This is a genomic window from Paenibacillus sp. FSL H8-0048 (genome assembly GCF_038002825.1).
Lineage (GTDB): Bacteria > Bacillota > Bacilli > Paenibacillales > Paenibacillaceae > Paenibacillus_AQ.
This window is the reverse complement of record NZ_JBBODF010000001.1, coordinates 1,153,095-1,210,765: the sequence shown is the minus strand read 5'-3', so window position 1 is coordinate 1,210,765 and position 57,671 is coordinate 1,153,095. Positions and strand designations below refer to the sequence as shown.

The following is a 57,671-nucleotide window of genomic DNA, read 5'->3' as shown; positions in this document are numbered from 1 at the left end:
TGCTGCGTTCTGGCTCAACCAGCCGCTCGAGAATCCCGTGCTTCATATACTGCGGGTGGCGGGTCAGAACGGGGGTGATGCTCTCCAGGAATTCCTGGACAGCCTGGTGAAATTCCGGCTCATGCGGGTCGCGCTTCTGGACCTCTGCATAGATCCGCTGCACGTATTGCACAGCCTCATTTGATACTTCTGACGTTAGTGTAGGAACGATGGACACTTTGGCAAGCACTCCCTGTCTGATTGTAATTCGGGCTATCCCGTATTAATTAGAATTTAAAAGAATTCTATAAAACCTGACATCAATTTGCCAATCAATTATTTTTGGCATAGTCATTAAGAAATTCTATGAACCTTACATACTGTGCCAGCTATATGCGGCAGGATGTTAATAAACCTCTGGTCAATTCAGGATTGCAGTTCCCCTTGAATAGGGTATATATAGATAGCGGCAGTAGCACAAAGTATCGAAAGAGAGGCGGCAGAAAATGCACTTATTATCTGTAACAGAATTAGTAGATGTGGAGAACCATGCGTGGGAAGAGATCAGGGAGCTGCTGAGCCAAGGGCCGCGTACCTACAGGCTGGAGGGTGCAGAACCGGAGGCAGCAGCGCTGACGCTCGTCCGTCTGCAGGTAAGTACGAGATCTTATCTTGGAGCGATAGCCTACGAGACAGGAGGAATCGTGTTCGAGCATGGATGGCTTACCTTACTTGGCGCTGGAGCACAAGGCATCTTCGGCAGCCTGGCTTCCTGGAACGGTCTGAGTGCTGCAGAGGGCACGGCGCCGCTGCCGGGTATGCTGATTGTGGCCTACGATGCGGCCGGAGGCTTCTTCGGTCTGGATGCCGGGCGGTTCGGGCAGAGCGGGCATATCTATTATTATGCCCCCGATGCTCAAGAATGGGAGACGACAGAATTAACCTATTCTGGCTTCATCAGCTGGCTGGCGGAAGGGGACCTGGATCTGTTCTATGAAACGTTCCGCTGGGAAGGTTGGGAAGAGGCGACCGAGAAGCTTGCACCGGATCAGGTCTTCGGGTATTACCCGCCGCTCTGGACGAAGGAGGGGGGCGGCTCGGCCAGCAGCAAAGCGCCGGTCTCTATTCTAGAGGCATGGCGGGCAGCGAGAAGCGCAGGTGCTCAATGAAGCGGCGTAAGGCTGAACGAGGGCAGCTTAGAGTCTTAAGGGTAGCGGAAGAACCGCTGGAGGTGGTTCCCTTTGTCAGTGCGGCGCCCGGCAGCCAGGGAATAATATATGGCGGGCTTCCGATTTACCTGGGAGAGATGCTGGGACTGCCGGAAGAGGTGGAGGTGCTGATCGCAGCATCTGACCTTCAGGGAATCGCATTGTGTGACAATGGCGGTTACAGCGATTTATTGGTGGGTGAGAAGCTTGCCGCTACACTGGAAGATCTGCTTCACCGCCATATGCCGGATGTCCGCCCGGAACAGGTGCTGGTCTGTTTATGCGGTGATCTATACGGAGACACTGAAGTAAGAGGCTCCAGCGGCGATCCGCTGCCGGTATGGCGGGCCTTCCGCCGCCGATTCGGAACGGTATTCGGCGTGAACGGCAACCATGATCTTCTGACTCCGGAGGGGGAAGCAGAGCTTGCCTCCACACCGGGAATGCATCTGTTCTCCGAGCCCGCAGCCGTGCATCATCACGGGCTGCTTGTAGCAGGACTTGGAGGCGTCACGGGAAGAGCGGGCCGGCCGAACCGGACACCGGAGAAGGAGTATCTGGAGAGACTAGAAGGTCTGCTGCGCCAGAGCCCCGGTCTGCTGCTGCTGCACCAGAGCCCGGACCTTCCCGGAGCAGGGCTACCGGGACACGCAGGCATCCGTGAGCGGCTGGAAGCCGGGCCGGAGGTGCTGGTCTGCAGCGGGCATGTTCACTGGAGCCAGCCGCTGGCGGAGCTTGCGAACGGTGTCCAGCTTCTAAATACAGACGGAAGGGTGCTGGTATTCACCCCGGCTGGTTGAAACCAAACGCGAGCTTGTCCGTAAACTTTACAAACAGCATCGGAATAGATATAATTTAGGTATAACTTTCAGGGTTTGAAACAACAGAAAGGGGCCTAACGCCATTAGGCTCCTTTTGTATTTCCGGCCCATGTTAACAGGAGGGCGAAAGTCATTCACAAGGAAAAGATTATGGTATGTGTTCATTACGGCCCGCACGGCGAGCGTTTGATCCGGCGTGGAGTCCAGTTATCCGAGTTGATCGGAGCACCGCTATATGTGCTCAATGTGGATAGTTCAGACAGTGATGAATATAATCAAAGCAAAGAAATGTATATGGCAGTCTGGAAACGTCTGGCTGAAGAAGCCGGCGCTGAATTCATGGTGCGGGGGCGCCGCGGCCGCAAGACTACGGATGTGATCGTTGAAGCGGCTGAGGAGCATGAAGTCACTCAGATTATTATCGGGCAATCCGCCCAGACCCTATGGCAGGAGCTCACCAAGCGTAACTTCGTCAATGAGCTGATCAGCAAGATGAAGATGATGGATCTGCATGTCGTTGCAGTTCAGCGTATGCGAGCCGGTCTTGAAGAGACCCATGAAGAAGGGGTAACCGCTTATTTGGTGAAGAACGAGGGAATGTATCAGCTTAGCGATGAGCCGGAAGGTACAGACTTCATTAAAGGAAAATACTTCCACGAATTGCACACCGAGTTTGAGAATGGCTTGTTCAAAATTGAGCAAGATGGTAAAGCAAGATATTTGCATATCTGTGAAGGGAACTTGGCCGATCCGCTATAACCGGTCTTGTTTTCAGGAAGTAAGTACCAGTGTTCACAACCTATATCACTGAAGGGAAAAGGAGGCTTGCCTTTGCTGCATATAACCGTTCTTGTTCCGTTTCTTATGGCCCTGATGATAGCGCTTCTACGCGGGAGGGTACGCCAGCTCCATAGAGGATGGCTTGTACTGGCTGCACCGCTGATGTTATTTATCTACTTCTTTACCCGTATTCCGGTCATCAAGGGAGGGGATCTCGGATATGAGACCCTACCATGGATTCCTTCCCTTGGGATTGATCTGGTCTTCCATTTGGATGGATTAAGCCTGCTGTTTGCCTTGTTAATTACGGGAATGGGCACCCTGGTCTTTATCTATTCCATCTTCTATCTGGACAAACGTAAGGAAGAGCTGACTCCCTTTTATGTATACTTGCTGCTCTTCATGGGAGCTATGCTGGGAGTCGTCCTATCGGATAACCTGATGGTCTTATACGGATTCTGGGAGCTAACGAGTGTCTCATCCTTCCTTCTGATTGCCTACTGGCACCGGAGACAGAAATCACGCTACGGCGCGCAAAAGTCGATGCTGATCACTGTCTTCGGCGGTCTGGCGATGTTCGCAGGCTTCCTGATGCTGTATGTGATGACGGGTACCTTCAGCATCCGTGAGATCTGGAGCCAGGTGGGCGATATCAGCGGACAAACGCTGTTCATCCCCGCAATGCTGCTTATTCTGCTGGGTGCCTTCACCAAATCGGCCCAGTTTCCGTTCCACATCTGGCTGCCTGATGCGATGGAAGCGCCGACCCCGGTCAGTGCGTATCTGCATTCAGCAACCATGGTCAAAGCCGGTTTATATCTGGTAGCGCGGTTCAGCCCGGTGTTTGCGGGGCAACATGAGTGGTTTTGGATAGTGTCGGGCGTCGGCCTGATCACCTTGATCTATGGATCGATCCAGGCGATGAAGCAGACGGACCTGAAGGCTCTGTTAGCTTATTCTACAATCAGCCAGCTCGGTCTGATTATGGGATTACTCGGCATGGGATCGGCAGCTTCCTTCTATACAGGGGAGCAGGCTGTATTCTATACCGCCGCAACAACGGCAGCACTCTTTCATTTAATTAATCATGCCATATTCAAAGGTTCGCTCTTCATGGTAGTCGGAATCGTCGACCATGAGACGAATACCCGTGATCTGCGCAAGCTGGGGGGGCTGGTGTCTCTGATGCCGGTAACCTTCACGTTAGCGCTGATCGGCAGCTTCTCAATGGCGGGTCTTCCGCCGTTTGCCGGATTCCTGAGCAAGGAAATGTTCTTCACGGCTGTGCTGAATATCAGACAGCTGGATATCTTCAGCCCCGGGGCCTTCTTTACCATATTCCCGGTGCTGGCGTGGATTGCAAGCATATTTACCTTTGCATACAGCATGATTATGGTCTTCCACACCTTCTTCGGCAAATATCAGCCGGAGAAGCTGGACAAAAAACCGCATGAAGCGCCCTTCGGCCTTCTGCTTCCGCCAGTCATTCTGGCACTGCTGGCCATGATCACCGGCTTCTTCCCGAACATACTGTCGGGGACACTGATCGTGCCGGGGATGAATGCCATTCATCCAGAGATTGCAGCCAGCTCGCCTTTTTATGTGAATATCTATTTCTGGCACGGGTTCACCGCCGAGGTCTGGATGACGCTTGGCGTGATCCTTCTGGGGATTATTGTCTACCGCGTATATGGCCGGTTCAGTCTTGTTGAGAAGGAATGGCGCAGCGGCCTCACGCTTACACAGGTATATGACGGGAGCATCCGTCTCGTGGAGGGACTGTCCCGTGCAGTTACAGGGCTATACATGACCGGTTCGATGCGTCATTATCTGATGTATATTTTCACCCTGATAATTGCCGTAGTCGGCGGAACCATGCTGTATTCGGAGGGCATTACGTTCGGCCAGGGGAGCTACGCTCCGGTCACCTTCTTTGAAGTTGTTGCCGTGCTGGTTCTGCTGACAGGCGCCCTAGCCATTCCGTTCGCAAAGTCGAGAATCTCAGCGATTCTGCTGACGGGAATGGTCGGTTACATGGTGACGCTATTGTTCATCCTGTTCCGCGCACCTGATCTGGCCCTCACTCAGATGATCGTGGAGGTGGTCTCGGTCACGCTGTTCCTGCTCTGCTTCCGGCATCTGCCGAAGCTGAAGCGGGAGAAGGTGAAGCTGCGGGTCAAGGTCCCGAGGCTGATCATCGCCTTAGGCTTCGGGATCACGATGACGCTGGTGGCGCTCGCTGCGCTCGGCAGCAGTCCGTTCGAGTCGATCTCAAGCTACTATGTGGAGAATAGTTACAAGCTTGGCGGCGGCAAGAACATTGTCAACGTCCTGCTGGTGGACTTCCGCGGCTTCGATACCATGTTCGAAATTACGGTGCTGGGGCTGGCGTCGCTGGCCATCTACTCGATGATCAAGCTGCAGCTGGAGCAGGATCATACGCCTGTTCTGACCCGAAACAAACAGGAGTCCAGCACGCGCCGTTATACACGCAGCAATGATGTACTGCTGCAATCGGTGGCAAAAGTAGCCTTCGTCATCATAATCACGTTCTCCCTGTATCTGTTCTTCGCGGGTCATAATCAGCCGGGCGGCGGCTTTATCGGAGCCTTGATGGCTGCGGCGGCGCTGGTGCTGATCGCGATTGCCTTCGGTACGGAGTTTGTGGAGAAGGTGCTGCCGGTCGATTACCGCAAGTTAATCGCAGTCGGGATTATGATTGCTTTTCTCACCGGAATCGGTTCCTTTGTCTACGATGTTCCGTTCCTGACCCAGGCCTTCGGCTACTTTGAACTGCCGGTTATGGGCAAGACGGAGCTGACGACGGCGATGCTGTTCGATCTGGGAGTCTACCTCTCAGTAATCGGTGTCACGATGAATATTATCTTTACGATCGGGAGGGATAACTAATGGAGATCCTTATTGCCCTGGCGATCGGTGTCTTGTTTACCGTAGGTGTCTATCTGGTCCTGTCCAAAAGTCTGCTCCGTATCCTGCTCGGGACGACGCTGCTGACTCATGGCGTTCATCTGCTGCTGCTGACGATGGCTGGCCTGAAGACGGGCGCTTCACCTCTGCTTGGCGAGAAGGCGGATAGTTATGTCGATCCGCTGCCGCAGGCGCTTATCCTGACTTCCATTGTCATCAGCTTTGGGGTATCCGCGTTCTTCATCGTTCTGGCCTACCGGGCTTACCGCTCGGCGGGGACGGATGATGTGGAAGGAAGCAAGGGGGAGAGACCATGAATAACCTGCTGGTACTGCCTTTGCTGATTCCGGCCTTTACGGCGGTCATTCTGATTTTTCTGAAGGAACGAGTTAAGCTGCAGCGTATCCTCAGTGCCATCAGTGTGCTGGTGAACATCGCAGTAGCGCTTATCATAGTGTACCAGGTCCATACAGACGGGATTCAGACGCTCTATATGGGAGGGTGGATACCGCCTTACGGCATCGTCTTCGTAGCCGATATGTTCGCAGCGCTGCTCGTCTTGACGGCTGCGGTGGTGGGGGCAGCTTGCCTGTTCTTCTCCTTCGCAAGCATCGGTGAGGAGCGGGAGCGTTTCTACTATTACACGTTCTTCCATTTCCTGCTTACCGGCGTGTTCGGCTCGTTCCTGACGGGTGACCTGTTCAACCTGTTTGTCTGCTTCGAGGTGCTGCTGGTTGCTTCCTACGCTATGATTGTTTTGGGTGGAACCCGTATACAGCTGCGTGAGACGCTCAAGTATATCCTTGTCAACGTAATTTCCTCCACCTTGTTCGTAGCAGCGATTGCTTATCTGTACGCTGCGACAGGCACGCTTAATATGGCTCATCTGGCCATCCGTGTGGGAGAGGCCGGGCAGGGCGGAGTCATGAATGTGATTGCCGTGCTGCTGCTGCTGGTGTTCTCGCTCAAAGCAGGTCTGCTGTTATTCTTCTGGCTGCCGGATTCGTACAGTGCTCCTCCGCAGGCGGTAAGGGCCTTGTTCGGCGCACTGCTTACCAAGGTAGGGCTGTATGCGATCACCAGAACGTTCTCGCTGATTTTTGTACATGATATGGCCTTGACCCATTCGCTGATCGGCTGGATGGCAGGGGCCACTATGATCCTTGGAGCCATAGGGGCACTCGCCTATAATGATCTAAGCCGCATCTTCAATTATAATATTGTCATCAGTGTTGGTTTCATCGCCTTCGGCATCTCCTTAGCTACCCAGGATTCGCTGAGCGGGGTTGTGTTCTATCTGATGCACGATATGGTGGCCAAGGCGCTGCTGTTCTTCCTGGGCGGGCTGATTGTCGCGGCTTCGGGGACGGAGCAGCTGAGGCTGATGGGCGGTCTGATCCGCCGTTATCCGTGGACGGGCTGGATGTTCTTCGTCCTGACGCTGGCGCTGGTCGGCGTTCCTCCGCTTAGCGGTTTTGCCGGGAAGGTCATGATGGTCCGCAGCGGCTTCGGAGAGCAGCACACTGTGCTTGCGCTCATCGCCCTCGCTTCCAGCTTCGTTGTCTTGTATTCGCTGATCAAAGTGTTCCAGCAGGTATTCTGGGGGGGCGAGAAGAGCGATGAAGAAATCCGCCCTCTGCGCTACAAAGCGATGATGGTCCCTGCTGCTGTGCTGTTTGTTCTAGTCATCTTAATGGGTATCGGCGCTGAGCTGGTGAACGGCTATGTGGGGCAGGCCGGCGCAGTCCTCGCTGATCCGGCAGCGTACATTAATGCTGTCATGAAGGAGTAGATGAAGATGGCCTTTCAAATATTATTGAATCTCATGATCGCCTTCCTGTGGATGTTCCTGAATAATGACTGGACGGCCTCCGGCTTCATCGTCGGCTATGTGCTGGGGGTGGCCGTGCTGGTGGTCATGCGGCGCTTCTTCGACGGACGGCTGTATCTGGGCAAAATATGGGCGATTCTGAAGCTGGGAGCCTTGCTGCTGCGCGAGCTTGTGGTATCCAGCTATGTAGTGGTGAAGGCGGTGCTTAGACCGAGTCTCAATATACGCCCTGCTATCCTGATGTACCATACCGAGCTGAAGTCGGACTGGGAAGTAGCCGTGCTGATCACGATGCTCTGCCTTACGCCGGGTTCCGTCGTGCTGGAGGTGTCCAAAGACAACCGGACCTTGTACATTCATGCCATGGACATTCAGGATGTGGAGCAGTTCGATGCGAATATCCGTAATACCTTTGAACGCGCAATTCTGGAGGTGAGCCGTTCATGATTCAATCGATTCTTATGCTGGCGTTGTCGATTATGGTCATCTCCATTGGAATCTGTGCCTGGAGGGTGGTTAAGGGGCCATCACTGCCTGACCGGGTTGCCGCACTCGATACCATCGGTATCAATCTGCTGGCGATGGTGGCCGTCCTCTCGGTTCTGTTCAAGACGCAAGCCTTTATAGAATATATTCTTCTGATCGGAATCCTCTCTTTTATCGGGACGATGGCTTTGGCCAGATATATCGAAAGGGGAGTGGTGTTTGAACATGGACATGATCAAGACGATCATTGAGTATGTGTTTGTCCTGCTGATTCTGACCGGGGCCTTGCTTAGCGCAGTCAGCTCTGTAGGGCTGATCCGTTTGCCCGATGTCTACTTAAGATCACATGCCGCTGCCAAAAGTGCTACGCTTGGTGTGCTCTGTGTACTCAGCGGCGCATTCCTGTATTTCGCCTTCTTCCTTGACTTCATCAGTGCCAAGCTGCTGCTCGGAATCGTGTTCGTCTTCATGACTTCGCCGCTCTCCGCTCATCTGACAGGCCGCGCGGCCTACCGTTCCGGTGTTCCGCTCTGGAGCCGCCGCGTTCAGGATGATCTCAAGGAGGCGCTGGAAAAGGAACAAGCAACGGAACAGGCAACGGAACGTGTGAAGACTGACGCATCACCATAAAAGAACAGGGATGTCCACAGCACTAGTGCTGCTGCGGACATCCCTGTTGTAATATTTGGCCGGGTTCATGTGCTCTGCGGAGCAGTCCGTCTGCGGTATAGATACAGTAGCAGATAAGAGGCAGCGAACGCTGCGGTTACCAGCCACAGTGGAATTCTCGGGTCGAGCTTGTACGCCCAGCCTCCGATAATGCCCGCAGGTGCGGTGAATAACAGAATCAGGACGGACAGCATAGAGAAGACCTTGGCCCGCTTATCATCGTCAATGGCGTTCTGCACGGCTGCTTCCAGATAAGGAGAGCTGATCATGAGGCCTACGGCTGCCAGAATGGTGCTCAGCCCGATCCAGATGAAGCTCGCTGACGGATAGAGAACCAGCATGGCATTCGACAGAGCAGATAAGCCGAAGCCTGCCATCATTGCGCGGTTAGCACTCTGATCCGGGATTCTGGGCATCAGCAGCCACAGAGTCAGCAGCATGATGACTGAGGTCACTGCGGGGAACAGTGAGAGGATGCCGCTGTCCAGATGGATGTAATCTGCCAGATACAGGTACAGGTAGGTGCTTTTCAGCGTAGCCTGGAAGTTGAACAGAATGTATACGCCGAAGATCAGCAGCAGATTGCGCTCAGCCCCCAGGTCACGGAAGGCGCCGCCGTATTCAATCATACTCTCCCTGAGGCCGAGCTTCCGGGTCTCCTGTCTTTTGCGGATGCCGGCCTCGGTCTCCCGGGTAGTCAGGTGACGGCCCACGAACTGGAAGGTCATGAAGAGGAAGGCCAGCACGTACATGATCCTCATGCCCGTGACCATGCCATACTGGTGGACAAGCAGACCGCCCAGCGGTGCGAACAGGCCTCCGATCACCCCGATAATTTGCAGCAGTGTGAATACATAGGTCCGGTCAGCGGGGCGGGTATCTTCAACAATCAGGCAATAAAAGGCGATATGCGGCACACGCTGGAAGCCGTTAATCACCGCAGCCGCCACGAAAAACCACAGGTTCTGTGAGAAGGCCCATAATAAGGTGGCGAGGCTCCAACTGAGCAGGTCAAAGTATAGTATAGCCCGCTTGCGTCCCAGCCGGTCCGTTAAATATCCGCTGAGCAAAGAGGAGAATACCTGTACTATGAGTCCGATGGTTGTTATCCAGCCGATGTTCAGCTCGGTGAGTCCAAGCTCATACATGTACAGGGTGGCATAGGTAGAGAACATGCTAAAGGGAATCAGGAAAAAAGGCTCAAAGGTCAAGCAGCCCCGGCTGTTTCCCTCCAGCCGCGGAAAAAAGGGTTTTGCCATAATGAAATCCTCCAGGTTGTCGATAGTCTGCACTATATTTATTTAACACAAATTGGAGCTGATTGCATGTTTATTATTCTCGGACTGGTATTTATTGCGATATATGCCCTGGTAGTCTTCTATATTGGCTGGAGCGGCTGGAGCTGGATCAAGCCGGTTGTCTCCGGACGGTTCCGGCTGTTCTACATCATCGTACTGATCTTTCTGGCCAGCTCGCTGATTCTCTCCAGAGTGGTGGCGGGGTCAGCGGTCTTAAGCGTCATAGGCAGCTACTGGCTGGCCGTATTCAGTCTGCTGCTCATGCTTCTTCCTCTCGTACACCTGATGGTCTGGCTCACGAAGCTGTCCAAGCTGCCGCGCCGCGCGGTTCAGAAGTGGTCCGGTATCCTGACGCTGGTTATTCTGATCGCCCTGATTGGATATGGAAGCTATAACGCGTACAGCCCGGTTGTGCGTTCCTATGAGGTGCAGATTGACAAGCCGGGTCCGGCCGGCGGGAAGCTTCACATTGTGATGGCTTCGGATATGCACTTCGGTTATTTATCCGGCAAACGCCATGCGGAGCGGATGGTGCAGGAGATTAACGCCTTGCGCCCCGATCTGATCCTGCTTCCGGGCGACATCGTGGATGATGACGTCAGGCCCTATAAGGACAAAGGCCTCGGCGCTGTGCTGGCGAAGCTTGAAGCTCCGCTTGGTGTGTATGCTTCCCTGGGGAACCACGACCGGTTCAAGGGCGGGACAGAGGAGATCATCGGCCTGCTGAAGGAGAGCGGGATGCAGGTGCTCTATGATGAAGACGTCGAGGTGGGCGGCTGGCTCACCCTGATTGGACGTAAGGATTACAGTGATAAGGAGCGGGCCAAGCTGGCCGATCTGACCAAGGATATCGATCATGCCAAGCCGGTGTTCATGCTGGAGCATCAGCCGGTGGAGTTCGGAATTGCAGAGGAGCAGGGCATCGACCTGATGGTCTCCGGCCATACACACCGCGGGCAGATCGCGCCGGCCAATCTAATCACTTCCAGGGTGTTCGAGAATGACTGGGGGTATTTGAAGAAGGGGAAACTGAATACCGTTGTCTCTTCAGGCTATGGCTTCTGGGGCCCGCCGATCCGCATCGGTTCACGCTCGGAGGTAGTGTCCATTCAGGTGCAGTTTTCGAATGCAGGTAAGTAAGTGACAGGGCTAACCCGTGAGGGGTTGGCTCTTTTTTTTGAAGGATAAGGATTTACAAATCCCCAAAGATCAGTTATATTGTACTGGTACAATAAGTACATTGTTCACGCAAGGAGGAAGCGTGTGGAGATTATCATCAGCAGTAACAGGAACAAGCCCATTTATGAGCAGATCACCTCGCAGATCAAAGGCAAAATCATGAGCGGAGAGCTCCAGGCAGGAGACCCCATTCCTTCGATGCGCGCCTTGGCTAAGTCCATTCAGGTCAGTGTCATCACCGTACAGAAGGCGTATGAGGACCTGCAACGTGACGGATTCATCGAAACGACGGTCGGGCGCGGAAGCTTCGTCTCGGCCGTGAACCAGGATGTCTTTCAGGAAGAGCAATTGAAGAAGGTGGATGAGCATCTAATGAAGGCGGCCGAAATCGCCCGTGCAAGCGGAATCAAACTGGATACGATGGTGGATATGCTGACTATCTTTTACAAGGAGGAGAATAATGAATCTTAGTTTGGAAATCACCGGACTGACCAAGTCCTATGCCGATTCCGGCTTTATGCTGGACAATGTATCATTCGCTATTCCCAGCGGATCGATTATGGGGTTCGTGGGGGAGAACGGGGCCGGGAAGACGACAACGATCAAGTCCATTCTGAACACAGTTCAGATTGACAGCGGAACGATCCGGCTGCTGGGCCGCGAGATGACGGATACAGACATGGCATTACGCGAAGACATCGGAGTGGTGCTGGATTCGGCCAATTTCCCGGCGGTGCTGACCCCGGCTAAGCTGGCTAAGGTCATGCGCGGCGTCTATAAGCAGTGGGACCAGGAAGTCTACGCCAAGCTTACAGGGAAGTTCGGCCTGCCTATGAACCAGAAGATCAGCGGGTTCTCACGGGGGATGACGATGAAGCTGGCGATTGCTGCCGCCTTGTCACACCATCCCAAGCTGTTGATTCTGGATGAGGCCACTTCAGGGCTGGACCCGGTGACCAGAGAGGAGATTCTGGAGGTGTTCCTGGAATTCGTAGAGGATGAGCGTCACGCTATACTGATGTCCTCCCATATCACAAGCGATCTGGAGAAAATCGCCGATTATATCACCTTCATCCATCAAGGGCAGATCATTCTGACAGCGATGAAGGATGAGTTGATCTACGACTACGGCGTGGCCCGCTGTACCAGCGGCCAGTTCCAGAGTATTGATGAAGGAGACAGGCTGGCTTACCGGGTGAGGGAGCATCAGACCGATGTGCTGGTGAGAGACAGAAGAATCTTTGAGCAGCAATATAGCGGGATCACCGTCGATCAGGTATCTATTGAAGAAATTCTACTGCTGCTGGTAAAGGGGGCGAAATAGGATGCGCGGACTGCTGCTTAATAACTACTACTCGCTGCAAAATACGATCAAGACTTCCCTGGGCATTGCGCTGATGCTGGCGCTGGTCCCATTGGCCGTAATTGATAACTCTATACTGAATGCCATCATTGGTGCGCAGATTCTGGTCTTTGTGGTGAGCATCGGAGCCTCCCTGCAGGCAGATGAGGCATCGAAGTGGAACCGCTTTGAGCTCACATTGCCGATCAGAAGGAGAACGGTGATCTATGCCAAGTACTTAAGCTTTCTGCTGCTGATTCTGATGGGGACGGCTACGAGCCTGCTTACTATAGGGGTGATCTATGCCAAAGGCGTGGACACCTCGGGCTGGAGCCTGTCCACCGGGTTCACGTTCGGTTTATCGCTGGCCATCACAACGCTGGCGGTCTATTATCCGATTGTGCTTAAATTCGGTGTGGACAAAAGCGAGCTGATGGTGATGGTAGCCGCTGGAATCGCTGTAGTCCTCCGGATTCTGGTTTGGCTGCTCCTGCGCCGGTATATGGACGGTGTCAACTTCAATGGACCAGAGACCGGGTATGCATCCCTGCTGTTGGCGGTTCTCTTGTTCGCCGTATCTTATGTGACGGCCGTGCGGATTCACCGGAATAAGGAGTTCTGATGCTGCTGCAAGCCGGGCTATGACCCGGCTTTATCATTTCTTGCGGCTTCGCATAATCTCTTTATAGACTTCAATGGCCAGCGCCCGGGACCGCTTCAGGTCAACGATGGCATCATCGGCAGGCAAATGAATGTCTTTGTCAGACCAGTCTGCGCGTTCTGGCAGCCAGGTACGGATATAGCTGCCCCCCGGATCATGAGTCTGGGATTGGGTGACCGGATTCATCACCCGGAAATAGGGAGAGGCATCGAAGCCGAGCGAAGAGCTCCACAGCCAGCCGCCACGGTTCTGGGCATTGTCGTAATCGCTTAGCTTGAGCCGGAAATAACGTTCGCCGTAGATGAACGGACAGCCCAGATTCTTCGTCAGGAACATCGCCGTAATCATCCGAAGGCGGTTCGGCATCCAGCCGGTTGCATTCAACTGGCGCATGGCCGCATCGATGACCGGAACGCCGGTTCTGCCCTGGGACCACGCCTCGAAGTGCTGTGTTCCCAGAGCAGACAGATCATAGACCTTCTCATAATTGAAGAAATCCCCGTCCAGCCTCGCCTGATACAGATAGAAATCCCTCCAGGCCAATTGCCGCAGCCATTCCTCCCCCAGCCCATTTTCTTCAATCAGCCTGCTATAGACAGCGCGTGCTGAGATAGCCCCAACATTCAGATGGCTGCTCATCCGGCTTGTCCGGTCCTCCGCGTACTGGTCGCGGGTATCCGGGTAATGCCGGAGTTCTTTCATAATGAAATCCTCCAGTGTGAGGCCTGGATTCATCACCTTGGCGTCGAGGTCCATTGGAGTGAGCTGCTGTGTTATTTCCTCAGGAATCCTGAAGGCATCTCTCACCTCTGGATGAAGATCCGCCGTCTGCAAGCTCTCCACTCCCTCAGTGTACGGGGGCCGAAACCGCTGAGCGAGGTAGGTGCGCCAGCGGCGGTAGAAGGGGGTGAACACCTTGAACGGCTCACTCCGGCCGCACCAATCCATGAAATCTTCCAGATCATCACAGAGCATACGGTCATGCGGTGCCTGGAAGCGAAGTCCCAGCGCATGGGCAGTCTCTCGCAGCAACTGGTCCCGCTTAAGGGCATAGGGGGTATAGTCTGCATGTATGCTGACCTCCTGAATGGGATGCAGCTGTGCCAGCCGTCTGAGGATCTCCTCCGGCTCCCCGTACAGGAGATGGAGTTGCTTGCCTTGCTCCGCATATTCCTGCCGGAGGCGGGCAACATGCTGGAGGAAATTGCGGCCGCTATGCTCCAGATAACGCTTATTCCTTAGCAGAAACGGCTCCAGTATTAATACATGCAGTGAGCATACTCCGGCAGCAGCTATAGCGTCAAAGGCCGGCAGATCAGCAGTCCGCAGATCTTTGCGGTGAATGAAGAGGATCATAGGTGATAGAGTTCCTTTCAGCGATAAATATCATGTCTCTATACTATATACCCCGTTTAAACAATTACAAGAATATACGGCTGAAGTGTCAGGTTTTTGTTAGAATAGAAGAGCTACTAGAATTTGCTGGATTAGGGAGAGATCTTATTTTGCGGAGACGAGGAATGATAGTTCTATTCGCGGTATTACTGCTGTTGTGCGGAGGGGTTACAGCGAAGGCGGCAGAGCAAGGCAGTGGAACGGCACGTGGCGGGGGAGCTACCCCATCCGGTATCCCGCTGAACGGGCTGGAAGCTTTTGTAGACGAGTATGTTGAAGAGTACATAGGAACGCAGACCGTAGGCGCGTCGGTTGTGATGGTTAAGGATGGACAGATTGTGTTGTCCAAGGGGTACGGCTACGCCGATGTGGAGCAGCAGATCCCTGTCTCCCCGGATACGGTCATGGAATGGGGCTCGATCAGCAAGCTTGCAGTTTGGACTTCAGTCATGCAGCTGGCCGAGCAGGGGAAGCTGGATTTGAGCGAAGATATCCGTAAGCTTCTGCCGGAGAATTTCTTAACCAAGCTGAAGTATGACGAGCCGATCACGATGCTGCAGCTGATGAACCACAGTGCCGGATTCGAAGAGTATATGTTCGACATGGCATATCAGTCTCCTAAGGAAGTGCGGTCACTGGAAGAAGGGCTAAAGCTGGCCCAGCCGGCTCAGATCTACAGACCGGGTGAGGTGGTCGCTTATTCCAACTACGGCAACTCGCTGGCCGCCTACATTGTGGAGAGAATCAGCGGGCAACCGTATCATGAATACGTCCAGGAGCATATTTTTGAGCCGCTGGGTATGAAGCATTCTATCGCGTATTCTGTGGTGGAAGATCGTCCGGAGCTGCTGGAGCACAAGGCAAAAGGGTATTTCTTCGCCGGTAAAGGCTCCTTCAAACAGGGCTCATGGAATTATATGTCCATGTACCCTAACGGCGGCAATAACGGGACTGCGGAGGATCTGGCCAAGTTTGCCATGGCCTTCATTCCAGCAGCCGGAGAGCAATCCCCGTTGTTCCAGAAGTCGGGTACGCTGGATACGATGCTGACCCGGAGTCATTCCGCTGCGGAAGCTATGCCGGGCATCGCCCATGGATTCTGGGAGTATCCCGGGGCACACCGGACACTGGGACATGGCGGGAACACGATTGCTTTTGCCACCAATCTGATGCTTGTGCCGGAAGACCGGTTTGCGGTTATCGTCATGACGAATCAGGCGGGCGAATCTCATATTGTTCATGGTCTGACCAAAGCGGCAGTGGGACAGAGAGCGCAGACGGAGACAGCGGTTCTGCCGGACGTGTCAGAGGTGGAAGGCAGATTCGTGGCAGCGCGCCGTCCCGGACACGGCTTCATGAAGCTGTTCCCTTATCTCACGATGATGAAGCTTGAGCCTCAGGGCGAAGGTCAGCTTCAGGTGTCTCTTGTCGGGATGAGCGGGAGCTATCAGCAGGTTCAGCCCTACCTCTATGAGAAGACGGGCGGGGATTCAGGGCTGGATGCGTGGCCGATGCTGTATGCTAAAGTGAACGAGGGAAAGGTAGAGACTGTCTCGGTGTACACCACCGATTATCTGCCGCTGTCTCCGGGCCGGTCCATGCCGATGCTGCTCATCAGTGCAGCACTTGCTGCACTGGCGATTGCTTATTTTGTAATTGCTCCGTTTGTGTTGCTGGTACAGGCATTTCTGGGCAAAAGGAGAGCTCTCCGTAACCGTCCTGCCCCCCGTTCCGCTAACCGGAAGCTTACGGCCGGATTGACTTTAACCGGTACCGGTCTGGTCGTGAACAATCTGGTGCTGGCTTTGCGGATGCTAAGCAACAGTGAACGTGCGTATGCGGACGTATATCCTCAGATTATAGTGAATATTGCATTGACCGGCCTGGCGGCATTGCTTATCGCTGCGCTATTGCTAACCTTGATGAAGCGCCGGTCTCCGTCTGTCCCACCGGCACGTAACCATTGGCCGGCCATCGTGCCCATGGTGATGATGTCGATTCTGCTGGCCCAGCTTGTATTCTGGGAGTTCTACAGTTAAGTAGCAGGGAAAGGGCGGAGAAGCGGTTACTCGGACAAACTACAAACGGCTACGCCATCCTCTTAAGGACGGCGTAGCCGTTTCTGCTATATAAGGGCCCTATTAGTATTTCGGCTGCTTAATGAAGGGGGACAATAGCTTTTGTGCAATGGGACGAAGCCAAAAAGCTACGACGGTCGTTCCCGTCCATGAGCTGCGCTTATTCTGGAGATATTGATCATTAATGATATAAGTCCGGGTCGAAGCAGGGCTCCTCAGTCCCAGCCGTTCCCATTCAGCAGGATCATTGGACCCGCCGAGCCTGGCCAGCATAGCCTCTGCCGCATGGTCAAGCTTGTCCGGGATTTGATCGAACGCTGAGGTAATCTGCGTATGAAATTCATCGATCGGGCTGCGGCTGGCGATGCTCTCCAGGTGAATACCTTCGCGGAGATAGGAGACGAAGGCCAGATGGTCAGCCCAGCATTCATCGATATAGAACAGCCGAACCCGCTGCTCCGCAGGGCTCATCTGCTGCTCGCCCAGCAGGATGCGGAGCCGCTCAGCGTAGAGAATCCGCCGCTGGTCTTCGATCATATCTGAATAACGGTTCAGCTCGTTATGGATATCGAAGTTCTGGCTCATTACGATTTGCTGAATACTTGCGATCTTGCGGCTGAGCCCCCGTTCTTCAATAGCTTCCTCCTGTCTGAGCGTATGGGCTGGTGCAGGGGAACTGAAGCGGCGCATCAGGTCGTCTTCCAGACTGACATAGAATACAGAAGCTCCCGGGTCCCCCTGGCGGCCTGACCTTCCGCGAAGCTGGTTGTCAATCCGCACGCTTTCGTTCACATGGGTACCAAGGACATATAAGCCGCCCAGCCTGGCGACAGCCTCGGCCTGTGCCGGATCACCGCCGCCGAGCCTGATATCAACCCCGCGTCCCGCCATATTCGTAGAGACTGTTACGGCGCTGAGCTCGCCCGCTTTGGCAATGATTGCGGCTTCCTCAGTGTCGTTCTTTGCATTGAGGACCTGAGCGGGAACACCGGCAGCCGCAAGCGCTTCAGCCAGCATATCCGACTCCTCCACGCTTGCGGTTCCGATTAGCATAGGCCGTCCCTCCCGGTGGACAGAAGTGATCTCTTGTACGAGCGCCAGGTACTTGGCTTCCTTGTGCGTGTAGATCCGGTGAGGGTGGTCTACCCGGATGTTCGGCTGATTCGGCGGAATCTCCACCACCTGCAGAGCATAGATATCCTTGAATTCCATCGCTGAGGCGCAGGCTGTAGCTGTCATTCCGCAGATTTCCGGATATAGGCTAATGAAGTGCTGAATGGTGATGGTGCCGAGAATTTTCCCGCCCGCGGTCCATTTCAGTCCTTCTTTGGCAGTCAGTGCGGCTTGCAGCCCGTTCGGCAAATACCGGTTCTCGGCTACGCGTCCCGTATACTCTTCGATCAGCTCGATAGCGCCGTCACGAACGATGTAATCAATGTCCCTGGTTAGTAAAACCTCCACATGCAGCGCACAATTCAGTGAGGTTAACAGCTGACTGTTCCGGCTATCATAGAGATTACCGCAACCCAGCAGCTCCTCCACTTGGGCAGCACCTGCATCGTTCAGATACACGTTACGCTGAAATTCATCATAATCGTAATGCTCTCCAGCCAGCAGCTGCCGGGCCAGATCCGCGTATCGCACGCCGTCGCTATGGCTGACCTCGGATTCGCCGCTGATTACAAGCGGTACCCGCGCTTCATCAAGCAGCAGGGAATCGGCTTCGTCCACGATGACGTAGTGGAAAGGGCGGTGTACCGTAGCGGCTTCTGTGAGTGCAATAGTATCCCGCAAGTAGTCGAACCCTGCTTCTTTTGCCGTAACATAGGTGATATCGCTCCTGTAGGCCGCCCGTTTCTCGCTCAGGCTCATACCTGCTTGAACCGATTCCACCGATAGTCCCAGGAAACGGTAGATGGGACCCATCCACTGTGCATCCCGCCGGGCCAAATAATCATTGAAGGTCAGCACATGCACGCCTTTGCCGGTCAGCGCATTCAGATAGGCCGGCATTACGGCTGAGAGGGTTTTGCCTTCACCGGTGTGCTGCTCGATCAGCATTCGCTCGTGCAGGGCAATCCCGGCCATGATCTGGACATCATATGGCAGTAATCCGAGTGTTCTTGAGGCCGCCTCACAGACTAATGAATAAGCATCGACAAGCAGCTCGTCCAGAGCTATGCCGGATTGGACGGCGTGCCGGAGCCGGAGGGACTCCTCCTGAAGCTTGGTGTCATCCCATGTCTGCAAATTGCGTTTGCGGATTTGCTCCGTTTGGTCCCGGTAGACAGTAAGCATATTCCGGTTATCGTAATCTCTGAAACGTTGCATCAATTTAACAGCTATATTCATGTCATGTTTTCTCCCCGTTCTCCCGGCTCTTATATGAATGTCATCAGGCTACTTTACCTGTACATTATAATTCATTCCTGTTTCGATTTACCAATGTATGGATTATAAGCACCTGAGACAAGTATCGGCCGGACAGAAAAGGGGACGGTGATCATTCTTTAGGCACTCAGCCCTCCGTCCACCGGCAGGATGACCCCTGTTACGAAGGAAGCTTGATCACTAAGCAACCAGGCTGCAGCCTGTGCAATTTCTATGGGCTCAGCCGGACGCCGGAGGGGCGTCTGGGCACTGATTTGCTCAATAATCTCAGGATTAATGGAGACCCATTGCTGTATCATATCTGTCATCGTTGTGCCGGGGGCAATGGCATTAACCCGAATGCCCGCCGGTCCGTATTCGATGGCAGCCGTTTGCGTAAGACTGTTAACCCCGCGTTTGGAGGCACCGTAAGCACCCAAGCCCGGATTACCTTTTAAGCTGCCGACACTGCTGGTATTGACAATTGCGCCTGATCCGGAGGTGTTTAACATTGCTGTAATCTGGGCTTTCATGCACAGCCAAACCCCTTTATAGTTTACAGACTGGATCAGGTCGAAATCCTCTTCTTTCTCATCGACCAAAGAGGATACGGTGACCCCGATACCAGCGTTGTTGAAAGCGGCATTAAGCCGGCCATACCGCTTTACTGTAGCGATGACCGCTTCCTCAGCGCCGCCTGCTTCTGCCAGATCGGCTGTGAAATATTCCGCCTCTCCTCCGGCTGTCGCAATCTCATTTCTGAGTGCACGCAGCTCAGCTTCTGTCCGTGAGACGAGCATCACCGAGGCGCCCTGCACGGCAAACCACTTTGCTGCCGCAGCCCCGATCCCCCTTCCGGCACCCGTAATCATTATCACCTTGTCCTTCAATAATAGTTCAGAATGTTTTGTCATGTTATTTCTCCTTTTCGCCAGGTATATTGATATCCTTGATCACATTGAGTATACTTTGGCTATTGTTTTGGGAGGAGAGCCTTCTTTATGGTAGGCTTACGAGTGACAGGATAAGGGGGCTACCTAGTTGGATGATAATGAACGCCGTTTAGCCTTGGGGAATTTTTTGCGAAAAGCAAGATCTTCAATCTCGCCGCAAGATATCGGATTGTCTTCCGGGGGCCGCCGCCGGACACAAGGCTTACGCCGCGAAGAAGTTGCTCAACTCGCCAGTATAGGTCTTTCATGGTACACGCGGCTTGAGCAGGGGCGTGATATAAGCCCTTCAGTCGGTGTACTGGAGAGTCTTGCTTTGGCACTTAAGCTAACGCCCAATGAGCGCCGGCATCTTTTTCTGCTGTCAGGAGAGTCACTACCGCCTCAACTGGCCGCTGCTGAGGAGAAGATCAGCCCGTATGTTCAGAAGATGCTGGACGAATTCAATCCGAATCCTGCTTATGTCATCGGGAGGAGGTATGATTTTCTGGCCTGGAATACAGCGGCGGAAGCTGTATTTACGATTAGCCGGCCGTCACCGCCGCATGATTACAATTTGATGTGGCGCCAGTTCACTGACCCTGTCTGGAGAGAAGGTTCAGAGGATTGGGAAATGGTCTCCCGGAGAATTGTAGCTGAGTTCCAGACATCGAGAGCCCGTTATTTGGAGGATGCTTCATTTAGCCAATTAATTGCTGATCTTAAGAAGGTAAGCTCCGATTTCGCAAGGATGTGGCAGGGGCACGAGGCGCCGAGTAGTCTTGACGGCTACAAGAAACTGCTTCACCCTGCACTTGGAGTGATGGAGTTTGAACAAATTAACCTCCAGTTCCCCAATGACCCGGACCAGCGGATTATGCTATATTTGCCGGATACGGCAACGAAAGCCCGCTTGGAGCAGAATTTGATGGCGAGCACAAGCAATCAAGTGGAAACGGCTTTGCCGTCCTTTTAAAGGAAGGTACTGTTGCAGCAATTTTTAAAAAAAGCGACCCTTCTGAAGGCATACAGCCCCCGGAGGATCGCTTGTTTTGGCTTGCTGTTTTTTTCGGCTAGACTTAGCCTTTGACCCCGCCGACAACCATCCCTTTGACGAAATACTTCTGCAGGAACGGATAGACGATGATAATCGGCACACTGGCCACAATGGTCATCGTAGCACGGATAGAGGTCGGTGTAACGGTCGATTTGTTGCCCTGCGCGTTCGCAAAGGCATCGGCTGCTGAGGAACTGGACATCGCGGTGTTGGATGTTGACAGCATCTTCATCAGCTCATATTGCAGTGTGCTCAGGCTTGGCGTGGAGGAATTGTACAGGAAGACGTCAAACCAGGAATTCCACTGATAGACCGCCACGAACAGGGAGACGGTAGCCAGCGCCGGCACGGTCAGCGGAAGCACAATGCGCGAGAAGGTGATGAAGTCGCCTGCGCCGTCGATTTTGGCCGATTCCATCAGTCCCTCAGGCAGTGCCTCAATGAAGGAGCGGATGACGATCATATTAAATACGCCGATGATGCCCGGAATGATATAGACCCAGAAGCTGTTCAGCATGTTCAGCTCTTTGATCAGCAGGTAGCCTGGAATCAGACCGCCGCTGAAGTACATGGTGAAAATAAACGTGACGGACACAAACTTCTTCAGCTTATATTCCGGACGGCTTACCGTATAGGCCAGCATCGCTGTACAGAATACGGAGACCACAGTGCCGATTACCGTCCGTGCTGCAGAAACAAACGTTGAAAAGAAGATGTTGGATTCACTGAATACATACTCGAAGTTGCGCAGCGTCCATTCACGAGGCCAGATATAAATATCCCCGCGGACAGAGTCATTCGCTTCATTGAATGATAGAGCAAACATATTCAGGAACGGATAGAGGGTAACAATGACCAAGAGAATCATGAAGATCGTATTGCATATATCGAAGATTCGGTCACCAAGAGAAGAATTCCGGTATGAATTGGTTTTGGATTTAGCCATTACTTGTGTCCTCCTTTCTAGTACAATCTGCTTTCGCCCATACGCTTGGCGATATTATTGGCTGCAATCAAGAAGATGAAGCTGACCAGCGTTTTGAACATACCTGCTGCGGTGGCTAACCCGAAGTTATTCATCTGCATCCCGTACTTCAGGACGAAGATATCCAGATTCTCCGAATAGTCGAGGTTCATCCCGTTACCTAACAGGTACTGTGCCTCGAAGCCGGACTCCAGAATATGGCCGAGGTTCATGATCAGAATCAGTACGATAACCGGCTTGATACCCGGCAGGGTAATATAGAACATTCTTTGCAGACGGGATGCCCCGTCAATCTCAGCCGCTTCATATTGAGAAGGGTCGATGGAGGTGATGGCTGCCAGATAGATGATAGTATTCCAGCCGACATTCTTCCAGACCTCCGTTACCCCGAGTATTCCCCAGAAGTACTTACCTTCGCCCAGCCACAGAATTGGATGATCAATAAGCTGCGCTTTGACCAGCAGCACATTGATAATCCCTTCCGGTGCCAGTGCCATTTGTACAATATTGGCCGCTACGACCCAGGAAATGAAGTAAGGCAGGTAACTGATCGTCTGCACGGTGCGTTTGAAGAACACATTGCGCAGCTCATTCAGCAGCAGGGCCAGTACGATGGCTGTTACAAATCCGAGAACCAGGTTAATGGAGCTCATAACCAGGGTATTACGAAGGACGCGATAGAACTGCTGTTCCTGGAACAGGAATTTGAAATTGTCCCAGCCGACCCACTTCTGGTCGAACAGATCCTTGGCTGGCTTGAATTTCTGAAAAGCAATCGTCCATCCCCATAGCGGGAGGTATTTGAATATAATCACCCATAACAGAAAGGGCAATGACATCAGCATCAGCATTTTCTGTTTAGATAGCTCTTTAAAAAAGGTTTTGAAGCGCGAAGTACCGGTATTATTCGATTTTGCCAACTGCACAGCGGTTTTTCCCACCTGTACCGTCCCCTTTCCAAGCTCCATATTCTCTATTTGCTAACAAGTGTAGAAGGGAAAAGTGAAGGCAGGCTTCACTTTTCCCGGTTCATCATGCGGCATCTGGGAAGCTGACGCTTACCATTTGCCGTCGATGCGGTCCTTGATCTTGTTAGTCATGAATTCTTCGTAGCCCTTAGCATCGAGCTTGTTGTATTCGGCCAGGTATTCACTCCAGACCTTTTCAAATTGGCCAGGGGCAGCAAGCACCATACGAGGATAGTACTTCTGCTGCAAATCGCCGGCTCTCTGGCTGAAGAGCTGCTCAGGGGAGCCCGGTTCTTTCTCAATACTCCAGGCAGGGTACCATGGACGCTCTACCGGCTCGGCATAGAAGTCGGAGAAGGTCTTCAGGTTGTATTTCTCCAGCAGTGTTTTGTCGCCATCTGTGTAGTTGATCGCTGCAACTTCCGGCTGGTTGAACGGAACGTGGGCGTTGCCGTCATCATACACGGAATTATCGCCATAACGCGGCCATTCATAATCGAAATATGCGAAGCCGAATTTACGTTTGAAATCATTGTCGTTGCGGTTTGTCAGCTGTTCTTCGCTCATCACCATACGGCCTTCAGCGTTCTTCGTGTAAGTTTCGCCTTCAATGCCCCACTCGACAAGCTTCTGGTTCTCATCGGTCAGCAGGTTGTCAAAATACTTGATGATGCGGACCGGATCTTTTGCGCTGACCGAGATACCCAGCCCGCGGTTGTTCACGAAGGAAGGAGGATCAACATAAGCATCTTTGATGCCTTCGTCAAATACGATCGGAAGGGCAACGTAACGCAGATCGTCATTACCGGCGGATCTCAGATTGTTCGTGGCGTCGTTGATCTGCCAGGAATAGTTGACATATCCGAGTACACGGCCGGAGGTCAGCTTAGCCAGATACTGGTCTTTGTTCGCTGTGAACGTCTCAGGGTCAACCAGACCCTTGCCGTTCATTTCGTTCAATTTAGCCAGCCAGCGCTTCTCATCTTCGGTTCCCTGATACAGCTTGGCTTCATGAGACTCCATGTCCACCAGGACGCCGCCTTCATTCGGATAACCGGCCAGATGCATCGGTTGGTTGGTGATGGTGAAGAATTCACCGGCTGTACCGGCGAAGGTAGCGAAGCCGATGGTGTCTTTACCATCCACCTTAGGGTATTTAGCTTGGTATTTCTCAATCAGGTCAAAGTACTGGTCAAGCGTTTTCACTTCCGGGTAACCGAATTCCTTAAGGACGCGTCTCTGCATCCAGAAGGTACTGCTTGGATCTGGCGGCGATAAGTATCCGTTTACATTTGCAGTGAAGGGAAGGATATAGATGTTGCCGTCTTCATTGGTGATCTTGTTCATATAATCGCCGTAGACACGCTTGATATTAGGGCCATACTTCTCAATCAGATCATTGAGCGGAATGTATGCACCGGCATCGAGCAGCTTGGCCAGCTCGCCGACTGGAGAGATGACATCCGGATAATCACCTCCGGCAATCATAACACCGGACTTGGTGCTTCCATCGCCAACTACATATTCCATTTTCCAGTCTACACCTGTCTGTTCCTGAAGCTTCTTACCGATGGTGGTATCACTGGCCATGGTATCCTTGTTGGCCCCGAAGCCGAAGTAAGTGAACGTTACCGGCTCAGTGCTTACCTCGCCGTCGTTGCCGCTGGAACTGTTCTTGTTCCCGTTGTTGCCGCCCGAGCAGCCGGCAATGAGGAGGGCTGAAGCCATAACAGCAGCCAGTCCGGTTTGCAACCATTTCTTTGTACGCATTTCATATCCCCTTTCTTTACTTTGTGCTATTGAACAACCTCATTATAAAAGAAAGCGTTTAACTTTGTTACAGGGCAAACCTTAGATCAGTCTTTGAATAATTAAGGTATACCCTATATTTATTTATTTGTTCTCCAGAGGCAGCCGCAGCAAAATGCGGGTTCCCGCTCCGGGCTCGCTCGTAATGGAGAAGGTGAACGATTCCCCGTAGGTGATCCTCAGCCGGGTGATTACATTCTTCATCCCGATTGAATCCCCCATGGCGGACTCATCGTCCAGATAATGCATAAGCTCACTGATTTTGGCCTGGTCCATGCCTACGCCGTTATCTGCAATGACGAAGACAATCTGCCCGTTCTCCTGGGCGATCTGAATGTTGATATACCCGATGCCGGCTATATTCTCAATCCCGTGAATACTGGCGTTCTCTACATAGGGAAGGAAGGCCATCTTCGGAATTTCAATATTCAGCAGTGACTGGTCCACCTCGATGTGATATTCAAGCTTGTTGTCGAAGCGGTATTTCTGAATCTCCAGGAAGCTCTCAATTAATTCAAGCTCCTCGCGGATCGTAACGAAGCTGCTCTTCCACATGATTGATTTGCGGAAAATCTTCGCCATGTTCTGAATTGTCCGGGCCGTCTGTGTCTCGCCCTTCATCATACTGCGCATTCGGATCGTCTCCAGTGCATTGAACAGGAAGTGAGGGTTGATCTGGCTGTGCAGCGCATGCAGCTGGGCCTGCCGTTGCCGCAGCTCAAGCTCCTTCTTCTGTATTTCTGCAACATATACATCATTGATCAGGTTCTCAATGCGCTTACTCATCCGGTTGAACTCGACGGTAAGCTCGCCAATCTCATCGCGCTCCAGGTGGTAGGGGATCAGTCCGAAGTTTTTGTCTTTTACAGACTTCATATGCTTCAGGATGTTCTTGATACGCGTGTGGATCGAACGGGACATGATCATAATTACGATGGTAGGAACCAGGAAGTTAATACCGGCGAACCAGAGGATAAATTGCCCGGATTGTCTGACGTCAGACAAAATAAGGGTCTCATCCAGGACGCCGTAAATCGACCAGCCGCTGAGATAACGGTTATTCTGGTAAGTCTTGTCGATCACAATGGCCTGCTTAGGCTTGGGAATCTCAGTTGGGGTCAGGGTATGCGCCGCGGTAATCAGCCCGCTGGGCTGACCGCTGGAGAGACGGCCGAAGCGGGCCTGGCCCGACGGGTCAAGTATATAGAAATCACCGCTGAAGCTGGATAAATCCAGAATCTGCCGGATATAGTTCATGTTCAGGTCGATTTTGAGCACATGCTCGTAGGTTTCCAGCCTGCGGTCGGTAAGGCGCTGGATCACGCTGATGCTATCGGGCGTTACATAGAGATGAGGGTGGGTGTTGCTGAACTTACTGATCTGCTTATACCAGTCCTGCTGGCGCATACTGTCCTCCAGCTTAATGATATGGGCTGAGGCCAGGACGGTTGGATTGTCGGTCATAATCACCGAGGAGCTCAGCACCTTGTTCTCCTTGTCGGTCCGGTTGAACAGATTCGATATGGCGTTCAGCGACTCCACATAGTAGTCCGATGAAGCATAGGTAGTATTCAGATGTTGAATCAGCTGCCGGTCAATAGAGTAGAGGTAGGATATGCCTGCCGCATCCTCAATGACAGTCCTCAGCTCAGCCTGCAGCAGATTCATCGCCTGCTCGGCATCCGCTGTCTTCTGATTCTTGATATTGGCGGTAGTAACCTGATAGAACATTACATTGGTCAAGACGATCGGGATGAACACGCATACAATGTAGATGACAATCAGCTTGCTTCTAAGCTTCATATGATTCAGACGGAAGTTGAACACGGCAGGGAGCCTCCTTATTTACTGCCCAATCATCATATTGCGATAATCGGTTGGCGTCATATTCTCAAGCTTTTCAAACTGGGTGGCAAAATAATCCGCATTCTGGAAGCCGACCAGCTCCGCGATTTCGTACATCCTTTTCTTGGTCTGCCGAAGCAGGCGCTTAGCCTCCTCAATCCGCAGGGTCAGCAGGTATTCATTGAAATACACTCCGTAGGTTTTGCGGAATAACTGTCCAAGATAGACCGGGTTCATATCGAAATCGGCGGCAATGCCCTTGAGGTAGATATTTTCACGGTAATGCCCGTCGATGTATTTTTTGATTTTTTCAATATTGCCTTCGCTCTTGCCGCCGCGCTTCTCTGCGATATATTCTGCGGCTTCGGCGATAAACTGCTGGAATATCTGCTTCAGCTGATTCAGATTGCGGTATTTCAGCGGCCAGTTAAGCAGCTCATGCATCCATTGCAGTGTATTCTCGTCACCTTCGAGCTGCCGGATAATATTGATGATGGCAATCATGCTGCGCCGGATCGTGTTCGTCACCGCCCCGGGGGCGAAGTTGCGCTCTTGGAACATGGTGAAGATAGCGTCGACAGTAGAGCTGTAACCCTTATTGTCATTGGCTTCAACCTCGTAAATCAGCTTGCTGTGCAACCCTTCATCGATGTCGAAATAGTATAAGGGCAGCTCCAGCAGCTTGTCCGCCATATAAATGCCTTCGAAGCCGGCGGCAAAACGGTACTGGAGGCATTGCTCGGCACTGGCCCCGGAGTCTGCAATCTGCTTGAGATGGCTTACCTTCCGGCCAACAAACAAAGCGATGCTTGCTCCAAGCTCCCGCTCCAGTGCATCCAGCATCGCACGGTAGCCTCCCCATGGGGATGGATTAGGATCATCGACCCAATGGCCGGGCACGATCACCCCGTATTGATTGTTCGTACGTACATGAAGGAGCAGAGTCTGAGCCTCTTGGCGGAAATAACGCAGCAGCGAGTCCTTCAGTGCAGGCAGGTAATCGACTTCTCCGGCGGGGAGCTGATCCTGCATTTCTACGATGAGATACGTATAGGAAGAGGTGAGAGGAAGCTCCAGCGCGTAGGCGATCCGCCCCATGACCTGATCATCGGGTTCGGTCTGCAGCAGGCTTTCGATGACCGTCTCGACCAGAGGCTTTTCACGGGTGATGGAGAGGAGCTGCTTCTTGTTCAGCATATGGGCGATTTTGCTGAGCGCAACCGTAAGCTCCTGTTCGTCAACGGGCTTGAGGATATAATCGGACACATTGTACCGGAAGGCTTGCTGGGCATACGAGAAGTCGGCATATCCGCTCAAAATAATAAAAATAGGCTCCTGCACAAGCTCCGTCTTTACTTTCTTGATCAGTCCCAGCCCGTCCAGCACAGGCATACGGATATCGGCAATTACCAGCTCCGGGTTCAATTGTTCAATCAGGGTAAGCGCTTGCTCCCCGTTCTCGGCTTCACCGCAAATTTCGAATTGCGGCGAGCATTCGCTTAAGATCCGGATCAAGCCCTTCCGCACAAAAACTTCATCATCTACAATCAGCACCTTATACAATGGACTTCCTCCTTGGGGTTATTCTGGATTGCTTGGTCCTGTTCCATCCTCGGTCAAGTCGCAGTGTGATCATTATAAGCTAATTCCCTGACAGAATTCGAGTGGAAACGACTTTTTATTCTAGCACCTGCTGGAAAATCTCTTCAACACGAAGAGCCTGCATCGTTAGACACAGGCTCTTCGGTATTGTATTTTTCGCTATACTCTTTGTTTATTTGTCATTCTGCTGGAGATGCGGGGGCAGCGGCTGCTGATGCTGTACCAGCTCTGCAGCCCTGGTCTGAACTTTCGCCAGTTCAGCTGAATATTCATCCGTCCACAGGTCTCCTCTGGCCAAGCGGTCCTTCAATTCCTGCGTCAGGGCGCCTACAACCAGATTAATAAGCTTCGAACTGGTTCCATTGGCGCCAGCGAGATCTGCCAGCGACTTTCCGTCTGCCAGGCTTGCAGTAAGTTCACTTGTGCTTAAGCCAAGAAGCTCTGCAAGCTCTGAACGGTCCAGGTCCTTCAGCCCCGGACCGAGTGGTGGCAGCTCAGCCGCCCCTGTTCCTGGAGCCGGCGGCTGCGGCCGGGTCTGGCTTACCCAGGCCGCTGCACGGCTTGAGATTTCGCTCAGACGGGCCTTATAGACGCTCTCGGTAATGCGGCTGTCTGCATACTCCTGCCTGAGCTGGGCCTGTAGTCCGCTTGCCGCAAGCTGGACCAGCTTCTGCGGGTCTACCTGCTGCGCTTCGGCTATACTGGAGAGGGAGCTCCCGGCTTCAAGGGCAGTCCGCAGTTCCGCTTCCGACAGGCCCAACGTGCTGAGCAGCTCAGTAGGGTCTATGCCGCCAAGCCCGGGACCGGGTCCGCCAGGAAGACCGGGCGGCGGGGTGTGCGGCTCCGCACCTGCCAGAGGGGGCTGTCCTGCTTCAGGAACTGGAAGCAGCGAAGCCGGACTGCTGCTGTAGGTTGCAGATTGGACACTCGTAACGCTAGTGGCCGCAGTGGAAGAGGCAGCGAAGGCGCTTAGCCCGCCAGTGCCTAGGGCGAGTGCTGCCGCCATGGTGCCGGCAATCAGCTTGCCTGCTTTTGGAGTGAACGGATTACGTGTTGCTTTCATAGGTAAATCATCCTTTCCCGTTTTCAGGTATTGTATGGCTTGCCATTTACTCTAGCCTTCCAGGGTGAAAAGACGGAGAAAGGGCAAACGCATTGTTTTCACCTGATTTTCACCGGAATGTGGTATCTTGATATATTGAGGAAGGAGAGGACCACATGAAGATCCTGCTCGCGGAAGACGATATCCGGCTGGGTGAACTTATTGTACATATGATTAAGAAGAAAACGGGATATACCGTTGAATGGGTCACTTCCGGGGATGAGGCCTATGATCTCGCCAGTGTCTCCGGCTATGATGTGCTGGTGCTGGACTGGATGCTGCCGGAGCGGGATGGCCGGGAGGTGTGCCGTCAGCTGCGGCAGGATGGCTACCCCGGGGCAATCCTGATGCTGACGGCAAGAGATTCGCTGGAGGACAGGATTCGCGGTCTTGATGCGGGCGCGGATGATTATCTGGTGAAGCCGTTCGAAATAGACGAATTGCTGGCGCGGCTCCGGGCCTTGGGGCGGCGGACCTTCCTCCCGCTGGAGAATGATACGTGCAAGATCGGTGAGCTGGTGCTGGACCGCAGCAGCCACCGGATTGCAGCAGCGGAGCAAGAGGTACAGCTTACGCCCAGAGAATATCAGCTCCTGGATCTGCTCCTGAAGAATCAGGGTACGGTGCTTACCCGCGAGGTGATCCTGGACCGGATCTGGGGGATGGAATCCGAGGTTACGCTGAAGACCATCGATGCTACGGTCAAGCTTCTCCGTAAGAAGCTGGCTCTTCTGGACGGGGTACAGCAGCATATACAGAGCATCCGGGGAGTGGGGTATAGCTTTGAAAAATAATATTCCTCGTTCCGGAGGGGGCCGCTCCGGTAATGACTTGTTCGCGCGCACCCGGAAGCGGCTTACCTGGCGGTACAGTGCGCTGATGAGTGTTTTTCTGCTATTGTCCTTCCTGATCATCTATCTGCTTCTGCATCTCCTGATCTGGAATAACCAGAAGGAACGCCTTAACCTGCTGCTGGATGCCGAAGTCAAGCAACTGCAAGGGCCAATGTACGAAGAACTGCTGCAGGGGCAGTATCAGGGACCGGGTAACCAGGCTTTTACGCTCAGTGCGGATCAGTCGTTCTATGTGATCCTGAATTCGGAAGGCAATCTGCTGGGCAGCGGCGAGATTCAGCCGGGACTGAAGGAGCAGGTGCTGAAGCTTGCAGACTCCGGTACGGCGGGGACAACAGGGAAGGGACTAGAGATTGTGGAGCTGGAGCAAGGGCCAGGCCCGCTGCATAAGGGCAATGACCCCAAGGACAGCCCACAGACTGCTTATCTGTTCGGCAGCCGGACCTTCGAGCATAAGGGGCAGCCTGCTGGTATCCTGTATGCAGGCAAAGACGTTACCTTCCAGCAGCAGTTATTCCGCTGGCTGCTTGGCGTATTGGCCGCCATTGCCGCGGCATTCATCCTGCTGGCAGCCGTCTTCAGCCGGGTAATGTCGCGGCAGGCGATGGTTCCGGTCCGCCGGGCGTATGACCGGCAGAAGCACTTCGCGGCGGATGCCTCGCATGAGCTCCGCACGCCGCTGAGCGTGCTGCTGTCCTCCATCGAGACGCTGAAGCTGGAGGACAGCATCAATGAACAGCCGTTCACCCGTCATGTGGTGGACGGGATGTATTCCGAGGTCCAGCGGATGACCGCGCTGACCCGGGACCTGCTCCTGCTGGCCCGCAGTGATGCCGGGCTGCTGGAGCAGGACCTCCGGCGCTTCGACCTCGCGCCGGCTCTGGCCCGTATGCTCTCCGGCCTGAGCGTGCTGGCCGAAGCGAAGCAGATCCTGCTAGAGCTTGAAGCTCCGGCGGAGCTTCCGGTGAAACAGGATCAGGAGAAGCTGGTGCAGCTTATGATCATTCTGCTGGAGAATGCCATTAAGTTCACACCCGCAGGCGGCAGCGTGATTCTGCGGGCTGCGTCTATTCAGAAGAATGGCAGCCCTTGGCTGAAGCTGGAGGTGGAGGATACAGGCGTGGGTATTCCTGCGGAAGATCTGAACCGGATCTTCGAGCGGTTCTACCGCCCTGACCAGTCCCGTTCGCGGGAAGCCGGGGGCCACGGACTGGGCCTTGCCATTGCCAAGGAGCTGGTAGACACGCTTGGCGGCAACATTAGGGCTGAGAACTGCCCCGGCGGAGGCAGCATATTCCGTGTGGAGCTGCGGGGCTGAAGCGGCAGTATGGACACGAACAGGATGCATGTGAAAATACAATGTGCCAGAGCGAGGTATGCGGGCCGACTGTAATCGGAAAACCGATTACGATGGCCCGGGCGAGAGGCGTGAACGGAAATGTAATCGGAAAACCGATTACGATGGCCCGGGCGAGAGGCGTGGACGGAAATGTAATCGGAAAACCGATTACAATGGCCCGGGCGAGAGGCGTGGACGGAAATGTAATCGGAAAACCGATTACAATGGCCCGGGCGAGAGGCGTGAACGGAAATGTAATCGGAAAACCGATTACGATGGCCCGGGCGAGAGGTGTGAACGGAAATGTAATCGGAAAACCGATTACAATGGACCGTGCCGGAGGTGCGGGCCGACTGAGCAAGGTGTGCGTGATGCTATTCTACTCCTATCCTGCGTATATGGGAGCATCTATCCGCATGTTTACGAACCCTGCCTGCTGAGTTGGTCTCTTCTAAGCTCAGTGCGGCTCACCCTGTGTAAGCCCTGCTGCACCGCATTGGGTGAGCCGGGTCTTTCCCGTATAATAGTAGACGTTACGCCGGAAGTCACATTTGAGCTTACCCGGCGTATGAACTCTAAGCATAGGGAAGGGAATGAAGAAACGTTGACTTATACGAAACTGTTGGAACGAAAAGGCGAAATTCTCAAGCGAACCGTGGAAACCTGGATCATGAAAGAGAATCGTGACGGGCTGGACCGTCAAGAAGCCCATATCTACAGGAATATGGTCAAGGAGCTTCATCAGAATGAGCAGGAACTGAATGTGGCGCGTGTGGAGGAGATGGACAACGGTCCAGAATCGGACACAGAGGGAGCAGCCCCCGCTAAGCGTGAGCTTATATCGCAAGGGGTATAAAACTAACTAACATAATGAAAAAAAGCCGTCCGGGATTCGCGTTAGCGAAGCGGGCGGCTTTTCGCTGAGTACAAACTTCAGGTCAGTCCAGCTTGATCCGGTAACAGCGGGCGGCAGCCACTTCAGTGCCTTTGGTTGTAGCGAAGCTGTAGTGGTCGCTGAAGGCGAAGCGAATTCCGCCGCGCGTCATCCAATTCCCGCTCACAGCAGCGATTTTGCCGTGGGAGATGGCATGTTCAATCGTAAGTAAAGTGAGCTCCGGAACAGAAGCTTCTCCCTGGAGAACGGCAGACAACGGATAACGTTCGCTGCCAACAAGCTCCACAGAAGTATCGCCAGATAGCAGATGGGTTAATGTTTTGGTATCTCCAGTAATAAGAGCGACGGCTAAATCTTCAGCCAGCTTGTTCTTCGGTGAATTGCCGCACATGCCGCTTAATTGGATTTCCATTGCTTGTATGCCTCCTCTTACAGTGTCTGAATGGTTGGTCTACAGTCTCACTACCCGCCGGTACACGAGGCAATCCAGCAGATCCTCCCATTCCAGCTCGCTCTCATAAGGATCGCGGAAAGCGGTCGCGGTTGGGAGATATCCCAGAGCAACGCCCTGGCCGCCGTGCAGATTGCTGCCGCCGTCGCCGCCTTTACCAGTGATGCCGCCCTCAGTGAGCACCAGCTCCTTCTTATAGGGATCGCCAGGGAAGCACAGGCCGAACGCATTCGGCAGCTCCAGCGGATACGGGTCCTCAGCATTAGCCTCACTTGAACCGGACACATGTCTCAGGCGCATGGACGTATCAATCTCGTCGCCCCACGGGAACAGCGTCCGGACGCCTGCGCCGTACAGATACTCCCATTCATCCTCAGTCGGCAGGGTGAAGCCCTCCGGCAGCTCCGTTTCGCGCCATTCCCCGAACGATTCGCTATCGTCGAACAGGAACACGACGACCTGATCACCGTCCCGTTCCAGCCGGAAAGACTGCGAGTACTCATAGCTGGTGTGCGGTCCCTGACGGAACTCCTCGATCGCTTCGAATACATCCTCGTCTTCCTCCGCGTCGAGCCGGTCCAGCGGACATTCATACCAGCCTGCCGATACAGGCTGGCGCTGGACAAGCAACGGCCCGATCACAGCCTCGCGGACAGGAGACATCTTCGCATACATATGTACTTCTGAACGGCCCAGGGTCACCGAGTCGCCCGGCACGAACACATATTCACTGCCCTCATACAAGAAGACCCCTGTTTCCAGAGACTGGCCGTAACGTTCGAACCTTTCTAAGCGCAGCCACTTGAAACCAGCGGGCAGCTGCTTAAGTACTTCCTGCATCGTGTGCATTTTCTCCTCAACCGTTAATTGCCCCCATCGGGGACGGTTCCATGCTTCCATGTCATACTCTCCTCCCGAGAATCGGCATTGTCAGCCTGTGTACTGTCATTGTAATGGACAGCCCGGGTACTGGCAAACCAGCCGGGAAAAGCTGCTGCACACTGAGGAGCAACTTTCCCGGCTGGTTTATCATTCGCTCTAGACTCATGCAGAATCTATTTCATTCCCAGCAAGCTGTCTACCACAAATTGGAGCTGGGCATCCAGGGAGATCGGGTCGCTGAACACGAAGCCGCGGCTATTCTCTCGGTAGACATGATTATTCTTAACAGCGGGGAGGCTGTCCCAGATGTTGCCCTCGAAGATCCATGCGGCATTCTCTTCACTTGTCCATCCGCTGATAAAAATATAATCCCCGGCATATTGCGGCAATAGCTCAAGGGATAGCTTGGCCCAGCCCTGGCCACTGTCAATAGCTTCCTTCTGAATAATCGGCGGTGCATTCAGTCCGAACTCGCCATAGATAATGTCGCCGCCCCGCCCAAAGCTGCCGTAAGCATAGAACTCCTTGGCACTTCCTGCATCAAAAATCGATACCGTGCGCTCACCTACAGCCTGCTTCACAAGTGGTTTGTATTTGGCGATTTGGGCATCCCACGCTTCAATCCAGGCTTTGGCTTGCTTTTCCCGGCCGGTCATTGTCCCGAATTCCATTAATTGCTCCCGGAAAGGAACTCCGTATTCTACAGCGACGGTCGGCGCAATCCGGGACAGCTTCTCGATTGCAGCCGGATCATTCCACACCACAATTAAATCAGGCTGCAGCTCAACAATCTGCTCGTAAGGGATGTCATTGCCTAGATTGACAACATTGTCCAGTTTACCTTCTGTGTAGCTGTTAAAAGACTCATCCCCGGTTGCAATCGGCTTTAATCCCAGTGCCAGCAGATGGCCGGTGAAGGCTCCTGCGACCATTACGATTTTTTGCGGATTCTTGGGGATTTGTATTTCACCGTTCACTGCTTTGAAGGTGATAGTCTCGGCACTGACATTTGTCTTCCCGGTCTCGGCATTGCCGGTATTGCTGCCGGTGCTTAAAGTTGTGCCAGCTCCAGTATTATTGCTTGCTCCGCCATTCGTATTCGCTGGTCTTGCGCAGGCGCTTAGCAGGAGTGCCAGGCACAGTAATACAGTCACTCCTACAGGTAATTTGCTCTTGTACATCGGTAAATCTCCTTTTCCACTGTATTGATAATGATTATCATCTCTCTTACCAATATAGTAACGAAGCCTGCGCGGAGCAATGGACGATTGAAGCCTTATAATAGGACGATAGGAACTGTTCACCTGGCGCAGCGAAGCATTTCTGAACTCACCGGGGGTAACGCCGGCCGTTTTTTTGAACAACCTGATGAAATAGGATACATCGGTGTACCCGATGCTGCGTGCAATTTCCTGCATAGACAAGTCGGTCTGTTGCAGCAAGTCTCCCGCCTGATTGATTCGGATGCGGATCAAGTAATCAATGATGCTTGTCCCGGTCACGCGCCGGAAATGCTTGGACAGGTAAGGTACACTGTAGTTGAAAACACGTGCCAGCGAATCCCGCGTGACCGGTTCGGCATAATGCTGCTCTATGTAATGGATGATCTGGGAGATCAGATCCGGCCTTACGGGGCTGACCTGCTGCTCATCCATCTGTTGAAGCAGCTCGTAGACAAACTGGTAGAACAAAGTTTTGGCATGCAGCTGTTCCAGCCGTTCCTGCACAAGCCATTCGTCCAGCATCCGTTCAGCCAACTGATAGAGAATTGCCGGATGGAGCGGAATGAATCCGTACTGCAAGGAGAAGGGGAGCGCTGGCTCCGTCCGCCCCGGTGAATATCGCCTCCCGGACAGCGGCAGGCTGGCTTTATAGAGAATAAGATAGTACTCAAAAGAATGGTCAGTAAGACGGATATCGAGATAAGCGCCCTTGCCCCCATGAAGCAGATAGTAAGGCTTGGCAGCATGCTCTGCACCGTCTAAGGTGACAGATGCATGACCTTGTGTAACGTAAAAATAGGCGCTGGAGGGAAGCAGATACGGTCTGACGTTATCACCGGTCTGCAGTTGTATATGTCTGATATCCATAATTTGAAATATTGCATGATTCCAGATCAGGATGTGCTCCTGTATATTTATAGTCTCGTCCAATGAAGATTCCCTTCTTTCCACAGTCTGCTGATTTTAGCCTTACAGGTATTACAGCTACGCCTGTTAGAAGGCAATCCATTTATTAACCTGTCCATATTGTCAGCGTGATCCTATAATAGATCAGACTGGAACATTAATACATAGCAAAAGAGGGATAATAGTATGTTACCAAAACGATTCAAGTTTCTCACCACGGCATTTACGCTGGCATTGGCTGCACAGGTGTTGTTGCCCGGGCGTACATCCGCTGCCGGGAAGGTCATTGAACAGTTGCCTGCGCCGGAATGGAGCTATACGCTGCCGGATGGACTTAGTTTCTGGGGCACTATAGACACCCAGCAGAGCATGAAGCGGATGTTCATTCCTCTAGTCAAGACCGTAACCGTATCCCCTTCCAAGAAGAAGTCTTCGGGCATGTTGTACGCATCCGTTGACCGCATTAACGGTTCGGCCAACTGGGTATCTGATTATTCGGACATGGCTAACGACCAGCCGTTTACTGCTCATGGTTTTCATTCTGCCAGTAACGGTTACTCCTACTTCTACAAAATGAAAGGCGGCATCCCCTACGATCTCACCGCTGTCGATCCGAACGGCAAACGGAAGTGGACCAAAACAATAACCGATTCTTACACGCCGGTATTTCTGGATAACGGAAATGTTAGTATCCGGTCCGGACTAAGTGCCAACAGAAAAACTATTGCTTTTACTGAATATAATCAGGAAGGGAAGCAGGTAAGCGGGCTGAAGCTGACCGGCAAATGGACCACAGGGATACTTGAGTTACTCCCGAACGGGTACGTTATGCATCAGTTGATAGATAAACAAGACCATATTTATAGTATCAGCGTATACCGCAGTCTGACTGCACTGACAACACCGCTGGCTACCTACACTGTTCCCAAAACGGTGAAAGACTCCTATTTCCAGGTGCATCCGCTTCGCGGCGGGTCGTTCCTGATTCAGATGAGCAGTAAGGATGCCCGGCTGTTACTCGGCTATGACGCAAGCGGCGCCAAGAAGTGGGTGCGTCCTCTGAACAAGGCGGACCGGATTGATACGACAGGCAATAACTATCTGATCAAGAGCGACAACATCTACAAATTGTACAGCAAAGACAATCAGTTGCTTGGTAAGCAGCAGATCGGTGAAGCCGGGGACCGCGAATGGTACAGCAGGATAACGCCATCGGGTGAGATTACAGTCGAGAAGCAGTACCAATGGCAGGAGCGTCCGGCTGTGATTGATCCTGAGACCTTTGAGGGAGATATAGCTAAGGAAGATTTCTATGTGCTGGACCCGGCAAACCTGCAGATTAAATATCATCTCTCCACAAGCTGGCACGACTACGAAACCGGGCATAATTACATTTATGCGGGAGGCGGGGAGCTGTATATTACAAAGAGCTATGCGCCTAAGACCATAAGCAAATATATGTTAAAATAGCACCGAACCTATCATATGCCTCCGAATGATAAAAACAACGCAAAGCGGGACATCCACTTGGCGTTGTTTTGGCATATTCCGCTATTCCAGCTTGAACTGCCGCAGCTCCTCCTCCAGCTTCTTAGAGATTTCGCTCAGCTCTCTGGACAGTTCAGCTACCTGCTCAATACTGCCGAGCTGCTCCTGTGTGTTGGCACTGACCTCTTCAGTGGAGGCAGAATTCTCCTCAGTCGTCGAAGAGATGACCTCGATTGCCTGCAGAATCTCATCCTTATGCTTGTGGACAATCGAAGTGTTATTGCTGATCTGCAGCATCCTGATCTTCAGCTCCTCCAGGTCACTGTTCAGGCTGAAGAAGAGCTGCTTCGCATCCTCTACGGATTTGGCGTTCTCTTCTGCAATCGTAAGGTTCAGCGTAGTGTGTTCTACGGATAGACTTGTTTTTTCCTCAATGGCGCTGACCTTCTTGTATATTTCCTCGGTAGCCCGGGCTGTCTGCTCGGCAAGCTTACGCACCTCACCGGCCACCACGGCAAAGCCCCGGCCGTGTTCACCTGCGCGGGCAGCTTCAATGGAAGCATTAAGGGCGAGCAAATTGGTCTGGGTGGCAATTTGATTCACTGTGCCTACGATTCCTGAAATCTCATGACGGCTCAGATCAATATCCTCAATGAGCGACGACATTGCCTGTGTGGATGCGTGATTGTCTTCGGCGGCTTTGGAGAGCTGCTCGACCAAATCCAGACCCGAACTGCTGAGCTGGGCTGAGTTCTGCACCATGGTGCCTACAGCCTGAGCGTCACTGGTGATTTCGTCTATTTGATCTGATAATGCACCCGTTTTGTGGAGGATGCTCTCGGATTCAGCAGACTGGTAGTTGGTTGCATTCGCAATTTCATTGATGGCCGTGGCCGTTTCGTTCATGGTTATCGCGGTTTTGGTTGAGACAGCTTGCAGGTTGTGAGAAGACTGAGTAAGCACCTGAGTCGTATTATGGATCACCTGAATCATGCCTTGAATTTTCTGAACCATGCCCGCGATGCCATGAGCAATCTGCCCGATCTCGTTGCGGGAGGCGTCACTAAGCTGAACGGTTAGGTCGCCGTCTGCAATCTGTTTGATAGCGGCCAGCAGCTTGGGAATAGAACGTAAGAGGTAACGCAGCATGAGATAACAGATGACCAGCAGCAGAAGCGCGGCCACGGCAAAACCGGTAATGGTAATCCGGGTGAAGGACGTTAGCTCGCTAAGCGCCTCATTCCGGGTAATGGTTAAGCCTACAGACCATCCGGTATCCTTACTGGTGGCATAACCGATATAACGGGGGTCACCATTATCATCGATGAGCGATACGGCGGATTCGCCGTTAATCATTTTTTTGCCGATGGCCCCGAGATCGCCCGGACTGTCTGTAATTTTCTCCTTCAGCACTTTAGCCTTATCCGGGTGGTAGAGAATATCGCCTGAGCGTGTAGCCAGAATGGAGAAGCCGGTGCTTCCCAAGGAATAGCTCTGCATAATCTCCGGGATGTCATCGAAGGCAATATCTGCGGCAATGAAGCCGATCATTTGGCTGCTGTCATTCAGAATCGGATAGAAAATGCCCATCAGCATTTTGCCATTATTGACATCGGCGTAAGGCTCAGAATAATAGAGACCCTTGGATTCAGATACGGGCTTGAAGTAGGGGCGGGCGCGGATATCGAAGTCTGATTTAGAGGCCAGACCGTCATTTTGGAGGAAATATCCCTTACCGGATAACCCGGCCACCCAGGCATCGGCGAAGGAGGGCTCTGACTTTACAATGTCCGCCAGTGTAGCAAGTGCTTCTGCGGCGTAAGGGGAGGTGGTGATTTGATCTGGTGTAGTGCTCTCAATATATTTTTGGAAAATCGAGTTGGTGGACATTTGTTTGACCAGTGAGCCCTTCTCTTTAAACAGAGCATCGAACTGGCTGACAATTCCCTGCGTCTTGGTCATCAGCATCGATTCTTGCTGGCTGACCAGAATGCTGCGGGTGCTGGAATAGAAGAAGGTACCCAGAATCGAGAAGACGACAAGAATAATGACTAGCAGTACAATGGCCAATGTGTTGGCAATGCTGGTGGAACGGACTGGCCGTTTTTGAATTAGCTGTGACATAGGTCATCTCCCGGATATGTATTAGAGCAAAAGATCTTAAATAATATGTCGGAATATGGCGGATATTCTTGTAGAGTGAAGTATGTTATTTTACAGAAAAAACCGGCTGGGAAAAGGTACCAAGCCGATAAATAGTCTATTAGGCTGTGCTGATTAACGGATAGGACATCCCCCGCAATAGCCATGATCCGCTCTGAGCTTATAGGCCAGGCAGCAGGTAGCTTTCACAGATATCGTATCATGCGGAGGATCGGGGTCCGTACGGAACTTGGGGGTGATACGGAACGGATTGCTGCGAAGTCCGAATACCTCGGGTGTCAGCTCCCACATGGCAGCATGGAATTGTCCGTGGATCAGGTTGCGGCGGCACTCACTGAGAGCGTCATGAGCATCCTCTTCGATAAAAGTATACAACTGATTATAGACATGCCTCCACAGCATCACCTCTTTGGTCTGCGAAGCTTCGGCAAGCGCCGTAACAATGGGTCTGACCTCGTTCGTGTAGAACAACTCCAGTTCGTCTATGAGCTCCTTTCTATTCCCGTTCTGGTCATGGATACTCTCCCGGTAATTATGGATAGGGAAGGCGAATTCGGGATACCCCTCCGTGCGGATGAGCTGGACAGACAGGTTATTCAGCCGCAAGGCATGAGCCAGCGGGTCTGCGGCTGTGAGCAGTGCGTATTTGGCTCCGCAGATCCCGGCAACCCATGTGCAGAAGATGGCTGCAGCGATACGCTTATCCTCTGTCCCAAGCATGGAAGCATAAGTGGTAAGCAGATATTCAGCTTGTGCAGGGCTGCATAATTCGGTCAGCGGTACAGTAGCCACTGCATTCTCAACAGCATTGGGGCAGATGTAGTAACGTTCAACCCCTTGGAGTCTGCCAGCGTCGCCCATCTGAAGTCCCCCTTTATTTGGAGTTGCCTTCAAAGGCCTGAAGCACCGCATCCACCGCATAACGGTTAGCCAGAGGAGACATCCCCAGATTGAACCAGTCCTTGCCGGCCATGGTGTAGACCTGGTTCTTTTTGACCGCCGTCATGTTCTTCCATAATGGACTCTTCAGCAGATCCTCATAGGTTTTCTTCACTCCGGCGTCGTCCTCGTTATTCAACTGAAGGAAGATGTGATCAGGATTATACTCCGGCAGCTTCTCGAGCGAGATGGATAAGGAAGGATCTTTAGCCGGGAAATTCGGAATCATCTCCAGCCCAAGCGTAGTATGAAGGAATTTCCCGCGGTCAATCTGATCTCCGTAAAGCACGAAGCTGCCCGGCATCACCATCATGTACATTACCGTCTCATTACCCACCAGGTCATCCAGCTTCTGCTTGGCTTCTGCTTCCTGATCCTCCAGATCCTTGATTACCTTCTCTGCAAGCTCCGTCTTGCCGAGCACTCCGGCGATATCCTTCAGCTCATCGCGCCAGTCATCGCGCTGCGGCAGCAGAACCGTCGGAGCGATCCCCGACAACTGGTCGTAATCCTTAGCCGACCACCATGTAGGAGCGAGGATCAGATCGGGATTGGCAGAGAGGATCATTTCGAAATTCGGGGTCTGGGCAATGCCCATCTTCAGCGTATCCTTGAACGGCTCCTGCAGATAGGTCGGGAACTCCTCCTGGTAGTTCTGCACAGCAACGGGAGTAACGCCTAAGGCCTGCAGGAATTCCGGGTAGACCACAGATAATCCAATCACTCTGGCCGGGTGGGCGGGGATTGTAATCTCGCCTTTCTCACTATTGACCACCTTGAAATCTTCTTTGGCGTCTGCGGCCACCTTGGCCTGTCCACTGTTGCTGGAGCAAGCCGTCATTAGCAGTGTCAATACTATCGCCATGCATAACACCATTTTTTGTCTCATCTGTCGCATATCTTCAATAACCTCCTGAGTTTCAATACCTGTCATCCCACCTGAGAGTGAGAATCAATATCACTGTTAGGAGTATAAAACAATCCGCGCGATTCGACTATTGACTATCACGCCAATATTTCATGTCCGATTACGCCAAAGTGTCAAGGCGGAGTCAAGAACCAGCTCCTGGGTGAACGAGTTATACTCCGTCCAGGGATAGGGAGGGAGGTGCGCGACACGTGACAATCCTGCGGGATCGGGGGGCAGCAAGGACTCTCTGTCCCGGAACGCAGACCAGGCTGCCTGCGAAGCTGCATCCTCATCCACGATGAACAGCAGCTTGTCCGCATCTGATGACCACAGCTCCTCCGGGGTTAATGTCTGATTGCTCAGCCTAAGGTCCACAACGGAGGCCGGGATAAAATGCAGATCATCGTAGAATACCTCAGCTAAGCTTCGGGTAGACAACACGGTGATGGACTGCCCGGATATGCGGGCAAGGAGCAGCTTGCCCATGGCGGGTCCTTGAGCTAATTTTGCCCGGATGCTCTTGGCCTTACGCTCATAGTTCCTGAGCCAGGATGCTGCTTCCGGCGCCCTGCCCACGCATTCTCCAATGAATTGTAATTGCGTGCGCCAATCCTTCTGGAGCGGAGATACCAGGAACGCGGGGGCAATTGCCTGAAGCTGCGGCAGCATCCTCCGGCTTACCGCCGGCTCCAGTCCGAGGATATAATCAGCTCGAAGAACGGTAAGCTGCTGCAACTGGAGAGATTCCTCCCTGGCAAGCGGCAGCACCGCATCCGTCTCATATTTACGCCGGTAATATTCAGCCCAGGGATGGTCCGCAGGAGCCGCGCACGGAATAATATTCAGACTAAGCAGCGCTCCGATAAGGCTGCCGTGGCAAACTGCGATTTTGAGCTTGGCATTGCGCATGAAGGTGGCCGGCGCGACTCCGGTAATCTGCTTGAATTTGCGCCGGAAATAAGGAACATCCTTGTAACCGACGTAAGCTGCAATATCCTTCAGCTCATAATTCGTCTGCGGCAGCATCAGCCTCCTGGCTTGTCTGATCCTGTATTCGGTCAGGTACTCAATCGCGCTGAGACCATAGGTTTGCTTGAACAGGCGGATGAAGTGCCTAATGCTGGTGCCTGCTTCAGCAGCGAGCAGACTTATGGATAAGTCTTCACGGTAGTGTTGCTCGATATAGAGCATGGCCCGCTCCATGGAAGTTCCCGTATCGGTGGGTTGCATTTGACGGGCACTGCTTAGCAGACTGTACAGCAGTTCATAGAACCGGCTCTGGGCAAGCAGGCGCTGCAAAGGGTTGAGGCTTCCCATGTATCCGGTGATGGACTCACAAAGTTTGCTGTATGTAATCGTTGACTGAATGGGTATGGCTCCTTCTACAGGGAAGGGGAGATGAGTCTCCGCCGGGCGGGACGGTTGCTGTTCCTCCAGCATACTATGTTGGCTATACACATCGAACCGCAGAATGTATACACTCTGTTCGCCTGTACCCGTAAGTAGGGCCTCGATCAATTGCCCCGGCTGACAGACGAACACAGATCCCGCCTTGAGCTCGCAGTATTTGCCGTCTACCGTGATGGAGCCTTGGCCCATAATGGGAATCAGCAGCATATACGATTCCAGAAATTGCAGCCGTAACGGCCACTCTCCCCCTGAACGGCTGCCATGTGTGATACTCCGAAGCCTGAACCACATCTGATCTAGCTCTCCAAAGGCTTCCGAAGGCGGGAGGCTATCTTTATCATTCATTCGTTGCACCGCCTTTCTGCTATGTGCAGCTTAATTTCATGGAATTTATTATATCTCACTTGGCAGACAGATCCTATTTGCAGAGCTACAGTGTTGTAACTGATAATGGTTATCAATTATAATAATAGAAATTTACAGTGGACGGCAGCCAGGGGGAAGTACTTGTGAGATTCGAGATGACAGAGAGCATTCGGGCATGGAACCATGTACCGGTTAGAATCATGGATATCCGTCATGTGATCATGAGGCCGGGAGAGCAGCAGCGGTATGTTTTTCCGTCAAGCAGCTTTGTATTCACGAATCAGGGAGAGGCTGAGGTTCGGCTCAATGGGGCCGGGCGCACTTCGGGTTATGCGCATGTTATTCATGGCGGGAAGGGGACCCTTCTTGAAATTTCGTGTCTGGAGCGAACATTTGATTATTACCTCATTCTATACAAACCGTGGATGGGCAGCTCCTTCACAGAAGCGGTCGTGGACAAGCCTAACCCTTTTCAGCGGAAATATGCCTTCCCCGGGAGTGACCCATGGGTGATTCTGTCCCTGCTGAAGCGTATGCATCAGTTATGGAGGAGCGGCGGGGAGCTGGAACGGGTGCAGGTGCTGGGACTGTTCTACCAGTTTGTATCTGAGCATTTCCGTCAGCTTGAGCTGGCGGGGGAGCAGGAGCCGGAGACAGATCTGGCGGAGCAGATCGCCCGTTATATCGGGGAATTCTATCACCAGCCCCTGTCCATGAGCGAAATGGCGGAGTTGTTTCATTATAGTACACATCACTTAGTGAGGGTATTCAAACGCAAGTATCAGTGCAGTCCGATGGAGTACGTGAGCCGTACCCGGATGCAGCACGCCAGAAGCCTGCTGGCCGGGACAGATGCACCGATACGCGATGTGGCTGAACGTGTGGGGTATACGGATTTTTATTATTTTAGCAGATTGTTCAAAAAGGTGTTCAGAGAGACTCCGGCACAGTTCAAAATGCACGCCCCGCTCCTGAAAGGTTCAAATCCTACCAAAGAGATGCTGGAATCGTTCATTGCTCCCCGTAAGGAAGCACGCTATATTGATATCGATGATAATCATTATCAATACAGAAGACGGAGTGTGAATGATTTGAAAGTTAGCCGAACACCCTTAATTGCGATAACCTTCTTAATCAGCTTATCCATGATGCTTGCAGGCTGTGGAGGCGGAAATACGAAGGCTGCTGATGACCAGGCCACCAAATTATTCTCCGACGCTTTCGGCAGACAGGTGGAGATTCCGGCGGAGACCGCGCAGGTAGTGGCGCTCGCATACGGCGGGTATATGCTTCCGCTTGGCCTGAAGCCGGCAGGTGTCAACCAGGAGACACTGGATCAATACAAGGAAGAGATGGCGGATGTGGAGAATGTCGGAGCAGGCGTAGGTAGTGTGGAAGCGATCTCCGCATTGATGCCCGATCTGATAATCATACCGGATTATCTGGGGCAGGATGTCATTGAGACCTATGAGAAGATCGCTCCGACCATAGCAGTAGCCTGGGGCGGTGACCCGGATGTGGTGAACACCTTACGGACCATGGGCGAGATTATGGGCAAGCATGATGAGGCAGAGAAATGGATTGCATCGTTCGATAAGAAGCTGCAAGGAATCCGGGATACCATCAATGTGAAGCTTGATGAAGGTACTACCGCCATCTCCTTCGTTATCCATAAAGGGGAAGTGCTGCTTGGAGGCGAGGGTGGTACCTTAGGCAAGCTGATCTATCAAGATTTCGGCTTTATCATGCCTGAGCAATTCAAGCAGTATGCTGACGGGGGAACGGTGCTGTCGATGGAGATGCTGGTGGACAAGCCGGCGGATTACTTTTTCACGCAAATGACTGATGAAGAGCTGGCTGCCATGCACGAGCTGTTCAAGGAGCCTGTCTACCAGAGCATTCCTGCGGTGAAGAACAACCGGATCATCAATGTCTCGCGCGCGAACTGGAACAATGGGCCTTACACAGTGGATCGTGGTGTGGATGCGCTGATTGAGCAGGTATCGAAGCTGCAGGAGTAGGCGATATGATGGCATTACCTGAATAAGCAGCCGAAGACTTCGGCTGCTTATTCTCATGGTGCTATAGTATTCTTATGCGTGCCAAGTTTAACAGAGAACTGATGCAAGGCCCTTGGCAGTCCGCTAAACTCTAAAACTCCTTGGTTAACTAAACTCCATATCCTATTGGTAATAAATGAATACCCTACGAATTGGTGCGAAGTATCAAATATTTTAGTTACCACATTTGCTGCGTTGATAAAGCCATTCTCATCTTGTTCTTGCTCTAATTCAATGACGGATCTAATGATCATTTCGTCCAGTGCAGATTCCTCAGCGCCTTTTACAGAACGCTCCTTCCACAAACGGAGTACATGATTTTCACTTGAGAGCATTAGCCATTCTGATTCATACCGTCTTCTTTGACTAGGATCAAGAGCAACACCTTGGTAGTATTTTTTAACGATGATCTGAAAATGTTCTCTATCCATTAAGCTACTCCAATAAGGTTTGGATTCTTCTTTGTTATGATTACCTATAGTATTAAAGAGCTCTGTCACATTAACAACATTGACCGGCTGTTTCCGGCCTCTCAGCAAATGCAATGCGAAACGTAAGCCTGTTTGGTCATGTGCGTTATCCGCACACCAAATGACAATTTTACTTAGCGTTACTTTTAATGAACCTGCGTCAGAGAGACTGAAAACAAGATAAACATATTGTTGGAGTTCATCTATTTGCCGTTTATGGTTGTGAACCGCCTCAATATGATTTTGGACGAGATTAAGGAGTCCCTCTGCTAACTTTTTTTCTTCAATACTGCCGTTCGTTTGATAATGATCTGCTGTTTTTAATAAGTTGTAAAAGAAAAACCGCAGGTCATTTCCATCTAATTGATGTAGGCGATCGTAGATCTTCTCCATTGATTCCCTCCTCACAAGGAATATTCTACCAATCATTTTAAAGAAGCGGTGCTACTCATGCTCTACAAACAGCGCCACAAACAGCGCCACGCTTCAAGTCTTCCCTCACTGATATACAGGAATAGATCGGCTTGCCTATGATACAAGTCTGGTTGAACCGGTAATTCATGGATCTGCGGCTGCATATCCGGCAGGCTCCAGCAATATAGGGGCAGGCCGGTTCCCCAGGCGAATAGTCTGCCGGAAGATGATGCGGCCAACTGTGCTTGTGCATGTATAAATACATCACTTGTACCAGAGCACATTGTATAAGCAGGCAGGTCTGTCAGAACAAGCTCTCTGCTCTTAATGGCCGCATTGTAGATCAGAATGGCTGGACAAATTCCTTCTTCCTGCCAATCTTCTTCATCTACCATCTCCCTATCAATCTGCCCCCATACCGCCAGCCGTTCGTTATCCAGCCATACCATTGGCAGATCCCAATCGATTAGCGGGGTCCAAATCGCGTTCAACTGCCCGCCTCGCCCCGTTGCCGGCTTGTTCTGAGCCCCATTTGAGAGATTCCATACCCGGGTGATGCCGGTCGGCGACCATACCCATCCTGTTTCCGCTATGTAGGTATGATCTGGAGAGACATGAAGCTGCCCGTGAAAATAGTCCAAATCGTCTTCCTGCAAATCGGAGCTTGCTTTGGTAAGGCTTATATCAGCAGCAACCGGCCCGGCCTCGGGCAGAACAACAGTAAGCTCCAACCGGTTCCAATCCACACCGTGAATAAGAACCAATTCCTGTCCGTATTCAGCAAAAGCCAGCGGATAGGTGGATACGCTGAAATGATAGGTTCCCCGGCTTAGTTCCAGCAAGGTATGGCCGGTTCGCAGAGAGACCACGGCGGCATGACGCCCGAACCGGTTGCTCACGGCGGCTGCTTGTCCGCAGGGACTAATGACGAGCTGTACCGGATGCTCCGGATGAAAATCTGGCAAATGAAGATCCGCTAAAGCGAGGGTACGGCCGGATATGAGATCAATCTGCCATAGCTGCAAGTGCTCGTTCAGAGCAATTAACTGAGTCTGTGAGTTCTCCCGGATTCTTGGCGGCTGCGGCAGTTCGTGGATCACAAGCAGCTTGCCGGGATCGGGTTGAAGCGGAGGATAGGTACAGCGCTGAAGCTCCATCGTCTAACTCCTTTACATACCATAGTTCACTGCATAGGCAGAGCCTGCCGCCCAGGTTCAGCAATTTGAGATGCCCTGGGCAGTAGGCTCCAAGCCTTAGGTTTCTGGTGCCGTAGCTACCGGATTTTCCTCATAACTAATCCAGTCACTCCATCTGTCGTGGAACGCAATAGTGCATTATACATAGTATAAAACGTTTACTGTATGACACATAGTCTTGTTGTTCATTTTGGAGGAGAGAAAACAGTAAACAATGTTGTTAACGTCATTATAAGAAATGACATTAGCACAGATGCCAGTTATATGAACTCTTCACCTATATTATCCCAGCACAAAGAGCCCGCGCAAATGCGGGCTCTTTACTTTTACTATTCTTTAATCTATCGTAGTAACACGCTTCAATTCACGGCAAACCTTTTTGGGACGGACTCCAGTATTAATTCACAAGCATCCTCGAGTGATGGATAATTTCAGTAATATTCTGATAGAAAAGGTGAAACTCGATATGAATCCATTTAATAGAAAAGTCAATGTTCCGTACGTCAAATTCCGTAAAGCCAACATCCTCCGAAACGACTCTACCCAGCATGACTGGCAGCACTGGGGCGGCTACCGTGATCAGATCCGGCAAGTTTTGGAACAAACTCTGGAGCATAACCGCTGCGGGCGCGGGCATATTTTATTACTCGGAGCCGGGAACGGAAACGATGTGCCCATCTCGTACATCGAGTCTATATTTGAACGGATCACGATCGTCGATATCGATGAAAAAGCATTGGACCGCTTTCTGGCCAAGTCGGCACACCCGGAAAAATACGAACGGGCAATCATTGATCTGACCGGCGTAGGAAGAGAAGTGTCTTCTCCGGATGACTTGAAAGAAAAGGTCGACGATTTGCTGCCAAAGGTGGACTTCTCGCCGCTGCATCCTCCTTTTGACGTGGTCATGAATTTATGCTTCACGACGCAGCTCATCTCCGCCTTTTTTTACAGGAAGAAAAATAGGGTTGTCCATACGCCAGAATACAGCGCTCAGCTGGATCAGTTGCTTGAGCGGATTCATATCAACATCTTTGAATCATTGCGGGGCCTCTTGGCATCGGACGGGGTGATTGTTCATTTAACTGATACTCTGCTGCTGCAGCACATGAAAACAACCGGCTATACCAGCCCGGCTACTTTTAAGACTCTGGAGCTGACGGGAGGGAATATCCGGGATAACTTGGACTTGATTTATGAGCATCTGCCGGAGCTGGCTAAACAAGGCTTATGCCTGCCGGGAGCATTTTTCCACGTTCATCCGCAAATTATGCGGCTCTATAAAGTTGAATTAAGGTTTTCGTTGCTGTGGGAGTTCGTCCATGACGAATATGAAGACAGGGATTACTTTGTGAGCGCGCATGTGCTGACCAAACTGTAGAAGAAGGTAGCCGGACCGGTTTTAGCCAGAACTGACGAAGGGGAGTGGGGGCTGCTAACCCGAATCTTTTGTAAGTTGTTAACAGGAAAGCCCCCAAACCCGCGTCCGACGCGGCTTCCCGGTTCTTATCGGTCGATTAGCTTTCGATGATAATGCTGTCCAGCTTGAGATTAACCGGATATGCGAGGGTATCTCCAACTGGGCATTTGCTTTCCAGGAATCGTACAAATTCTTCAACTTGTTCTTTGGGCGAATCTGTTTTGATTCGGAATGTATACCGAATGTCGGAATAGCCCGGACGTACCTCCGACCTGTTGAAAAAGCCATCCAGGTCAATATCGCCTTCTACATCCACTAAGAAATCCTTGAGGTTCACGCCGAATTTAGGCGCATACACTCTGGCTACGATAGACTGACATGCTCCCAGCGAGGCCAGCAAAGCTTCGACCGGATTCATTCCGGTATCGGTTCCGCCCAAGCTTTTGGGCTCGTCGATAATAAACTCAAAGCTTCGGGATGCTACTTTCACCTGGACTCCGTCTTGCAAATGCGCAGATGCTTTAAAAGTTTGTAGAGCGGCCATTTTATAAGTCTCCTTTTATAGTTAAGTTTATAGTAAATTAAATCACACTAATCCGCTGTGATTATTTTAAATTTAACGGGCTATATTGTCAATACCTGTGGATGTGATCCAGCCTTAAGAACAGATTGACAGGTGGAGTAACCATGAAGAGTAAGCCCGGTATCATCGTTTCATCATTGGTAATTGCGAATTTTCTTGGTCAGTTGATGCAAACCATGCTGAATACGGCGTTGCCGAGAATGATGCAGGATTTAGGGATTAATGAAGGGAAGGCACAATGGCTGATTACAATATATTATCTGATTGCAGGCATAACCGTGCCTATTGCCGGATTTTTGATCGGAAGATTCACTACGAGAGGGTTATTCTTTACTTCGGCAGGCGCCTTTGCCGCTGGAACCCTTCTTGCTGGAGGCTCTTCTAACTTCGCGTTCATCCTGATAGGACGAATGATTCAAGGGATCGGTGCTGGGTTATTAATGCCGCTGTTTCAGACCACGATTTTAAGAGTCTACCCTAAGGAAAAAATAGGTTCAGCAATGGGTTTAATAGGACTCGTTATGGGGCTCGCTCCGGCATTAGGCCCGACACTGTCGGGCTTAGTTGTTCAGGAGCACTCGTGGCGGATCCTCTTTTATGGAATCCTGCCCATTGGTATTGCCAATTTACTGTTAGCTGCTTTCTGTTTAAAGAATGTGGGGGAGAGCCATAAGGAAAAGCTGGACCTGAGATCCATTTTGTACTCAACAATAGGGTTTGCTAGTCTGTTATATGGTGTGAATCTGGCTGGAGAGCAGGGAGCCTCCCTTATAATGGCAGGGATGGTTACGTTAATTGGCATTTTGTTCATAACTCTATTCATTAGGCTGCAAATACAGTTGACGATCCCGCTGCTTGATTTCAACCTGTTCCGCAACCGTAGGTTTACAAGCGCTTCAATAATAGGAGTGCTGATGTTCATAGTCATGGTCGGTAGTGAGCTGCTGCTTCCGTTGTATGTACAGAATGTCAGGGGACTTACGCCAAGAGAGTCGGGTCTGATGCTGCTGCCGGGAGCACTGCTCATGGGACTGACTAGTGTATTTGCCGGCAGGTTATATGACCGCTATGGAATTCAGCTGATTCTCCGCGGTGGTTATATCCTCATAGTATGATTACCCATGCTTCTCCAATGACCATTTCGATCCGCTCGTTAGCCAGTTCCCTCGGAGGCGTTTTTCTGATTGCAATCATGACTCTATCGAGGAATAACACTTCATTAGCCGGTATGGAGAACATACTGCTTGGCTTTTACATGGCATTTTGGAGCTTGACTGTAATTGCCGCCGCAGGTTTAATCCTTTCTTTCAATTTAAAGGGACAAAAATCATAACTCCAGCACAAAAAGCCCGCGTCCAACGCGGGCTCTTAAACGTTACTCTTCCTCAGTGGCAATAGGATTTGCCGGAAAGGATATCCAGTCACTCCAGCTCCCCGCATACAGCCTCACATTCTTATACCCGGCTTTCTCCAATGCCAGTATATTTGGACAGGCGGTAACGCCGGAGCCGCAGTAGACGATGATCTCCGCATCCTTGCTCAGTCGGGCGAAATGCTCCTGAAGCTCATCCGCGCTCTTGAAGCTGCCGTCTGCATTCTGCGTGTCCTTCCAGAAGTAGTTGAACGCACCGGGGATATGGCCGGCCTTCTTATCAAGAGTCTCATTCTGGCCGCGATAGCGGTCATTCGCGCGGGAATCGATCAGCACGGGAAGAGTAGGTACAGCATCCGCATCGTTGACGTCACTCCCAGACTCAGCGCCAGCATTATTAACTGTTTTCTCCGAAACCTCCCGCACCTCATCAACACCTGCCAGCATCTGCGGTTGAACATTTGCCACGAACGAGCTGGGTACGCGAATCGGCTGATGATCCGTTACCGGGTATTTGTCTGCTTTCCAGGCGCTGAAGCCGCCCTCCAGAATGAAGACCTGCTCATGCCCGAGGTAGCGCAGCAGCCACCACAGCCGGGCGGCATTCATGCCGTTCTCATCATCGTAGGCCACAATACGTGAGTGGTTGCCGATGCCGAGCTTGGAGAGCCGGGATGCCAGCACTTGCGTATCGGGAAGGGGATGTCGTCCGCCATGCCCGCCTACAGGAGCAGACAGGTCGTGCTCCAAATCGAGGTAGACTGCGCCTGGAATATGCTCTTTATTATAACGTTCTTTGCCCTCCTGAGGCTTGCCCAAGGTGAACCGGCAGTCTACGATGATTTGTTCCGGCTCATAGAGTCTGGCGAGAAGCCAGCGTTTGCTTACAGTAGAGTCCATAGGTAATACCATCCTTTGCTAGTGTTATATGGTGTCTATTATAGCGGATAATTCGTTGACCGTATAACGGTAGGGCTGGCTGATCATTTGACACGGTCCTGATCTGATTCTACAATGGCTGGATACATAACCTATTGTCGAAAGGGGCATAAGCCTATGGAGGCCATCGTGAGTCAGGTCTGGCCTGAATGGAAGGGAACATTACACAAACGGAGCGGGGGATGGAATAACACCACTTATTTCGTGGAGAGCGGGGAGCGCCGCGCGGTGCTGCGGATCTACGACACACATAAGGACAGAAACAAAATAGAATTCGAACATTCGGTTCTCCTGAAACTGGCCGGGGCCGGTCTGCCGTTCAGTACACCACTTCCGATCCGTACTGCCAGTGGAGAGACCTTGGTTCAACTCGAAGACAGCGGAAAATTCGCCTGCTTGTTCGCTTATATTGAAGGGGAGTCCCCGTCCGGACAAGCTTCAGATTACTATGAATCTTTTGGAGAAGCGTCAGGCATCTTGTCCGCTGCACTGGCTGAGATCGATACGGGCATCCCGTCCGTATACCGTCCATACTATGAGCTTCGGACCTCGTATCCGCTGTGCACCCGTGAAGCGCTGCATGGTCTGGTGACGGACCCGCCCGAGTCTCTGAAGGAGCTGCTCCCGGAGCTGACCCTATTGGTGGAGGCTTACGATAATGCGGCTGATTCGCTGGAACAACTTCAGAGCCTGCCGCATCAGCTGGTACACGGCGATCTGAATGCTTCCAACCTGCTGGTGGATGGAGCGGATACCGCCCGGGTAACGGCGCTGCTGGATTTTGAATTTTGCACAAGGGATGTACGGGTTATGGATGCGGCTGTAATCCTGTCGGCACTGCTTAGTCATGAGGACTCGGAGCGGATCATTCGTGATTTCTGGAGGGGGTATAATCGCCGGATCACGTTGACTCCCGAAGAACTGGCAGCTATTCCGGTGCTTATGCTCCTGCGTAAGATCGATGTATTCCTGCATTTTGTCACCCGCTACTGGGAAGGGACCGATGAGGTAAATGTCTTGCAGCAGCAGGTGAGGGAGCTCGCGGCAGAGGTAGCTGCGATGTAGGCGGGAAGCTAAGCGTCAAGGTGTTTATTTAGCGATAACCCGGTGTCTGCTGAAGGTAGCTGGAATAGTTTCCTTTTCTCCACTTACTAATGAATTTACGTTGTTTTATGAATAAATAGTTGGAAAAACAACACCTAATTGAGCTGCGTTCACCCCATATTGGCGAAACCGTCCTCAGTATTTGCTGTTTTTCCACTTGCTTGAGCTTCATCGGCGCAAATTAAGAAATTAAGATACGTTTGTCCACTTGCTGCTGCCACGGATGAGGCTTGCGCTTCCTTCAAGCTTCCTCATGCATGCTTCCTTACAGGAAAAGCTGCTGATTATGTATTCTTGTCATAAGCTCTCTGCCAGAGCGGACGACCTCAGGTTGATGATGGTGAGTACCCCAGCAGATATCGCCGAGGGCCATTTTGATGCAGCATAATTGTATTTCGGCAGACTGGTCCTTAAGCACTTCAGGTCCATATCCTGCAAAATAGGCATCTCTGGCAGACGGATGATCTATGAAATATCTGGCGAACAGAATGGAGAAGTTGTCCACAGCCAGCCCCCACAACATATTCTCGAAGTCGATCATTCCCGTCAAAATCCCCTGGTCATCCACCAGCCAGTTGCCTGGCGTAGAGTCCCAGCTAATAGGCACAGGTGAGCTATGCCGGAAGATATGAACATTCTGAAGTGCCCATTCGGTTAACCTTAATTCATCGGCTTGCAGCAGCCCTTCATCAACACACTATGAAGTTAAGTCCTGAATGGCATCAGCAACATACTGCACCGGGTCAGCATTGTGACTTAGCTCTATCGGGTTTCCGTATTGATCGGGGCGGCCGAACCAGGGGCCTGTCTGTGATAGATGCAGAATCTTGGTTAATTCGCCTGCCTTGTAAAAAGCGGTTTCAACAGCGCTCGGGCTTAGTGCCGTCTCTCTCATAATGGACCCATCGATTGCAGTAATTAGTATGGCCTGCCAACCCTCCCCCTCGTAAGCAGCGATTAACTCAGGCACATATGGCTTCAAAGGCCCCACGCAATGACGGTATGCATAGACTTCCGGGTGCCGTCTCTGTTTGCGGCTGTATGTTTTCAAGTAATAATTTTTAGAGTCCTGACCGGCTTGCAGCTTCCAGACCCCGGTTCTTACACTATTCTGCCTGTAATTCGCCAAGACCTGAAATTGACTAAACCATAGACACACCAAACAGGGCACTCTCCGGCTGGGCGATACCAGAGAGTGCCCTGTTTCAGCGAGCGTATTCTTTTAGATTAACCGGTAGCCCGCAGGAAGATCTCCGCTGCTGCGGATACGGCGGATCTGATCCAGCGTCAGTCTCTGGTTAGTGGAGATGATCGATTCTACGTCGTTGCCGGAGATGTAGTCATCCAGATCGCGGATGCTGTGATTGCCGCGAAGCACACGGAAGCTGCCTCTGAACCGGGTTCTGCTGAACAGAACGAGTGTAGCATTGCTGCTGGTCGAGAAGAAGCGTAGGCTTTCGATGCCATCCAGAATATTGTCCGTATTGCGGATGCCGAGGTTGCCCCTGTAGATTCTGCTTCTTCCCCGGAAGTTTTCTTCGCTGTACACGGTCAGTCTTGGATAAGTCTGCGAGATATGAACCTCTTTATTCATGTGTATTCCTCCTTGGAGCGTTTTGGCAAAAGCAGCAAAATATCGCCAGCTGCAATACTATTATATGTATGCTGATAGAGACCGGTATGGTTAGAATCCCTGCACGGATAGCCTGTTTACATATAGCTTCAGGAAATTTTTCACAAACCCGCTTTACAAAATGAAAACCCTAGTGTACTATTTAACTAACACACCGATACAACATTGAAAATACACATGTTCCAGCACAGCAACAACCCGTGGAATGAATACTCCACCGATACCGATCCGCACAAGGAGGCTGTCATGAATACAACTGCTCATTATGCTCAGGGACCGTCTGGTCCAGCGCAAGAACAAACCGTACTGGAAATGCAAGGTGTCAGTAAAGTGATTAAGGGTAAGGCAATTGTGGATAGTCTAAGCTTCAAGATTCAGAAAGGAGAGATTGTAGGGCTGCTGGGACCGAACGGTGCCGGCAAAACGACCACCATCCGGATGATGACCGGACTGATCCGTATGAGCGGAGGGGATGTTCTGATTCATGGGCACAGCATCCGGAAGGATTTCAAGCAGGCGATCTCACAGATCGGGGCAATTATTGAAAATCCTGAGTTCTACCCTCATATGACCGGGTACGACAACCTGCTGCAATATCTACGTATGAGTGATGGAGCAGGGGAACCGCGAATTAAGGAGGTCGTCGAGCTGGTGGGGCTGCAGGAGGCGATGAACAAGAAGGTTCGGGCTTACTCGCTTGGGATGCGCCAGCGTCTGGGAATCGCTCAGGCCTTGCTGCACTCGCCGAAGCTGCTCATTCTGGATGAACCGACCAACGGGCTGGACCCTGCCGGCATCCGGGAGATGCGCGACTATATGCGGAGAATAGCAGAGGTAGAGGGCATTGCCATTCTAATCTCCAGTCATATGCTGGCTGAGATTGAACAGATCTGCCACCGGGCGGTGGTCATTCAGAACGGCAAGCTTGTAACGGTGACACAGCTTACGGAAGCGCCGGAGGCACGGAGTGAGGTAGCGCTTGCGATCCGGGTAGATAAGCTTGAAGCTGCACGGACTGTGGCCGGAGCCTTGCAGGGCGTCAAGGTTACTGGAACGGATGAAGCTCATTCCGAGCTGCATGTACAGCTGGCAGACGGAGACGTGCCGAAGGTTGTGGCGGCGCTCAGTGAAGCCAAGGTAGGGATTTACCGGATCACTGAGAACAGGCAAAGTCTGGAAGAGGATTTCCTGAAATGGACAGGGGGCAACCGCATTGCGTAAATTTAATCTGCTTGTGTTGAATGAATGGCTCAAAATAACTAAGAAACGCAGTAATATCATTCCTTATGTCCTCCTGCTGGTGTTCTCGCTGGCCGCGGGCTATATGACACGTACTTTTGCTACGGATATGTATGCTTCAGGGGCGGACTTTACGGCGGATTCTCTTCAGCCTAGAGGCATTGGCCAGATTCTGGCCATTCTGGTCATCGTCGGGACAGCAGGGATTGTATCCAGAGAATACAGCCAGGGCACGATCAAATTTCTGCTGATCCGTGCCCGCAGCCGCACGGCAATTCTGGCCTCCAAATATGTAACTGTACTGCTGTATACACTTAGCATGCAAGTAGTTGCAGCGGTGGCGCTGTTCCTCTCAGGCGCGGTCCTCTTCGGACTCAGCGGAGGGGAAGCGGGAGTAGGAGCGATTCTTGCTTCGCTGCTGTATTCAACTGTGTACTGTACCGTCTACGCCACGATCGGCTTCCTGCTGGGGATTCTGACGAAATCAACGGGCGTAACCATTGGGGCGACCATCTTCGCCACCACCATCGACAAGCTGGTCATTTCCCGTGAGTTCTACAAATATGTGCTGTTCCCAAATCTTAATCTCGCAGCCTACCAGGATGGCGGTGCGCCGATGCAGGGAATGAGTCTGACCTTTTCCATTATCCTGCTGTGCATCTACATGACGCTGTTTCTGCTTGCAGGCTTCGCCGTCTTCAGACGCAGGGATGTTGCTTGATGGGAATCGAATTCGATAATAACCAGCCGATTTATCTCCAGATCATGAATTACATCAAGGGAGAGATTATCACCGGTAAGCTGAAGCCTGGAGATAAGATTCCCTCTGTCCGTGAATTGGCCGCTGAACTGCAGATTAACCCGAATACCGTACAAAGAACATTTCAGGAACTGGAGCGTGAGACCATCGTGGAGACCCGCCGCGGCATGGGCAGATATGTGACCGGAAGTGAGGAGACAATTATGACCGTCAAGAAGGAGATGGCACAGGATGTGCTGGACCGTTTTATCCGCGGCATGCAGGAGCTCGGCTTCCAGAGCGAAGATATTCTGGCAGCAGTAGCGGAGAACATTCATCAGCGGAACCAGGAACAGGGGGAGTAAGAAGAGTGGATGATATACTTGACATTCAGAATGTGAGCAAACAGTTCGGGCACAGACAGGCGCTGAACCAGGTCTCCTTCAAGCTGGGCAGCGGCACCATTACCGGTCTTCTGGGAAGCAACGGCAGCGGCAAAAGCACACTCATGAAGCTGATTTCAGGACTCGCCTGGCCCGGCTCGGGCCGGATCTCAATTCTTGGCGTACCCGTGGGCGTCGAGAGCAAGAAGCTCGTCTCCTTCATGCCGGATGTGCCGGTCACGGAGTCATGGATGAATATTGGGGATGCGCTGAGATTTCAACAGGATTTCTACCCGGATTTCGATCAGGCCAAGGCGCTGCGGATGCTGGATTTCATGAAGCTGCGCACAGCGGATAAGGTGCGGACGTTATCCAAAGGGATGAATGAACGCCTGCAGCTGACCTTAGCCCTCTCCCGCCGGGCCAGATTATATCTGCTGGATGAGCCGATTGGCGGCGTTGATCCGGTGGCACGGACCAAGATTCTGAATGCGCTGATGGAGTTCTATGAGGAGGACAGCAGTATTCTGCTCTCCACCCATCTGGTAACGGATATTGAACGGATCTTTGATGAGGTGATTTTCCTGAAGGATGGGGAGATTGTACTGCATCGTCCGGTGGAGGAGCTTAGACAAGAGCACGGGAAAAGTGTAGATGAGCTGTTCAGAGAGGTGTTTGCCGAATGCTGAAGCTATTAAAATACGATCTTAAACGCCGAAAAGAACGCATTCTCGTCTTCATCGTCATTGCGTTGCTGGCTCAGGCCGGGCTGTGGATCTCCAGTGCACAGATAGACGTGAACTTGGCCTCGCTCAATCTGGTTATTTACTGTATACTGGCCATCGCGATGATATTTATCGCGGTTACCGGATATTTCCGTAATCTTAAATCCTATCAGCGGCGGCTTTTGCCGGTTACAGCACTGCAGACGGTCCTGTCCCCCATGCTGCTGGCGCTGCTGCTGATGGGTG

The 57,671-nt window shown here is 52.1% G+C and carries 52 protein-coding genes and 1 pseudogene (2 of these 53 cut by a window edge); 29 read left to right on the top strand and 24 right to left on the bottom strand.

Annotated features, from left to right (window positions below; all coding sequences use genetic code 11):
- A protein-coding gene (gdhA, locus tag NSU18_RS05300; protein WP_341023293.1) for an NADP-specific glutamate dehydrogenase crosses the window boundary here: on the bottom strand, nt 1-211 show its start. 1,166 nt of this gene lie to the left of the window's left edge; the window shows 211 of its 1,377 coding nt (coding positions 1-211); it begins with the start codon at nt 209-211; its stop codon lies off the left edge, out of view.
- Nucleotides 212-485: 274 nt separating this feature from the next.
- Here gdhA and NSU18_RS05295 point away from each other — a divergent pair, with 274 nt between their 5' ends.
- From NSU18_RS05295 to mnhG, 9 genes are all read left to right on the top strand, one after another.
- Nucleotides 486-1,148, top strand: coding sequence for a DUF2625 family protein (locus NSU18_RS05295; protein WP_341021425.1), 663 nt, complete (start codon nt 486-488; stop codon nt 1,146-1,148).
- Nucleotides 1,145-1,987 (top strand): metallophosphoesterase family protein, encoded by an 843-nt coding sequence (locus NSU18_RS05290; RefSeq protein WP_341021426.1) that lies wholly within the window; start codon nt 1,145-1,147, stop codon nt 1,985-1,987. The genes NSU18_RS05295 and NSU18_RS05290 overlap by 4 nt, the downstream gene beginning before the upstream one ends.
- A 171-nt stretch (nt 1,988-2,158) precedes the next feature.
- Nucleotides 2,159-2,767, top strand: a complete 609-nt coding sequence (locus NSU18_RS05285; protein ID WP_341021427.1) for a hypothetical protein — start codon at nt 2,159-2,161, stop codon at nt 2,765-2,767.
- Nucleotides 2,768-2,833: 66 nt separating this feature from the next.
- Nucleotides 2,834-5,698: a Na+/H+ antiporter subunit A gene (locus NSU18_RS05280; RefSeq protein ID WP_341148430.1), complete on the top strand. Its 2,865-nt coding sequence runs from the start codon at nt 2,834-2,836 to the stop codon at nt 5,696-5,698.
- On the top strand, nt 5,698-6,033 hold the full coding sequence (locus tag NSU18_RS05275) for a Na(+)/H(+) antiporter subunit C (protein WP_036729053.1): 336 nt from the start codon (nt 5,698-5,700) through the stop codon (nt 6,031-6,033). Before NSU18_RS05280 ends, NSU18_RS05275 begins: the two co-directional genes overlap by 1 nt.
- Complete coding sequence (locus NSU18_RS05270) at nt 6,030-7,508, top strand: Na+/H+ antiporter subunit D (RefSeq protein WP_341021430.1); 1,479 nt, start codon at nt 6,030-6,032, stop codon at nt 7,506-7,508. The genes NSU18_RS05275 and NSU18_RS05270 overlap by 4 nt, the downstream gene beginning before the upstream one ends.
- Before the next feature lie 6 nt (nt 7,509-7,514).
- Nucleotides 7,515-7,994, top strand: a complete 480-nt coding sequence (locus NSU18_RS05265) for a Na+/H+ antiporter subunit E (RefSeq protein ID WP_341021431.1) — start codon at nt 7,515-7,517, stop codon at nt 7,992-7,994.
- Complete coding sequence (locus NSU18_RS05260) at nt 7,991-8,284, top strand: Na(+)/H(+) antiporter subunit F1 (RefSeq protein ID WP_341148429.1); 294 nt, start codon at nt 7,991-7,993, stop codon at nt 8,282-8,284. Before NSU18_RS05265 ends, NSU18_RS05260 begins: the two co-directional genes overlap by 4 nt.
- Nucleotides 8,259-8,663, top strand: a complete 405-nt coding sequence (gene mnhG, locus NSU18_RS05255) for a monovalent cation/H(+) antiporter subunit G (protein WP_341021433.1) — start codon at nt 8,259-8,261, stop codon at nt 8,661-8,663. The genes NSU18_RS05260 and mnhG overlap by 26 nt, the downstream gene beginning before the upstream one ends.
- Before the next feature lie 65 nt (nt 8,664-8,728).
- Here the strand turns inward: mnhG and NSU18_RS05250 are convergent, their stop codons facing one another.
- A complete protein-coding gene (locus tag NSU18_RS05250) occupies nt 8,729-9,961 on the bottom strand; it encodes an MFS transporter (RefSeq protein ID WP_341148428.1) in 1,233 nt (410 codons plus the stop codon).
- Between the two features lie 66 nt (nt 9,962-10,027).
- Here NSU18_RS05250 and NSU18_RS05245 point away from each other — a divergent pair, with 66 nt between their 5' ends.
- The 4 genes from NSU18_RS05245 (at nt 10,028) to NSU18_RS05230 (ending at nt 13,143) form a co-directional block, all read left to right on the top strand.
- A complete protein-coding gene (locus NSU18_RS05245) occupies nt 10,028-11,140 on the top strand; it encodes a metallophosphoesterase (protein ID WP_341148427.1) in 1,113 nt (370 codons plus the stop codon).
- Nucleotides 11,141-11,263: 123 nt separating this feature from the next.
- Complete coding sequence (locus NSU18_RS05240; protein ID WP_341148426.1) at nt 11,264-11,650, top strand: GntR family transcriptional regulator; 387 nt, start codon at nt 11,264-11,266, stop codon at nt 11,648-11,650.
- Nucleotides 11,640-12,503 carry an ABC transporter ATP-binding protein gene (locus NSU18_RS05235; RefSeq protein ID WP_341021437.1) on the top strand — a complete coding sequence of 288 codons (864 nt, stop codon included), beginning with the start codon at nt 11,640-11,642 and terminating at the stop codon, nt 12,501-12,503. The genes NSU18_RS05240 and NSU18_RS05235 overlap by 11 nt, the downstream gene beginning before the upstream one ends.
- 1 nt (nt 12,504) lies before the next feature.
- Complete coding sequence (locus NSU18_RS05230) at nt 12,505-13,143, top strand: ABC-2 transporter permease (protein WP_341148425.1); 639 nt, start codon at nt 12,505-12,507, stop codon at nt 13,141-13,143.
- A gap of 33 nt (nt 13,144-13,176) precedes the next feature.
- Here NSU18_RS05230 and NSU18_RS05225 read toward each other — a convergent pair whose 3' ends face one another.
- Nucleotides 13,177-14,538, bottom strand: a complete 1,362-nt coding sequence (locus tag NSU18_RS05225) for a cryptochrome/photolyase family protein (protein ID WP_341148424.1) — start codon at nt 14,536-14,538, stop codon at nt 13,177-13,179.
- Nucleotides 14,539-14,702: 164 nt separating this feature from the next.
- On the opposite strand from NSU18_RS05225, the gene NSU18_RS05220 reads away from it, so the two are divergent.
- The gene (locus tag NSU18_RS05220) at nt 14,703-16,616 is read left to right on the top strand and encodes a serine hydrolase domain-containing protein (protein WP_341021440.1); all 1,914 of its coding nucleotides are present in this window, start codon (nt 14,703-14,705) and stop codon (nt 16,614-16,616) included.
- 102 nt (nt 16,617-16,718) lie between these two features.
- Here the strand turns inward: NSU18_RS05220 and NSU18_RS05215 are convergent, their stop codons facing one another.
- Both NSU18_RS05215 and NSU18_RS05210 read right to left on the bottom strand, forming a co-directional pair.
- Entirely contained in the window at nt 16,719-19,007 is a 2,289-nt protein-coding gene (locus NSU18_RS05215) for a preprotein translocase subunit SecA (protein WP_341021441.1), read from the bottom strand.
- A gap of 158 nt (nt 19,008-19,165) precedes the next feature.
- A complete protein-coding gene (locus NSU18_RS05210) occupies nt 19,166-19,939 on the bottom strand; it encodes an SDR family NAD(P)-dependent oxidoreductase (RefSeq protein ID WP_341021442.1) in 774 nt (257 codons plus the stop codon).
- Between the two features lie 127 nt (nt 19,940-20,066).
- Between NSU18_RS05210 and NSU18_RS05205 the strand changes: the two genes are divergently transcribed.
- Entirely contained in the window at nt 20,067-20,930 is an 864-nt protein-coding gene (locus NSU18_RS05205) for a helix-turn-helix transcriptional regulator (protein ID WP_341021443.1), read from the top strand.
- 103 nt (nt 20,931-21,033) lie between these two features.
- On the opposite strand, the gene NSU18_RS05200 is transcribed toward NSU18_RS05205, so the two are convergent.
- The 6 genes from NSU18_RS05200 to NSU18_RS05175 form a co-directional block, all read right to left on the bottom strand.
- On the bottom strand, nt 21,034-21,957 hold the full coding sequence (locus NSU18_RS05200) for a carbohydrate ABC transporter permease (RefSeq protein WP_036694305.1): 924 nt from the start codon (nt 21,955-21,957) through the stop codon (nt 21,034-21,036).
- Between the two features lie 17 nt (nt 21,958-21,974).
- Nucleotides 21,975-22,937 carry an ABC transporter permease gene (locus tag NSU18_RS05195; protein ID WP_051493410.1) on the bottom strand — a complete coding sequence of 321 codons (963 nt, stop codon included), beginning with the start codon at nt 22,935-22,937 and terminating at the stop codon, nt 21,975-21,977.
- A gap of 117 nt (nt 22,938-23,054) precedes the next feature.
- Nucleotides 23,055-24,734: an ABC transporter substrate-binding protein gene (locus tag NSU18_RS05190; protein WP_341148423.1), complete on the bottom strand. Its 1,680-nt coding sequence runs from the start codon at nt 24,732-24,734 to the stop codon at nt 23,055-23,057.
- A gap of 123 nt (nt 24,735-24,857) precedes the next feature.
- Nucleotides 24,858-26,600: a sensor histidine kinase gene (locus NSU18_RS05185; RefSeq protein WP_341021445.1), complete on the bottom strand. Its 1,743-nt coding sequence runs from the start codon at nt 26,598-26,600 to the stop codon at nt 24,858-24,860.
- An 18-nt stretch (nt 26,601-26,618) separates the two neighbouring features.
- A complete protein-coding gene (locus tag NSU18_RS05180; RefSeq protein ID WP_341023295.1) occupies nt 26,619-28,172 on the bottom strand; it encodes a response regulator transcription factor in 1,554 nt (517 codons plus the stop codon).
- A gap of 220 nt (nt 28,173-28,392) precedes the next feature.
- Complete coding sequence (locus tag NSU18_RS05175) at nt 28,393-29,283, bottom strand: hypothetical protein (RefSeq protein WP_341021447.1); 891 nt, start codon at nt 29,281-29,283, stop codon at nt 28,393-28,395.
- Between the two features lie 155 nt (nt 29,284-29,438).
- Here NSU18_RS05175 and NSU18_RS05170 point away from each other — a divergent pair, with 155 nt between their 5' ends.
- The 4 genes from NSU18_RS05170 (at nt 29,439) to NSU18_RS05155 (ending at nt 32,371) form a co-directional block, all read left to right on the top strand.
- Nucleotides 29,439-30,116: a response regulator transcription factor gene (locus NSU18_RS05170; protein ID WP_341021449.1), complete on the top strand. Its 678-nt coding sequence runs from the start codon at nt 29,439-29,441 to the stop codon at nt 30,114-30,116.
- A gap of 85 nt (nt 30,117-30,201) precedes the next feature.
- Nucleotides 30,202-31,494, top strand: coding sequence for a sensor histidine kinase (locus NSU18_RS05165; RefSeq protein ID WP_341148422.1), 1,293 nt, complete (start codon nt 30,202-30,204; stop codon nt 31,492-31,494).
- 41 nt (nt 31,495-31,535) lie between these two features.
- Nucleotides 31,536-31,955, top strand: a complete 420-nt coding sequence (locus NSU18_RS05160; RefSeq protein ID WP_341148421.1) for a hypothetical protein — start codon at nt 31,536-31,538, stop codon at nt 31,953-31,955.
- 230 nt (nt 31,956-32,185) lie between these two features.
- The gene (locus tag NSU18_RS05155; protein ID WP_341021455.1) at nt 32,186-32,371 is read left to right on the top strand and encodes a hypothetical protein; all 186 of its coding nucleotides are present in this window, start codon (nt 32,186-32,188) and stop codon (nt 32,369-32,371) included.
- Between the two features lie 82 nt (nt 32,372-32,453).
- Here NSU18_RS05155 and NSU18_RS05150 read toward each other — a convergent pair whose 3' ends face one another.
- The 3 genes from NSU18_RS05150 to NSU18_RS05140 all read right to left on the bottom strand — a co-directional run bounded on the left by NSU18_RS05150 (nt 32,454) and on the right by NSU18_RS05140 (nt 35,833).
- The gene (locus NSU18_RS05150; RefSeq protein ID WP_341148420.1) at nt 32,454-32,822 is read right to left on the bottom strand and encodes a hypothetical protein; all 369 of its coding nucleotides are present in this window, start codon (nt 32,820-32,822) and stop codon (nt 32,454-32,456) included.
- A gap of 39 nt (nt 32,823-32,861) precedes the next feature.
- Complete coding sequence (locus tag NSU18_RS05145; RefSeq protein WP_341148419.1) at nt 32,862-33,761, bottom strand: SUMF1/EgtB/PvdO family nonheme iron enzyme; 900 nt, start codon at nt 33,759-33,761, stop codon at nt 32,862-32,864.
- A gap of 155 nt (nt 33,762-33,916) precedes the next feature.
- Complete coding sequence (locus NSU18_RS05140; RefSeq protein ID WP_341148418.1) at nt 33,917-35,833, bottom strand: AraC family transcriptional regulator; 1,917 nt, start codon at nt 35,831-35,833, stop codon at nt 33,917-33,919.
- 225 nt (nt 35,834-36,058) lie between these two features.
- On the opposite strand from NSU18_RS05140, the gene NSU18_RS05135 reads away from it, so the two are divergent.
- On the top strand, nt 36,059-37,342 hold the full coding sequence (locus NSU18_RS05135) for a hypothetical protein (protein ID WP_341148417.1): 1,284 nt from the start codon (nt 36,059-36,061) through the stop codon (nt 37,340-37,342).
- An 81-nt stretch (nt 37,343-37,423) separates the two neighbouring features.
- On the opposite strand, the gene NSU18_RS05130 is transcribed toward NSU18_RS05135, so the two are convergent.
- The 4 genes from NSU18_RS05130 to NSU18_RS05115 all read right to left on the bottom strand — a co-directional run bounded on the left by NSU18_RS05130 (nt 37,424) and on the right by NSU18_RS05115 (nt 43,127).
- Nucleotides 37,424-39,484: a methyl-accepting chemotaxis protein gene (locus NSU18_RS05130; protein ID WP_341021465.1), complete on the bottom strand. Its 2,061-nt coding sequence runs from the start codon at nt 39,482-39,484 to the stop codon at nt 37,424-37,426.
- Between the two features lie 153 nt (nt 39,485-39,637).
- Nucleotides 39,638-40,384, bottom strand: coding sequence for a (2Fe-2S)-binding protein (locus tag NSU18_RS05125; protein ID WP_341021467.1), 747 nt, complete (start codon nt 40,382-40,384; stop codon nt 39,638-39,640).
- 13 nt (nt 40,385-40,397) lie between these two features.
- The gene (locus NSU18_RS05120; protein WP_341148416.1) at nt 40,398-41,327 is read right to left on the bottom strand and encodes an ABC transporter substrate-binding protein; all 930 of its coding nucleotides are present in this window, start codon (nt 41,325-41,327) and stop codon (nt 40,398-40,400) included.
- 153 nt (nt 41,328-41,480) lie between these two features.
- Nucleotides 41,481-43,127, bottom strand: a complete 1,647-nt coding sequence (locus NSU18_RS05115; protein ID WP_341148415.1) for a helix-turn-helix domain-containing protein — start codon at nt 43,125-43,127, stop codon at nt 41,481-41,483.
- Nucleotides 43,128-43,291: 164 nt separating this feature from the next.
- Between NSU18_RS05115 and NSU18_RS05110 the strand changes: the two genes are divergently transcribed.
- The gene (locus tag NSU18_RS05110) at nt 43,292-45,169 is read left to right on the top strand and encodes an ABC transporter substrate-binding protein (protein WP_341148414.1); all 1,878 of its coding nucleotides are present in this window, start codon (nt 43,292-43,294) and stop codon (nt 45,167-45,169) included.
- A gap of 53 nt (nt 45,170-45,222) precedes the next feature.
- On the opposite strand, the gene NSU18_RS05105 is transcribed toward NSU18_RS05110, so the two are convergent.
- On the bottom strand, nt 45,223-46,071 hold the full coding sequence (locus tag NSU18_RS05105) for a DUF3658 domain-containing protein (protein ID WP_341148413.1): 849 nt from the start codon (nt 46,069-46,071) through the stop codon (nt 45,223-45,225).
- Nucleotides 46,072-46,133: 62 nt separating this feature from the next.
- Nucleotides 46,134-47,249 (bottom strand): hypothetical protein, encoded by a 1,116-nt coding sequence (locus NSU18_RS05100; protein WP_341148412.1) that lies wholly within the window; start codon nt 47,247-47,249, stop codon nt 46,134-46,136.
- 460 nt (nt 47,250-47,709) lie between these two features.
- On the opposite strand from NSU18_RS05100, the gene NSU18_RS05095 reads away from it, so the two are divergent.
- Nucleotides 47,710-48,669: a hypothetical protein gene (locus NSU18_RS05095; RefSeq protein ID WP_341148411.1), complete on the top strand. Its 960-nt coding sequence runs from the start codon at nt 47,710-47,712 to the stop codon at nt 48,667-48,669.
- A gap of 136 nt (nt 48,670-48,805) precedes the next feature.
- Here NSU18_RS05095 and NSU18_RS05090 read toward each other — a convergent pair whose 3' ends face one another.
- The gene (locus NSU18_RS05090; RefSeq protein ID WP_341148410.1) at nt 48,806-49,252 is read right to left on the bottom strand and encodes an OsmC family protein; all 447 of its coding nucleotides are present in this window, start codon (nt 49,250-49,252) and stop codon (nt 48,806-48,808) included.
- Nucleotides 49,253-49,395: 143 nt separating this feature from the next.
- On the opposite strand from NSU18_RS05090, the gene NSU18_RS05085 reads away from it, so the two are divergent.
- The gene (locus NSU18_RS05085) at nt 49,396-50,406 is read left to right on the top strand and encodes a DHA2 family efflux MFS transporter permease subunit (RefSeq protein ID WP_341148409.1); all 1,011 of its coding nucleotides are present in this window, start codon (nt 49,396-49,398) and stop codon (nt 50,404-50,406) included.
- Between the two features lie 260 nt (nt 50,407-50,666).
- Here the strand turns inward: NSU18_RS05085 and NSU18_RS05080 are convergent, their stop codons facing one another.
- Entirely contained in the window at nt 50,667-51,563 is an 897-nt protein-coding gene (locus NSU18_RS05080; protein WP_341148408.1) for a sulfurtransferase, read from the bottom strand.
- Nucleotides 51,564-51,719: 156 nt separating this feature from the next.
- Here NSU18_RS05080 and NSU18_RS05075 point away from each other — a divergent pair, with 156 nt between their 5' ends.
- Nucleotides 51,720-52,667 (top strand): phosphotransferase, encoded by a 948-nt coding sequence (locus NSU18_RS05075; RefSeq protein ID WP_341021484.1) that lies wholly within the window; start codon nt 51,720-51,722, stop codon nt 52,665-52,667.
- 304 nt (nt 52,668-52,971) lie between these two features.
- Here the strand turns inward: NSU18_RS05075 and NSU18_RS05070 are convergent.
- Together NSU18_RS05070 and NSU18_RS05065 are read right to left on the bottom strand one after the other, a co-directional pair.
- Nucleotides 52,972-53,865 (bottom strand): annotated as a pseudogene (locus NSU18_RS05070) (aminoglycoside phosphotransferase family protein).
- 63 nt (nt 53,866-53,928) lie between these two features.
- Nucleotides 53,929-54,300 carry a hypothetical protein gene (locus tag NSU18_RS05065; RefSeq protein ID WP_341021490.1) on the bottom strand — a complete coding sequence of 124 codons (372 nt, stop codon included), beginning with the start codon at nt 54,298-54,300 and terminating at the stop codon, nt 53,929-53,931.
- Between the two features lie 285 nt (nt 54,301-54,585).
- Between NSU18_RS05065 and NSU18_RS05060 the strand changes: the two genes are divergently transcribed.
- The 5 genes in view from NSU18_RS05060 to NSU18_RS05040 are tightly spaced (at most 5 nt apart) and all read left to right on the top strand, a layout consistent with a single transcriptional unit that may run on beyond the window.
- Nucleotides 54,586-55,560, top strand: a complete 975-nt coding sequence (locus NSU18_RS05060) for an ABC transporter ATP-binding protein (RefSeq protein WP_341021492.1) — start codon at nt 54,586-54,588, stop codon at nt 55,558-55,560.
- Nucleotides 55,553-56,299 carry an ABC transporter permease gene (locus tag NSU18_RS05055; protein WP_341148407.1) on the top strand — a complete coding sequence of 249 codons (747 nt, stop codon included), beginning with the start codon at nt 55,553-55,555 and terminating at the stop codon, nt 56,297-56,299. Before NSU18_RS05060 ends, NSU18_RS05055 begins: the two co-directional genes overlap by 8 nt.
- Nucleotides 56,299-56,682, top strand: coding sequence for a GntR family transcriptional regulator (locus NSU18_RS05050; RefSeq protein WP_341021495.1), 384 nt, complete (start codon nt 56,299-56,301; stop codon nt 56,680-56,682). Before NSU18_RS05055 ends, NSU18_RS05050 begins: the two co-directional genes overlap by 1 nt.
- Before the next feature lie 5 nt (nt 56,683-56,687).
- Complete coding sequence (locus NSU18_RS05045; protein ID WP_341148406.1) at nt 56,688-57,389, top strand: ABC transporter ATP-binding protein; 702 nt, start codon at nt 56,688-56,690, stop codon at nt 57,387-57,389.
- Nucleotides 57,383-57,671, top strand: the beginning of a protein-coding gene (locus tag NSU18_RS05040; protein WP_341148405.1) for a hypothetical protein. Its footprint extends 449 nt past the window's final position; the window shows 289 of its 738 coding nt (coding positions 1-289); it begins with the start codon at nt 57,383-57,385; the stop codon falls past the right edge of the window. The genes NSU18_RS05045 and NSU18_RS05040 overlap by 7 nt, the downstream gene beginning before the upstream one ends.

Coding starts and splice junctions, on each gene's coding strand:
- NSU18_RS05295 (WP_341021425.1), top strand. CDS start 486: ATGCACTTATTATCTGTAACAGAATTAGTAGATGTGGAGAACCATGCG.
- NSU18_RS05290 (WP_341021426.1), top strand. CDS start 1,145: ATGAAGCGGCGTAAGGCTGAACGAGGGCAGCTTAGAGTCTTAAGGGTA.
- NSU18_RS05285 (WP_341021427.1), top strand. CDS start 2,159: ATGGTATGTGTTCATTACGGCCCGCACGGCGAGCGTTTGATCCGGCGT.
- NSU18_RS05275 (WP_036729053.1), top strand. CDS start 5,698: ATGGAGATCCTTATTGCCCTGGCGATCGGTGTCTTGTTTACCGTAGGT.
- NSU18_RS05270 (WP_341021430.1), top strand. CDS start 6,030: ATGAATAACCTGCTGGTACTGCCTTTGCTGATTCCGGCCTTTACGGCG.
- NSU18_RS05265 (WP_341021431.1), top strand. CDS start 7,515: ATGGCCTTTCAAATATTATTGAATCTCATGATCGCCTTCCTGTGGATG.
- NSU18_RS05260 (WP_341148429.1), top strand. CDS start 7,991: ATGATTCAATCGATTCTTATGCTGGCGTTGTCGATTATGGTCATCTCC.
- mnhG (WP_341021433.1), top strand. CDS start 8,259: ATGGACATGATCAAGACGATCATTGAGTATGTGTTTGTCCTGCTGATT.
- NSU18_RS05250 (WP_341148428.1), bottom strand. CDS start 9,961: ATGGCAAAACCCTTTTTTCCGCGGCTGGAGGGAAACAGCCGGGGCTGC.
- NSU18_RS05245 (WP_341148427.1), top strand. CDS start 10,028: ATGTTTATTATTCTCGGACTGGTATTTATTGCGATATATGCCCTGGTA.
- NSU18_RS05235 (WP_341021437.1), top strand. CDS start 11,640: ATGAATCTTAGTTTGGAAATCACCGGACTGACCAAGTCCTATGCCGAT.
- NSU18_RS05230 (WP_341148425.1), top strand. CDS start 12,505: ATGCGCGGACTGCTGCTTAATAACTACTACTCGCTGCAAAATACGATC.
- NSU18_RS05225 (WP_341148424.1), bottom strand. CDS start 14,538: ATGATCCTCTTCATTCACCGCAAAGATCTGCGGACTGCTGATCTGCCG.
- NSU18_RS05220 (WP_341021440.1), top strand. CDS start 14,703: ATGATAGTTCTATTCGCGGTATTACTGCTGTTGTGCGGAGGGGTTACA.
- NSU18_RS05215 (WP_341021441.1), bottom strand. CDS start 19,007: ATGAATATAGCTGTTAAATTGATGCAACGTTTCAGAGATTACGATAAC.
- NSU18_RS05210 (WP_341021442.1), bottom strand. CDS start 19,939: ATGACAAAACATTCTGAACTATTATTGAAGGACAAGGTGATAATGATT.
- NSU18_RS05200 (WP_036694305.1), bottom strand. CDS start 21,957: ATGGCTAAATCCAAAACCAATTCATACCGGAATTCTTCTCTTGGTGAC.
- NSU18_RS05190 (WP_341148423.1), bottom strand. CDS start 24,734: ATGCGTACAAAGAAATGGTTGCAAACCGGACTGGCTGCTGTTATGGCT.
- NSU18_RS05175 (WP_341021447.1), bottom strand. CDS start 29,283: ATGAAAGCAACACGTAATCCGTTCACTCCAAAAGCAGGCAAGCTGATT.
- NSU18_RS05170 (WP_341021449.1), top strand. CDS start 29,439: ATGAAGATCCTGCTCGCGGAAGACGATATCCGGCTGGGTGAACTTATT.
- NSU18_RS05165 (WP_341148422.1), top strand. CDS start 30,202: ATGAGTGTTTTTCTGCTATTGTCCTTCCTGATCATCTATCTGCTTCTG.
- NSU18_RS05160 (WP_341148421.1), top strand. CDS start 31,536: ATGTGCCAGAGCGAGGTATGCGGGCCGACTGTAATCGGAAAACCGATT.
- NSU18_RS05155 (WP_341021455.1), top strand. CDS start 32,186: ATGAAAGAGAATCGTGACGGGCTGGACCGTCAAGAAGCCCATATCTAC.
- NSU18_RS05150 (WP_341148420.1), bottom strand. CDS start 32,822: ATGGAAATCCAATTAAGCGGCATGTGCGGCAATTCACCGAAGAACAAG.
- NSU18_RS05145 (WP_341148419.1), bottom strand. CDS start 33,761: ATGGAAGCATGGAACCGTCCCCGATGGGGGCAATTAACGGTTGAGGAG.
- NSU18_RS05140 (WP_341148418.1), bottom strand. CDS start 35,833: ATGGATATCAGACATATACAACTGCAGACCGGTGATAACGTCAGACCG.
- NSU18_RS05135 (WP_341148417.1), top strand. CDS start 36,059: ATGTTACCAAAACGATTCAAGTTTCTCACCACGGCATTTACGCTGGCA.
- NSU18_RS05130 (WP_341021465.1), bottom strand. CDS start 39,484: ATGTCACAGCTAATTCAAAAACGGCCAGTCCGTTCCACCAGCATTGCC.
- NSU18_RS05125 (WP_341021467.1), bottom strand. CDS start 40,384: ATGGGCGACGCTGGCAGACTCCAAGGGGTTGAACGTTACTACATCTGC.
- NSU18_RS05120 (WP_341148416.1), bottom strand. CDS start 41,327: ATGGCGATAGTATTGACACTGCTAATGACGGCTTGCTCCAGCAACAGT.
- NSU18_RS05115 (WP_341148415.1), bottom strand. CDS start 43,127: ATGAATGATAAAGATAGCCTCCCGCCTTCGGAAGCCTTTGGAGAGCTA.
- NSU18_RS05105 (WP_341148413.1), bottom strand. CDS start 46,071: ATGGAGAAGATCTACGATCGCCTACATCAATTAGATGGAAATGACCTG.
- NSU18_RS05100 (WP_341148412.1), bottom strand. CDS start 47,249: ATGGAGCTTCAGCGCTGTACCTATCCTCCGCTTCAACCCGATCCCGGC.
- NSU18_RS05095 (WP_341148411.1), top strand. CDS start 47,710: ATGGATAATTTCAGTAATATTCTGATAGAAAAGGTGAAACTCGATATG.
- NSU18_RS05090 (WP_341148410.1), bottom strand. CDS start 49,252: ATGGCCGCTCTACAAACTTTTAAAGCATCTGCGCATTTGCAAGACGGA.
- NSU18_RS05085 (WP_341148409.1), top strand. CDS start 49,396: ATGAAGAGTAAGCCCGGTATCATCGTTTCATCATTGGTAATTGCGAAT.
- NSU18_RS05080 (WP_341148408.1), bottom strand. CDS start 51,563: ATGGACTCTACTGTAAGCAAACGCTGGCTTCTCGCCAGACTCTATGAG.
- NSU18_RS05075 (WP_341021484.1), top strand. CDS start 51,720: ATGGAGGCCATCGTGAGTCAGGTCTGGCCTGAATGGAAGGGAACATTA.
- NSU18_RS05065 (WP_341021490.1), bottom strand. CDS start 54,300: ATGAATAAAGAGGTTCATATCTCGCAGACTTATCCAAGACTGACCGTG.
- NSU18_RS05060 (WP_341021492.1), top strand. CDS start 54,586: ATGAATACAACTGCTCATTATGCTCAGGGACCGTCTGGTCCAGCGCAA.
- NSU18_RS05050 (WP_341021495.1), top strand. CDS start 56,299: ATGGGAATCGAATTCGATAATAACCAGCCGATTTATCTCCAGATCATG.